A 57,671-nucleotide genomic window follows, 5' to 3' on the forward strand; every position below is an offset into this window, starting at 1 on the left:
AAGAAGAACGGCACATTGCGGGTGGCGACCGCCGTCGGCTACCCGCCCATGGAAATGTACAAGCCGGGGACGACCGAGCTCACCGGGGTCGACCCTGACCTGGCCAAGGCCGTCGCGGATCGACTCGGACTCAAGCTCCAGCTCACCAATGCCTCGTTCGACGGGCTCATCCCCGGGCTGAAGTCCGGGCGGTTCGACCTGGTGATGTCGTCCATGACCGACAGTGCCCAACGCCGGCAGGCCGTCGACTTCGTCGACTACTTCCGCACGGGTGGCGTGATCATGACCAAGAGCGGCAATCCGGAGGGCATCAAGACCCTTGAGGACCTGTGCGGCAAGTCCGTCGTCCTCGCCAAGGGCAGCTCCAACCTGGACATCGGTCAGCAACAGAACACGAAGTGCACCGAGAAGATGCGGATCTCGCAGAGCGAGGACGCACCCACCGGTCTGCTCCAGTTGGAGAGCGGGCGGGCGGTCGCCACCATCGTCGACTACCCCGTCGCCCAGATGTTCGCCGAGAAGAACAAGGCGTACCAGGTCATACCCACCCAGTACGGAGCGGCGCCCTGGGGCATCGCCGTCGCCAAGGACAAGAGCGGGCTGCGTGACGCCGTCCAGAAGGCCCTCCAGGACCTGATCGACGACGGCGGCTACAAGAAGATCCTCGACTCCTACGGTGTCGCGGGCAGTGCCGTGCCCAAGGCCACCATCAACGACGGGCAGTGAGTTCCGCGGTGAACACCGACACATCCGACGTCAAGAAGACCGGCGGGGGCGTCATCGGCGAGGATCCGGACGATCTCTCGTTGCGGGTGACGCGCCGCCCCCGGCCCGGGCGGTGGGTCGCCGTGGCCGCCGCCGCCCTGTTCACGGTGTGGCTCGCCTACACCGTGATCATCAATCCCAATCTGCATTGGGACGTCATCGCGGATTACCAGTTCGACGGTGTGATCCTCAAGGGTCTGTGGGTGACGATCCAGCTCACCCTGATCTCCATGGTCGTGGGCATCGCGATCGGTGTCCTCATCGCGGTGATGCAGCTCTCGCAGAGCCCGGTCCTACGGATCACGGCGAGCGCCTACACCTGGTTCTTCCGGGGCACGCCGCTGCTCGTGCAGCTCATCTTCTGGTTCAACCTCGCCCTCCTGTTCCCGGTGATCAGCATCGGCATACCGTTCGACGGGCCCAAGCTCGTCGAGTGGCAGACGAACGCGGTCATCACAGGATTCGTCGCGGCGCTGCTCGGCCTCTCGATCAACGAGGGCGCCTACATGGCGGAGATCGTGCGAGCCGGCATCCAGAGCGTGGACCCCGGTCAGCGCGAGGCTGGCGAGTCCATCGGCATGTCGAACCGGAAGATCCTCACCCGGGTCATCCTGCCCCAGGCCATGCGGGTCATCATTCCGCCGTTCGGCAACCAGTTCATCTCCATGCTGAAGACGACGTCCCTCGTCTCGGTCATCGCAGGCTCGGATCTGATGACGGTCTCCCAACACCTGTACCTGGCCAACTTCGAAGTCATCGCCCTGCTGATGGTGGCGTCGATCTGGTACCTGGTGCTCACCACGGTCGCCAGCATCGCCCAACACTTCATCGAACGCCGGTACAACCCCGGCGCGACACCGGTGCGCCGACGGGTCCTTGCCAACCTCAGGCCCGGACGCACCGCCAAGGGGGCAGCGTGAACGACATCGTCCTGCGGGCCCGCGGGGTCCGCAAGAAGTTCGGCGACATCGAGGTACTGCGAGGCATCGACCTCGAAGTGCGTACGGGTGAGGTGTTGTGCGTCATCGGCCCCTCGGGGTCAGGCAAGTCCACCTTGCTGAGGTGTTTCAACCACCTGGAGCGCATCGAAGCCGGTCGGATCTGGGTGGACGGCGAACTCGTCGGCTACGAGCAGCACGGTCCGACGCGGGGAGTGCTGAGGGAACGCCGTCCGCGCGATGTCCGCAGACAGCGCGAGCGGATCGGCATGGTCTTCCAACGGTTCCACCTGTTTCCGCATCGCACGGCGTTGCAGAACGTGATGGAGGGACCGATCACGGTCAAGCGTCTCCCCCGGGCCCGTGCCGAACGGCAGGCGGTCGAACTCCTCGACCGGGTCGGGCTCGCCGACCGGGCCGATCACTATCCGGCACAACTCTCCGGTGGTCAGCAGCAGCGCGTCGCCATAGCCCGGGCATTGGCGATGGAGCCGACGTTGATGCTCTTCGACGAGCCCACATCGGCCCTCGACCCCGAGTTGGTGGGCGAGGTCCTCGGGGTCATGCGCGATCTGGCGCGCAGCGGGATGACGATGATCGTGGTCACCCATGAGATGGGCTTCGCCCGCGAGGTGGCGGACCGCGTCGTCTTCATGGACGAGGGAGCCGTCGTCGAGGCGGGTCGCCCCGACGAGTTGTTCACCGATCCGCGCCACGAGCGCACCCGGGCCTTCCTGTCGACGGTCCTGTGATGGGCGACTACGACCTCGTCCTGCGCGGGGGCATCGTCGTCGACGGGACCGGCGCCCCCGCCACCAGGGCCGATGTCGCCGTGCGCGGGGGGCGCATCAAGGTTCTGCCCCCGGGATCGGGAACGAGCGCGACCGAGGAGGTGGATGTCAGCGGGCAGGTGGTCGCTCCCGGCTTTATCGATGTGCACACCCACTCCGACGCCCTCGCTGCGCCTCATGCGGCCGACGACGGCTCGGGGGCGATCGAGCGGCTGCGGTTGGCGCCGCTCCTTCAGGGAGTGACCACCGAGATCAGTGGGAACTGTGGCATCAGCCTCTTTCCCTCGCTGCCGGAACTGCTGCCAGAACTGGCCGAGCACGTACGGGTGTCCTTCGGCCTCGGGACCGTTCCCCCCGCCGTGGACTTCGATGCGTTCGCGGCGGGCCAGGACCCGGCACTGCGCCACACGCACATCGCCTCGCTGGTGGGGCACGGAACCCTGCGCGCCGGGGTGATGGGATTCGATGCCCGCCCACCCACCGCACATGAGCTCGATGTGATGTGCGCACTGCTCGACCGGGCGTTGGAGCAGGGGGCGGCGGGGCTGTCCACGGGGCTGATCTACCCGCCGGGGACCTATGCCGGCACCGAGGAGATCATCGCCCTGGCGAAGGTGGCCGCCCGGCACGGCAAGCCGTATGTGACCCATCTACGCGATGAGATGTCGCAGGTCGAGGGGGCGTTGGAAGAGGCCCTGGAGATCGCGGTGCGATCGGGTGCGTCCTTGCAGGTGTCACACCACAAGACGGCGGGCCGCCACGGTTGGGGCGCCACGCTGCGGACGCTACCGCGGCTGGAACGGGCGCGCGCAGCGGGAGTGGACGTCCTGTGCGATGTCTATCCGTACACCGCCGGCAGTACCGTGCTGCACGCCATGCTGCCGCCGTGGACCAGCGAGGGCGGTGTCGGTGTAATGCTGGAGCGGCTGCGCCGGCCGGAGGAGCGCGACCGCATCCGGTGGGACATCGTCCACGGGGTGCCCGGGTGGGAGAACACTGTCGGGAATGGCGGTTGGGATCTGATCGCGGTCGCTGCGGCTCCCTCGCGGCCCGGCGTGGAAGGGCGGCGCATCGCCGATCTGGCCGCAGAAGCGGGGGTCGATGCCATCGAGTACGTCTGTGAACTCCTGCTCGCCGAACGCGGCGAGGTGACCATCATCAGCCACTCGATGCACGAGGACGACGTGCGACGGGTCCTGGCCAGCCCGCTGTCCATGATCGGCTCGGACGGGGTGCCCAAACCCGGTCGTCCGCATCCGCGCTGGGCGGGCAGCTTCGCCAGGGTCCTCGGCCACTACGGCCGCGATCAGGGGCTACTGTCGCTGGAGACCGCGGTGCACAAGATGACGGGACTGCCGGCCCAGCGGTTCGGACTGACCGGGCGCGGTGTCGTCCGGGACGGCGCCCTGGCTGATCTGGTGGTGTTCGATCCGGACACGGTGCAGGACGGAGCAACCTTCGAGCAGCCGTTGCTGGCACCACGGGGCGTGAGCACGGTGGTGGTGGCGGGACGGACAGCGGTGCGCGACGGTCGTCCGACCGGTACGCGGGCGGGAGAAGTGGTGAGGGTGCGATGAGTCTGGCCAGGGTGGTTGCCACTGCGCGACGCTCGGCGGCACTGCCGTTGGTCCTGGCCGTGGCCGCCGTCGATGTGGACAGCGGCCAAACGGTGGGCCTCGATGAACGGGTCGTCCTTCCGGTCGCCTCGGCCTCGAAGGTCCTGTTGCTGGCCGAGGTGTCCCGACGTCTCGACTCGGGTGCGTTGCGCCCGGATGAACCGGTGGCGATCCAGGAGGCGGATGCCGTGGGCGGTACGGGCCTGCTGTCCCGGCTCAGTCGACGTGACTGGACGGTCGAGGACTTGGCCTGGCTCACCGCCTCGGTCAGTGACAATACGGCCACCAACGCACTGCTGCGGACGGTGGGCCTGGAGTCGACGGCGCGATTGGCGGATGCGGTGGGGCTCGGTGACCTTGCGCTGCACGACCTGGTGCGGGATGTCCGCGGACCGGATGTGCCGCCCGTCTTCGCGACCGGTACGGCGTGGGACCTGGCGCATCTGCTGGCCCGTGCGGTGCGGGGGGAGATGGTCTCCCCGCAGGCGTCGGCCCGGTTGTTGGGGTGGATGCGCGCCAACACCGACCACGGGTTGGTGCCCGCGCTGATCGCGCACGATCCGTATGCGCCGTTTCCGGGCCCGCCACCGGTCGGTGAGTTGTTGGTGGCCAACAAGACCGGCACCGACCCGGGGGTCAGGGCCGATACGGGCGTCATCGTCGGAACCCGGCGGCTGGCGTACGCGGTGGTGGCGCACTGGGACACGGCGCTCGGGTCCAGTACGGAAAGGGCCGCTGTGCACGCGATCCGCGATGTGGGCCGCAGCCTGGCGGACTGCGCCGGAGGGGAAGTCCGCTGAGACAAGGGGTCGGCCCGCAGCCCGGGGGGCGATGGGCCGGCCTCCGGTCGGTACCGATCAATCGAAAGCCTGTGTGGGCGGACGGTGACCGCACCGCATCACGCTCGGCTGCTGGGGCGGTGGAGCCTCATGCCCACTGCGTCTCCAGTAGCGAACCGACCTCCTGGGCTGCCGAGCGCAGGTCGGTGAGGAACGCCTGGAGCAGTGGGTTGCGGTTGGTGGCGCGGGTCGCTACCCCGACCCTGCGGTGCAGTTGGGGGTGGTCGAGCCGGCAGACGTGGACACCCGCGGTGTCACCGAGCCCAAGGGCGGGAACCAGTGCGATTCCCATGCCGGCGCGGGCGAGGTTGATGGTGACCTGGTAGTGGTCGCTGCGGCAGCGGACCCGCGGCAGGAAGCCCTCTGCTGCGCATGCGCGTTCCAGCACCGGTTCGCCGGTGTCGCCGCCGCGTGTACCGATCCAGGTCTCGCCCTCCAGCTGCGCCAGCCGTACGGTTGCGCGCTGGCCGAGTCGGTGCCGCAGCGGAACGACGACGAGTTGCGGCTCGTCGAAGAACATCTCCACGTCCACGGCCGCTTGTCGACACCAGGGGTCCAGCGGGTGTTCGAAGACGACGGCGGCGTCCAACCGGCCCGCTTCCAGATCGGGCAGCAGCTCGTGCGGCTGGCCGAGGATGAGTTCGAGCTCCACCTGCGGGCGCTGCGCCGCGAAGACCGCCAGGGCCCTCGGGAGGAGTTCCAGGCCCGACGAGGCGAAGAAGCCGAGGCGCAGCAAGCCCGCCTCGCCCGCGGAGTGCCCGCGGAGGTCGTCCTGGGCGACTGCCATCAGATCGGCGATGGCCTGGGCGTGTTCGGCCAGTCGCTGCCCGGCCGGTGTGAGCCGAAGGCTCTGTGGTGCCCGTTCGACCAGGGCGACGCCGAGTTCCTGCTCCAGGCGGGCGAGCTGGTGGGAGATCGCGGATGGACTCAGATGGAGTGCCTGGGCGGCGGCCACGATGGTGCCCCTGCGGGCGATCTCCAGCAGGACGTGCAGACGGGCGCTGTTGAGCATCGGGCTAGGTTAGAGCCTTTCTCACGGGTGCTGTCGAGCTCTGCCACGACCGGCGCCCCGGGGCACCTGTGCGGGGCCCCGGGGCGGGCCAGGGCGCTGGGCCCTGGCTGTCGGACACGATTTAGACCGACTGGACCGACGACTGGCGGGCCGCCACCAGTTCGCCGGCTCCCGGGCGGACGGACATCTCGACGCCGGTCGCATCGGCGTCCAGGCGCAGCAGGTCGTCCTCCGTCTCACGTCGCACCACGACCCGGGCGTCACCGTCGCGGACGAAGACCACGGCGGGGCGCGGCAGCTTGTTGTAGTTGGACGCCATCGCATAGCCGTAGGCGCCGGTCACCGGGGTGGCCAGCACATCGGACACCTGGAGGTCCGCGGGCAGGGCTGCGTTGTCGATGATCACATCGCCGCTCTCGCAGTGCTTGCCAACGAGCCGGGCCCGCAAGGGACGCGGGGAACGCGAGGAGCGGGGCAGGAACGCCTCGTAGCGACTGGCGTACAGGGCCGGCCTGAGGTTGTCGCTCATGCCTCCGTCGACGCTGACGTAGGTCCGTACGCCGTGGATGTGCTTGATGGTGCCGACCCGGTAGAGGGTCAGTCCGGCGCGGGCGACGATGGAACGGCCCGGTTCCACCGCGACGTCGCCCTCCCAGCCGGCACCGCGGGCGGCGTCGCGGACGCGCCCGGCCCACTCGGCGAATGTGGGGGCGCTCTGACCAGCCTCGTAGACGACGCCGAGTCCGCCGCCGACGGTGAGCCGGCACACTCCCGACTGAGCGGCGAACCGGGCGACGGCCGCTGCTCCGGCGGCGAGTTCGGTCGCGTCCAACACCTGGGACCCCACGTGTGCGTGGACGCCCTCCAGGACCATCGCCGGGGAGCCCGCGGCACGGCGCACGGCCGTCGTCGCAGATCCGTCGGCGAGGCCGAAGCCGAACTTCGAGTCGCTGCCGCCGGTCCGGATCGATTCATGGGCGCCGGCTGCGACACCGGGGGCGATCCTGAGCTGAATCCGCGCCGGGGGCAGTTCTCCGGTGGCGTGGAGTCGTTCGATGCGGTCCATCTCGTCGAAGCTGTCGACGACGATGTGTCGTACGCGGGCGGAGATCGCTCTCCGCAGTTCCGCCTCGTCCTTGTTGTTGCCGTGGAGCACGATCCGGTCGGCGGGTACGCCCGCGCGGAGTGCGACCGCGAGTTCACCGCCGGACGCGACGTCGAGGAGCATGCCCTCCTCATGGGCGAGTCGGGCCATGGCCGTGCACAGGAACGCCTTGGAGGCGTAGGCGACGTTGTCACGGCCGAAGGCCGCGACGGCTTCTCGGCAGCGCCTGCGCAGGTGTTCCTCGTCGTAGACGAACAGGGGCGTGCCGAAGCGGCGTGCCAGTTCGGTGAGCGGGACGGCGCCTACGGTCAGTCCTGCTGGACCTTCCTCGGCGGTGAGGGGCAGCAGTTCTGGCTCGATGGCTGACGACATGGTTCCTCCCCGGAAGCGGACTCGCTGTCATCCTGTGGCCTGGCGCTGGGGCACAAAAGCGCATTCTTCTCGGGGTGAGCCACGATTTTTACGATGCTCCGCGGGATACGACTCCACCGGGGAGGCATGGAGGCACAGGGACGACCGCTTTGGGCGCATTCGGGGTGTCGGTCCACCGGGACGGCGGCCTCGACTGGGAACCTCGGCCCGACGGACGCCCGCTCCCCTAGACACGGATACGAACACGGACCCGGACCCGGACCCGGACACGGACACGGACACGGATGTGGACATGGACGTGGACCCGGTCGACGGAGGTACGGGCGGGCGGCACGGCGAAGAGCAACCCCGCGGCCCCGGTCCGGGCCGCAGATCCTGGGCGGGAGACCCGATGGACGTCAGTACGTTCTACGCGCTGTTCTCAGCGACCTGTTTCACGCTGGTGGGGCTCTGGTGGAACGTCGTGCAGAACCATCCCGACTGGCTTCGGTCCGATGCCCTGCGCCGGGTGGTGGGCGGGATCTATCTGTCCTTCCTCCTGCCCGCGCTGATGGGACTGTTCGCCCAGGTGGGCGGGGTGGAGACGCCGGAGATCTGGCGGACCAGCTTCGTGGTGCTCGCCGTCATCGGCTGTGCGTCCACCGTAAGGCTGTTGGGCCGCACCACCAGCGATCGGAGCGTTCGTTCGCTGGCCGCCCCACAGGTGGTGGCGTGTCTGCTCTATCTGCTGATCGCGGTGGTGGGGGTGGCGCCCGACGTGGCCGATCCGCTCGGACTGCGGCCCATCCAGGCGGAGGCGATCCTGCTGAGTCTTCTGGTGCTGATGGGGCACGGTCTGGTGTGGCGTTTCATGGCCGGCGCGGGACGGCCCGACCCGGCGTGAGCGCTGCTCGGCTCCCGTACCCGGACGGCAGGAGCCTGCCGTCGGATCCTCCGCGCCCGCACTGACCGGGCCGGCCGAACTGCTCGCTCCCGTCCGCGGCCGGCTGATCATCGCGATCGTGCTCCAAGCCCTGGCGGCGATGGGACTGCTGCTCTCCCCCCTCTTCCTGCTGGCGTGGACTCTGGACACCAGTGCCCTGTTCACCAGAGCAAGAGCGGCCAGCGGCCCGTTGAAGTCCTACGCCTCCAGGGCGCCTTGCACAAATCGCCGCAGGTGCATCCGCACGGCTTCGGGCTGCTCCAGCCAGGGCTCGTGCCCCGCGCCCTCGATGCTGGTCAGGGGCAGTTCGAGTCGGAGCGCGAGTGAACGGAGCGCCGACAGGGGACGGGGATCGTCGGCCCCGCCGAGGATCCCCGACCGCGCGGGCAGGCGGGCAGTCAGCTCGGCGAGGTGCTCATCGAGCGGATCCGCGCGCTCTTCTGCACCGAGTACGCCGTTCATGGTCCAGTTGACCGGGCGACGCAGCCGAGCGCCGCGGGCTGCCCAGCGCTCCCCGCGCCGAGGATCCGAGTGGTCGGTGAACCAGGCCAGCGTGAGCAGCTCGACCTCCTGTTCCTCCGTGCGGTGCGGAAGCTCCTCCAGGTCGCGCAGCCGCTCCTGCTGCGCCGTGGACATACGGCGGCTGCGCTCGGCTCGGTACTCGGTTCGCCAGTCGCCGACGAACGGTCCACACATCAGCAGCGTCGCCACGACCCGATCGGGATGCGCCAGGCAGAATCGGCTCGCGAGATCAGCGCCGTAGGAGTGCCCGATCACCATGGCCCTGGGCACCCCCCATGCGTCGAGGAGCTCGGCGAGGTCATCGACGTGCCGGGCCAGGGTATGGGTGCCCGGCCACGGGGATCCGCCGGTCCCACGCTGGTCGTAGCGGTACACGGGTGCGAGGTCCGCGACCATGGGAGCGACATCGCCCAGGTAGTCCGGCAGGCCCGGACCACCATGCAGCAGAACTACGGCCGGCTGCGAACTCGTATCCCCCAGCGCCATCCAGCGCACCCGAGCCGCGTCGGTCATCGTCACGAAGCCCTGCATGTCCATCGAAGTCACCACGGACAAACTATCGGTGCCACGGCGGCTCCGCGGCCGGACTCACGTCGTGGACTTGAAGGGGACACCGTGAGAGCCGAGTGGGACGCTCGTCCCTCAGTGGCGTTGGGCATCGAGTCAGTCGAGTGGTCCGCCCGCTATGGCGTCCTGGCACGACCGGCAACGGGCCGAGCAACGGGTCAGCTCCGGGTCGGCGACCAGCGCGGCAGTCGCCGCGGCCAGTGTCTCGCGCACCGGGTGGGCGTCCCAGCGGGCGGCGCCCACGGTCGTCGTTCGCGCACTGGGGCTGAGCCAGGGGGCCAACCGGGGAAACCCCTCCGAGCAGGACCCCACCTCCACCAGGGTGGTACGGCCGTCCCCGGCCCGGGCCCAGCGTCGGAACAGCCGGCGTCCGGACTGCTGCTCGGCGAGGTGGAGCACGGTCATCCGGTTCAGCCCGACGCCGATGAGCAGGCTCCGCCCGTCCCGTTCGGCCAACGCCCGCAGCGGAGCGTACACATCGTCCGGGCCCTGTGCGCGGACGAGGGCCGCGGCATCCGGTCCGACGGCGGCGAACGAATTCAACGGATGTCGGCCCCGGTGCACATCGGCTCGGGCGAGGACCACCGCCGGGAAGGCGCCGAGACGGGGATTGACCAGTCCACAGTCGGGACTGTAGACGGCGGGCGCCGGCAGCGAGTCGCGGAGCGACGGCCGGGAGTAGTCCACTCCGTTGCGGGCCGGGCGCATCGAGGGTGAAGGCGGTGGGGCCACGCCGAAGTGCGTTTCGGTGAAGGCCGGTACGAGGATGGTGCAGCCCCTGCCGACGAGAGCGTCGACCAGGGTGTCCGCGCCCCCGTCGAGCGGCACTCCGAACGACCGTAGGGCAGCGTGGACCAGCACCGGCAACCCGGAGAGACCCAACTCGTCCACGGCCGTTCCGAGATGCTCCGCAGTGATCATCACACCTACTCCTCCGTTCAATCCCGCCGTCACAACGGGTTCAGACGACATGGCGCGCTTCGAAGGGCTCACCGCGCCGCAAGGTTTCGAGGGCTCTCAGGGTGGCGACGGTGTCGGGATGCTCCTCGCCGAGCACCCGTCGGCGCAAGGCGAGCACGCTCCGTGAGATCCGCTCGGCCTCGGCGATCCTGCCCAAGGCTGCGAGTGTCCAGGCGAGCTCGTGCCGAGTGGTCAGCGTCTCCGGGTGGCTCTCGCCCAGAACCTGCCGACGGGCGCGGAGAACCTCTCGGTAGAGGGCCTCGGCCTCGGCGCGACCGCCATCCATCCCGCGCACCCAGGCCAGCTCATGGCGGGAGGCCAGGGTCTGCGGATGGTCCACGCCGAGTACCCGCCGACGGTCCTCGTGAATCCGGCCGAGCGCGGTGGCCGCCTCGGTGTAGCGGCCCTGGTTGGCCATGGCCCAGGCGAGTTCGTGGGCGGTGGTCAGGGTGTCGGGCGCGTCATGGCCGCACACCGTCTCCCGGGCCGCCAGCACCTGGCGGTAGGCGTCTTCGGCCTCCGCCCAACGCCCCTGGCAGGCAGCGATCCAGGCGAGTTCATGACGACTGGCCAGGGTGTCCGGGTGCGCCTCTCCCAGCACCCGTCGACGGGCCGCGTACACCTGACGGTAGAGGGTCTCGGCCTCCGGCCCATCGCCCTGGAAGCAGATCTGCCAGGCACGCTGGTGTTGCAGGGCGAGCACGGCGGGATGGTCAGGGCCCAAGGGCGTCGAGTGCTCCAGGCCGGTCAGACACAGCCGGGCGGCCGACCGGTGGGCGCCGTCCCGGTCAGCGGCGCGGGCGGCATCGGCGGTGGCGTCTGCGAGCGCCGCCAACAGCGGTGGGTCCAGCCGACCCGCGGCGGTCCGGTGGAGGGCGCCCAGGTGGGGAGCGAGCCGCCGGTAGTGGTGCCAGTCCGCGGGCTGGTCCATCCGCAACCTGCCGATGGCGGCGATGAGCAACTCCGCAGCGGCAGCGGGTATCCGGCCGTCGCCCGCTCCCTCGGGGTCGTCGCCGGGGTTTCGGAGCGGGCCGAGGTGAAGCCTGCTGATGTCGGCCACCACCGGATGGACGGTCAGTCCGGCGCCGCCGTCCGGTTCCTGGTCAGCGGCCAGCAGCCCCACATCGACCAGTCCGCGCAGAGCCCGCTCCACAGCGGGCTCTGCTCCGGCGAGGGCCGCCAGGGCGGGCACGCCGGTGTCGATCACCTCCCGAGGGACTGGTGCACCGGGCAGGTAGCACGACAGCAGGCGCAGCAAGGTGCGCGCCTCGGGGACGCCCTGGCGGTCGAGGGCGTCCAGGGAGATCTCCCAGGTGAGTGTCACCGTTGCGCGGGGGGCCTCAGCGGGTCCCGGATCCCCGGGCCAGCCATGGGTCAGCGGAGTGTCGAGGAGGGACCGGAACGCGGTGAAGGTGGCCCTGCGGGCGACACCGGAGCCGAGGTGGGTCCCCGCCAGGGTGAGGGTCAGCGGAAATCCGCCGAGGCGGCGGGCGAGCTCCCGGGCGGCGCCCGTCTCACCCGCTCCCGGAGCCAGGTCGGTGAGCACCAGGGCGCCGGCCTTCTCATCGAGCAGGGGTACCGGCAGCAGGGTGGCGTTCCCGCCCCAGGCGTCCGCTCCCGTGTGTCTGGTCGTCACCACGATCAGGCCGTTTTGGACGGGGCGGAGCCAGCCGGGTCGGGTGAGCACGTGGGGGTCGTCGGCCTCGTCCAGAACGAGCAGCCAGCCGGCCGGAGCTCGGCGGAGCACATCCCAGAAGCGGTCGGCAGCGTCCGTCGATCCGGCAGCCAGCGCTTCCAGATCGGCCCGCTGGGCACCTGCCCGACGGGCGACGGAGACCAGACCGGCCGCGAGCGAGTCCGGGTCGCCGGCGGACACCCACCACACCGACCGTTCCCTCCCGCGGTGCCGGTCCTGGCGGGCCCACTCGGCCAGGGCTGTGGCCACGGTCGACTTGCCGACACCCCCGGGTCCGGTGAGGACCAGGATTCCACCGCGCGGGCGGCGCACCCGCTTCCTCAGGGTGCCGAGGAGTTCGTCTCGCCCCCGCACCGGGCGCGGCGGCAGGGAGGGCGGGTGAACGGACGAGCCGTACGGTTCGGGCACGTTCGGGGCGGGGTCGGGCGGCTGTGCCCGCCCATGGGCGCGTAACTGTCTCCAGGCGACACCGAGCCCCAGGAGGGTGCCCACCGTGCCGACCACTGCCACAACCAACTCAGCGTCCATCGCTCCCCCGTCGACCGCGACCGGATGCCGGCCGTACGGACCGGAACCATCCTGGCGCACCGGCGGCCCACGGGGCAGGGGGCAATCCACCCAGACCACCAGGGGCCGATCGGTGCCCACCTCCCCGTCCGGTCGGCGGCCGGCACCGATCGGCCTTCGCCCTCCCCGGAACACGGACAGCACAGATGGGCGAGTGCTTCTCCGTCTGCGTGGGCACACCGGGCGGGTGTGCCCACGCCACTGCACCTAGCGACCCACGTACCGTCGGAGGTGTTGCGCCGTCAGGGTGTCGGACGAGGTGACGAGTTCGGTGGGAGTACCGGTGAACACCACGCGCCCTCCGTCGTGGCCGCCACCGGGGCCGAGGTCCACCAGCCAGTCGGCGTGGGCCATGACCGCCTGGTGGTGCTCGATCACCACGACCGTGTTGCCCTCGTCGACCAATCGGTCGAGCAGGGCGAGCAGCTTGTCCACGTCGGCCATGTGGAGGCCGGTGGTCGGCTCGTCGAGGATGTAGGTCGAGGACTTCTCCGCCATGTGGATCGCCAGCTTGATCCGCTGCCTTTCACCTCCGGACAGGGTGTTCAGCGGCTGGCCGAGTCGGAGGTAACCGAGGCCGACGTCGTTGAGTCGCCCGAGGATGGTGTGGGCCTGGCCGGACGGGAAGAATGCGTACGCCTCGGCGATCGACAGCCCGAGGACCTCGCTGATGTTCTTCCCCCGCAGTTGGTAGGTGAGCACCTGGGGGGTGAACCGCTTGCCCTCGCACTTCTCGCAGACCGAGGCGACTCCGGCCATCATGGCGAGATCGGTGTAGACGAGTCCCAAGCCGTTGCAGTGGGGGCAGGCCCCTTCGGAGTTGGCGCTGAAGAGGGCGGCCTTGACGCCGTTGGCCTTGGCGAACGCGGTGCGGATGGGGTTGAGCAGACCCGTGTAGGTGGCGGGGTTCGAGCGCCGCGAGCCCCGGATCGGGGATTGATCGGCGACGACGACCCCCTCTCGGTCCGCGAGGTAGCCATGGATCAGGGAGCTCTTCCCTGATCCGGCGACACCGGTGACGACAGTGAGCACCCCGAGTGGGAGGTCGACGCTGACGTCCTGGAGGTTGTGTCGGTCCGCCCCCTTGATGGAGATCTGTCCGCGCGGTGTGCGGACGTTCTCGCGCAGCCTGGTTCGATGTTCCAGATGGCGCCCGGTCAGTGTGTCGGAGGCGCGCAGCCCGGCCACGTCCCCGCTGAAGCAGATCTCGCCGCCCCCTTCCCCGGCACCCGGTCCGAGGTCCACCACATGGTCGGCGATCGCGATGACCTCGGGCTTGTGCTCCACGACGAGGACGGTGTTGCCCTTGTCCCGCAGGAGGAGGAGCAGGTCGTTCATGCGTTGGATGTCGTGCGGGTGCAGTCCGATGGTGGGTTCGTCGAAGACGTAGGTCACATCGGTGAGGCTGGAGCCCAGGTGTCGGACCATCTTCACCCGCTGGGCCTCGCCACCGGAGAGGGTGGAGGCGGGTCGGTCCAGGCTGAGGTAGCCGAGGCCGATTTCGGTGAGGGAGTCCAGGAGGTGACGCAGTCCGGCCAGCAGCGGGGCGACCGAGGGGTCCTCGATGGTGCGGATGAAGTCGGCGAGATCGCTGATCTGCATCGAGGAGCAATCGGCGATGTTCACCCCGTCGATCGTCGAGGAGAGGGCGGCCTGGCTGAGTCGCGTGCCCTCGCACTCGGGGCAGCGGGTGAAGACCACAGCGCGGTCGACGAAGGTGCGGATGTGGGGCTGGAGCGCCTCGCGGTCCTTGACGAGCCATGTGCGCTGGAGCTTGGCGGCGAGCCCTTCGTAGGTGAAGTTGTTGGATCCGACCTTGACCTTGACGGGCTCCTTGTGGAGGAGGTCAGCCCATTCCTGGTCGGTGAACTCGTGCAGCTTCTTGTCGGGGTCGAAGAAGCCGGAGCCGGCGGTGATGGACCAGGGCCAGGAGTCCACGGCATGGCCGGGGATGGTGATCGCGCCCTCGTTCAGGGACTTCGCACGGTCGACCAGCTGGTCGACATCGATCTGTGATATCTCGCCGAGGCCCTCACATCGGGCGCACATCCCTTCGGGCAGATTGAAGCTGAAGGCTCCTGACGTGCCGATGTGGGGGGTGCCCAGACGGCTGTAGACGATGCGCAGCATGGTGTAGGCGTCGGTTGCGGTGCCCACGGTGGAGCGCGAGTTGGCACCCATCCGCTCCTGGTCGACCACGATCGCCGCACTGAGGTTGTGCAGGCCGTCGACGTCCGGCCGACCGAGGCTCGGCATGAACGACTGGATGAATGCGGTGTAGGTCTCGTTGATCAGCCGCTGGGACTCGGCGGCGATGGTCCCGAAGACCAGGCTCGACTTGCCGGACCCGGACACTCCGGTGAAGACGGTGAGACGGCGCTTGGGAAGGTCGATGTCGACATTGCGTAGATTGTTCTCACGTGCTCCTCGAACCTGAATCACGCTGTGAAGATCGGCGGGCATCTGCGGCGACGGGGTGTCAGCGGCGGACATAGAGAAGGGCCTTTCCTTTTCCTCGATCGTGGATCATGGAGAAACGTCCAGCTGGAACGCGGTGCCCAGGCCAGCGCCGGCTGGATGCGCGAGGGCAGGACGCAGTCTCCGCACCCATCTTCGCGCACCGGCGAGGTGCCTCCGCTGCGATGGGATCGATGAGAACCCTCTCCTTCGCCGACATCACGGGCACCCCCCGGGTGAGACTCGTTGTCAGCTGTGCGTCGGCATGCCCGCGGAGTGCGATTCAGGCGCACCCCGGGGGGATGCCAGCACACAGAAGTACCTAAAAGGTCCAGACCTATTGACGGGCTGGTCTAGTCCTTTTAATCTCTGCTCACCTCAGCGGATTTGGTTCTCGACGTGCGCACGTCCAGACCCAACACGCATGACCCCCACGCATTTTGAGCGAGGCCGATTCACCCCCGCGCCCCACACGGGCGGCGGGCCCCCCACCAGGAGGACCGACCGTGCTGTCCCTCACCCGTAAGAGAGCATCGCTGCTCGCCGTCGGCGCTGCCGCCGCCGCGCTGGTGGCCACCTCGCTCTCCCCTGGCGTCTCGGAGGCCGCCTCCCAGGAGGCGTGTCGTCCCGACGGCCTCTACTCGACCCCGGGCGTCGATGTCCCGTACTGCTCCATCTACGACGCCGACGGGCGCGAGAAGATGGGTACGGACCACCAGCGCCGCATCATCGGATACTTCACCAACTGGCGTACGGGCAAGGACGGCGCACCCGCCTACCTCGTCTCGGACATCCCGTGGAAGAAGATCACCCACATCAACTACGCGTTCGCGCACGTCGACCAGACCAACAAGCTGTCGGTCGGCGCGGACGGGCCGGACAACCCCTCGACCGGGATGACCTGGCCGGGCGTCACCGGTGCCGAAATGGACCCGGGCTACGCCTACAAGGGCCACTTCAACCTTCTGAACAAGTACAAGAAGGTCAACCCGCATGTGAAGACGCTGGTTTCGGTCGGCGGCTGGGCCGAGACCGGAGGCATCCTCCAGGGTGACACCCGGATCAACTCCGGCGGCTTCTACTCGATGACCACCAACGCCGACGGTTCGGTGAACACGGCGGGCATCAACACCTTCGCCGACTCGGCCGTCGACTTCATCAAGAAGTACGGCTTCAACGGCGTCGACGTCGACTACGAGTACCCGACGTCGATGAAGGACGCGGGCCACCCCGCCGACCACACCCTGGCCAACGGCCGTCGTGCGGGCCTCGCCAAGAGCTACTCCGTGCTGATGAAGACCCTGCGCGAGAAGCTGGACCGCGCCGGCGCGGCCGACGGCAAGCACTACATGCTGACCGTGGCGGCCCCTTCGTCGGGATACCTCCTGCGGGGCATGGAGACCTTCCAGGTGCAGAAGTACCTGGACTACGTCAACATCATGTCCTACGACCTGCACGGTGCCTGGAACGAGCACGTCGGTCCCAACGCCGCGCTGTACGACGACGGCAAGGACAGCGAGCTCGCCGGAGCGAACGTCTACGGCACCTCGCAGTACGGCGGAATCGGGTACCTCAACACGGACTGGGCGTACCACTACTTCCGCGGCTCGATGCCCGCAGGCCGCATCAACGTGGGACTCCCGTACTACACCCGCGGCTTCAAGAACGTCCAGGGCGGTACGGACGGTCTGTGGGGCAAGGCCGCTGCCACCACCTGTCCTGCCGGGTCGAACCTGACCAAGTGCGGTGACGGTGCGGTCGGCATCGACAACCTGTGGAGCGAGAAGGACACCGCGGGCAAGGAATCGCCCGCCGGCTCCAACCCGATGTGGCACGCCAAGAACCTGGAGAAGGGCGTCGTCGGCGACTACCTCCCCAAGTACGGCTTCCCGGCGAACACCACGCTGACCGGCACCTACGCCCGCAAGTACGACTCGACCCTGGTCGCGCCGTGGCTGTGGAACGCGCAGAAGAAGGTCTTCCTCTCCACCGAGGACGAGCAGTCCATCACCACCAAGGCCGACTACGTGGTGAACAAGGGCATCGGCGGCACGATGATCTGGGAGCTGGCGGGCGACTACGCCTGGAACGCGACCAAGGGTCAGTACGAGCCCGGTGAGACCCTCACCACTCTGATGTACGAGAAGTTCAAGGCGGCGGCCCCCTACGGCGCCAAGAAGTCCAACACCGCCCTGCCCACCGAGGCAGTCAACGTCGACGTCGACTTCGGTCAGTTCGCCCTCGGTGACAGCAACTACCCGATCAGCCCCAAGCTGACGATCACCAACAACACCAAGACGGCCCTGCCCGGCGGTACCGAGTTCCAGTTCGACTACGGAACCTCGGCTCCGGCGAACGCCAAGGACCAGTCCGGCTTCGGTGCCACCATCATCAAGAGCGACCACACCGGCAACAACATCGGTGGTCTGAAGGGTGACTTCAACCGGGTCTCCCTGAAGCTGCCGGCGTGGCAGACGGTCGCCCCTGGCGCCTCGGTCCAGCTCGACTTCGTGTACTACATGCCGGTGTCCACCCCGTCCAACTGGACGGTGAAGATCGGCACCAAGACGTACGCGATCGCCAGCGACCTGGCCCGCGGCACCACCGTGGTCGAGCCCGGTGGCAACACCACCGGTGGTACGACGTCCGGCACGACCAGTGGAACCACCTCGGGCACGACCAGTGGCACGACTGCCGGAACGACCAGCGGTACCACTTCCGGCACCACCTCCGGCACCACGAGCGGTACCACTTCCGGTACGACCAGCGGCACCACCGCTGGAACCGGCGGCACCTGCAGCGCGCCTCCGTGGAGCGCAGGCACCGAGTACGCGGGCGGCACGACCGTGTCGCACAAGTCGAAGAACTGGAAGTCGAAGTGGTGGACGAAGGGCGATGAGCCCGGAACCACCGGCGAATGGGGAGTCTGGACGGATCTCGGTCCCTGCTGACCGGATGACCAGCTCCTGACCCCGTAGAACCCGAAGGCCCCCGGCGGCGCAATCCCTGACCTTGTCGCCACCGGGGGCCTTCGTCATCCCCACACACCGCAACGCCACGACGGTCATCGCACAACGTCCAGGGCGGATGTCCGACAACCGATCGAAGGCCCGAACCACACCGGATGCACACCATCCGGGACGACCCGGGAACTCCGCACACTCACCACACCAGCGCACGCCCCCGGGTGGAGATCGAAAATGCTCAATAGCTACCAGAGTCTGATGCCTTCAACCCTCGAACGATCTAGCGTCGTTGGCATGGTCAAACTCACCCGGACGGCCACGGCCGTCACCCTCGCATTGTCACTCGCCGCACCCCTCGCCATCGCCGGCAGCGCGAACGCCGCGACGGGCACTCAGGACACCGTCTCCCGCAGCGCCCCGGCATCCGTTGCCGACTTCCCGCGACTTCCCCGCCCGACCGGGAAGTACGCGGTCGCCAGCACCACCTTCCACCTCGTGGACCAGTCCCGCCCGGACCCTTGGGTGCCCAACGCCGAGGGCCGCGAGTTGATGGTCACCCTCCACTACCCCGCCGCCCGCGCAGGCGACGGCCGCCACGCCCGCTACGCCACCGCGGAGGAAGCGAGGCTGCTGGTGGAGGGCAGCCAACTCGGCGGGCTCGTGCCACCGGAGAAGCTCAGCGGCATGCGGACCCACAGCCGGGTCGGCGCACGCCCCGCGCCGGGGCAGTTCCCCCTGGTGGTCCTCTCCCCCGGATTCACCGTCTCCCGGTACACCCAGACAGCGCTGGCGGAAGACCTCGCCAGTCGCGGCTACGTCGCGGCCTCCGTCGACCACGCGTACGAGTCCTACGGCATCGCCGTCCCGGGCAACCGGATGCTGACCTGTGTCGCGTGCACGGCGCTGGAGGGAGGTACGTCGGGCAGCGTGGTCACCTCGACCCGGGCCAAGGATGTGTCGTACCTCCTCGATGCGCTGGTCGGCCCGGCACCCGTATGGCGCAACGCCGAGATCATCGACAGCGACCACATCGGCATGGTCGGCCATTCCATCGGAGGTGCGAGCGCCGCCACCGCCATGGTCGCCGACAGCAGGGTGGACGCCGGCATCAACATGGACGGGGCGTTCTGGGAGCCGCTCCCACCGGAAGGGCTCCGAGGTCGGCCCTTCATGATGGTCGGCGCGGACGACGGGATGCACGATCCCGACGGCGGGGACCGCACCTGGACGGAAATGTGGCCCAAGCTGGACGGCTGGAAGCGCTGGCTCACCTTCGCCGGTTCGGACCACATGTCGTTCTCGGACAGCCCCCTCATCGCAGAACACTTCGGTCTGCCCCAGACGGCCCTGCCCGCCAAACGCACCGTCAAGCTCACCCGCACCTATGTGGCTGCCTTCTTCGACCAGCACCTACGGGGTCGGCCCCAGCCGCTCCTCAAGGGCCCCACCGACGCCAACCCCGAGGTGAAGTTCCACAACCCTTGAGCTAGCCGCTGTCCCACCACCCACGTGGGTGGTGGGACAGCCGTCCGTGAGCGCATCCGTCATGCGGTGAGCCCCGGCCCTTCCCACCCCGGCAGCGATGCGCACCGGTCCGGGGAGGGGCCGGGCGTGCGACGTCCTAGCCGGGTCGGTGGTCCCAGCCCCGTGCGGTGCGGGTGAGCTCGCCGAAGCCGTACCGCAACAACTCCTCGATCTCGCCCTCCTCGTCCGGCGTGGCATAGGCGAGGAGACGATCGGCGCCGCACAGTGTCAGCCACTGACCTGCCTGGCCCAGGAGCCAGGGCAGCAGACCAGGATGCGGATCATCCGGCAATCCGAGGTCGGAGACATCCGCCATGCCCAGGGAGCGGGCGTGTCGTTCCGGGCGGTCCAGCGTGGTGTCCAACTCGATGAACGCGATCTCCCGCGCGTCCAGCACCGCGCCGAGCCGCGTTCCCCAGGCACCGAGCGTCCGGCGGATGGTCAACCCGGCCAGTGGCGCGGGCCCCGGCGCGGGCAGGTCGGCGACCCGTGCGAGAAGGAGGACCTCGGTCTGGCCGCCGTGCACGAAGCCCGCCCGTTCCAGCGCGGCGCGCACATGGGGCCACTGATCCGGCACACCGTAGACGCCCGGAACGGGAAGCAGGCCGTCCGCGTGCCGCGACCTCACGCCCCACCGGTTGAACCGGGCGAGACAGGCAGCCATCAGGAGATCGGCGGCCTGCTCGGACATGGACTGCTCGCCGGCATCGATGTGGTGCAGGAACCAGCCGAGGTGGCCGGTGTCCCGGTAGTCCTCGCCGACATCCGGATCGCTGCCGTAGCGCAGCAGATGTGCGGCGGCCACGATCCGCCCGGCGCCCTCCACCACGAGGGTGGTGCGCTCGGTGACCCAGGGATCGGTGACGATCTCATCGGGGCAGCGTTCCAAGCTGCTGAGGACGGTGTTCACCGAGGCGACGGCGCCCGGGATGATGGCGGCGGCGTGCACATTGACCAGGGTGGTGAGCTGATCGCGATCTTCGCGATGAAAGGTACGCACGTGCAACGAAGCGGGCATGACAGAGCCTCCGTGGAATGGACTGGGAAGGCCGCCATGAGGTGCGGTACGAAATTCACCCTAGCAGCCCGCCGAAGTACCCATCCGGACTGCGGCTCGTCCTCACGTGCCCGGCCCGTGCGGTAGAGGCTCGCCTGCTGCGGCCGGGGCGGTGTGAGTCCGCCCCGGCGCAGAGTGGCCGTCAGATCAGTTGCCGCGGCTCCAACGGAACTCGATCTCGGGGAACCGTCGTGAGGGCGCGCTCAGGAGCGGAGCAGGACGACGGGCGAGGAAGCGGCCGAAGAACGCGACCGTGTACGCGCGGGTGATCTCGGACCCCCGGACGGCCGGGAGGGTGCCGAACGCACCCTGCCAGTCCGCCGCCTGCCACACCGTGCGCAGGCCGATGGCCTCGGCGTAGGAGGGCAGATCGGTGGCGGTCAGATGTCCGCCGTCGGCCAGGTGGAGATGGCGTCCCCAGCCGTGGTGCGCGGCTCTCCACCGTCCCCAGCTCTCATGGTCCGCGCTGGAGCTGAGGAGCAGATAGGGCCGGTCCAGTCCGACGTCGGGGACCGTGGTGCCGAACAGCCCGCCGTCGAGGTTGAGGCCGGCGATGAATCGTCGGTCCTGGCGCATCGCCTCCGCAGCCGCAGGCCCGCCCATGGAGTGTCCCAGCAGTCCGATGCGGGGCGGCAGCACATGGCGTTCGGTCAGCCGGTCCGCGACGAAGCGGAGGTCCGCGGCTCGCACGGCGATCTCCAGACGATCCTGGGCGTCCCAGTCGTCCGGGTTGGCGGGGAGCCCGCCGAGGATCAGACGCCCGTCGGGGAAGGCGACGACCGCGGCGTCGTGGGTGTGGTCGACCGCCGCCACCAGATGCCCGTGCGAGGCGAGTTCGACGGCGAGGGACGTGGTCAGGGCGCGGACGGAACCGCGTCCATGGCTGAGGAGGATCAAGGTGGGCAGACGTGGTGCCCTGCGCCCGGCGCTCGCTCCGGTGCGAACGCGGGCCAACGCTCCGGCCGGTGCGCCCCAGCCGGTCTCCAGCACCTGGGCGACCCTCGGGTGGAGGTACGCGGTTTCGGCGGCTCCGGTGGGTGCGTGGGGGAACCAGAGCTGAACCATCAACTCGCGGGGACCGGGGCGGGGGGCCAGCGGGTCGGTGCGGGTCTGGTCGACCAAGGGGAAGGAACGGGTGGCCACGGCCAGTCCGCCCGAGGGGCGGGGCAGCGGCAGGGGGCCTCCGGTCAGGGGCGGGGCGGCGTGGGCGGTGCCGGGCAGGGCAGCCGCAACGGCCGCGCCTCCGGCCCCCAGCAGCAGGGAACGACGAGCGAGCACCGAAACCTCCTGGGGCCGCGGGAGCGGAAGTGTTCCCGGGGCACGCACACCATAATTGGTCCGGACCAATTTTCGTGAGGGTTTGGGGATCACGCATCTGACCTGTGCCGTGGTCGAGTCGTCCGCAGCCCGAACTCGGCATCCTGTGCCTGCACCGCGAGGGTCGGGTGCCGGGGCACCACTTCGTCGATCACCGCAGGGAAAAGTGTCGAACGTCCCCCTGCGAGTGACTGTCCGTGGTTTCGGGTGGCCGTCACCACCACTCTTTCGGGTCGGACCGGATCGAGGGATGAGGCATCTCCACGACCTGTCTGTGCAGTTCGTGGCGGTAGCGCCGCCGCACCTGGGCAAGCGGGGAGCGCCGCCCACCGGCCGTCAGGAGGAGGAGAGTTGCCGACGAGCAGCCGTCCAGAACCATCGGCACCGCCGTGATGACGAACCGCGCCGACCGGCAGTGGGGAACGGAGCACAGGTGTGCCCGGTACGCCGTCTGGGCAGTGCTGTGACGTCGTACGGCGCTGTCCCGCGTCCTGGGGTGGCGGCGCACCGGGTGGCTGGAGATGACTGATGGCACGGACCGGACGAACACCGGGCGGAACGCACATCCACATGGCCGACGCAGGGCTGCGGGTGCGGGGCGGTAGAGAGGCACTCCACGGAGTGAGTCTCGACATCACGCCGGGACAACTCACGGCGATCGCGGGCGGCAGTGGCGCGGGCAAATCACTCCTGCTGGAACTGCTCGCCGGATTACGCCTCCCCTCGACCGGCACGGTCCACCACGACGACCGAACACCCGCGCAGGCCGCGGTGCCCTCCGGCTTTGTGCCGCAGGAGGACATCGTGCACCGCGGCTTGGGCCTGCGGCGCAGCCTGGAGTACGCGGCGCGGTTGCGTGGTGCCGCCGCCGACAGTGTCGAGGGCGTGTTGCAGGAGTTGGGGCTCGCCGAACGCGCCGAGCAGAGCGTCGGAACGCTCAGCGGAGGGGAACGGAAGCGGGCAGGCATCGCGGTCGAACTGCTGACCCGTCCGCGCGTCCTCTTCCTGGACGAACCGACCTCCGGCCTCGACCCGGCGACCGGGGAACGGTTGATGGACACACTGGCCGCGCTGGCGTCCTCCGGGGTCACCGTGGTGCTGACCACCCACTCCCCCGCCGACCTCGCCCGCTGCCACCAGGTGGTCTTCCTGACCCCGGACGGCGAGTTCGCCGGGTCCGGTACGCCGGACGAGGTGCTGCGGCGCTTCGACGCACATGACTTCACCGCGGTGTACGCGGCGGTCGCCGAACCCTCCGGTGCAGTCGGCGCCTCTGCTGCCAACGGCTCCGCGCAGCAAGCGCCGCAGACATCGGTCGAGGCGGTGGGAGCCACGGAATCGAAGGAACTCGGGGCCGCGCCCGCGGCAACCGTGGTTGCGGCTCCCGGCTCCGCCGACCTCGACCCCGACCAGCACACCCGACCCGTCGCACCAGGGACTCCACCACCGCCCGCGGCCCTACCGTCGCCGGTGATCGAGGAGTCCGTCGCTCGATCACCGTCTTCGGGACCGGGCGCGGTCGGGCAGTGGTGGTTGTTGACCCGACGCGGTGGTGAACTCCTGGTGCGGGACCGGCTGTCCGCGGCGATCATGGTGGGTTCCCCCCTGATGATCGTGGCGATGTTCGCGCTGTTGTTCCGCCCGGGGGTCTTCGATCCCGACCGACCGAGTCCATCGTCGACGGCGATGGTCCTGTTCTGGATCGCGTTCGGCGCCTTCTTCTTCGGTCTCGCCTACGGTCTGCTGCAAATCTGCGGGGAGTTGGGCGTGGTCCGCCGCGAGCGGCTGACCACCTTGCGCCTCGGCCCCTATCTGGCGTCCAAGGTCACCCTGCTGTTGCCGGTCCTGGCGCTTGCGGACGCCCTTCTGCTCCTCGTCCTACGGGCCGGGGACCGACTGCCTGACGCCGGCATGGACGTGTACGGTTCGCTCTTCCTGACCAGCGCCCTGGCGTCGGCCGCTGGGCTCGCCCTGGGCCTGCTGACCTCCGCATCGGTCGCGGACCCGGGCCAGGCCGCCCTCATGCTCCCGCTGCTCTGCTTCCCCCAGGTGCTGTTCTCGGGTGCTTTCGTACCGGTTCCGCTCATGGCGACGGCCGGTCAGTGGATCAGTGTGGCGATGACCAACCGCTGGGCGTTCGAGGCACTGGGTTCCGGCGCTGACCTTGAGGGGCTGTGGGCTCGGGGGGGTTCGCCCCTGGGCCGCCCGCTGCTCGCTTCGTACGGCGACAGCTTCGCTCATGAGCCCTGGACCAGGTGGCTTGTCCTCATCGGGTTCTCGGTCCTCTTCATCTGGGTGGCGGGTTGGTTGCTGAACCGTCGGTGCCCCACCGTCCGCCGGCCCGTCGTGAGCCGCCGTCAGCAGGTCAGTCGGGGGGCGAGGCCCTCCGGGGAGGGGACGCGATCCCGGTAGGTGTGCAGGAGGAAGCGAAGCAGCGCATCGACGTCCGACGGCTGCGACGGCAGTCCCAGGGACACCCGGATCGCTCCGCCCGATGGCAGCCCCAGACGGGTGAGGTACTCGTCGATCGTGGTGTTCTCACGGTGCCGGCCAGTGCGTTGGAGCGCTTTGAAGCCGATGTCGAAGGCGGCTTCTCCGGCCCCCGGATTACAGAAGCAGCCGGTGCGCAGGGAGATCCCGGCGCGGGCACTGTCCCGGGCGACGATGCGCTCGTCAACGACCGTGCCGTCGGAGTCGAGCACGTTGAGGGCCAGGGTGCCGCCCCGGCGATGGACTGTCCGCGGCCCATAGAGCCGAACCAGAGGACTGCCGTCCCCGTGACGCAGGGCGAGCAGCCCCGACAGGAGGCGTGCGGTGAGCCGGGCGACGTGGTCGTGGACGGCGTCGATGCCGATGGACTCCACCCAGTCGATGCCGGTGCTGATCTCGGGTATCGCGTGGAAGTCGACGCTGCCGTCCTCGAAGGCGGCTTCTCCTTCGGCGAGGCGGTGCCACTGTCCCTGGGCACTGACCACCTGGATCGTGCCGCCCGAGAACCAGGGGCGGCGCAGCAGGCCAAGCGCGGACTTCCGCGCGATGAGACAGCCCACCCCGGTGGGGTAGCCGAAGACCTTGTACCAGCTCAGTACGGTGAAGTCGGCGGGCCAGCGACTGAGTCGCAGCCGGTTGGTGGGGGCGAAGGCGGCGGCGTCGAGCAGCACGTGCCAGCCGTGTTGCTGCGCGTACGGTATCCACTCCAGTGGATGCTGTACGCCGCTGAAGTTGCTCTGGGCGGGAAAGGCGAACAGTCCGCGCCCGCCGCGGCGGGGACGCAGGGCGCGGCTGATGGCCGCGTCCGGGACGCGTAGCTCCGGTCCGGTGAGGGGGACGTAGGTGGTGTGGGCGCCGCGTGTTCGGGCGAACTCCCTCAGTCCGTTGACCGAGTTGTGGTTGTCGAGTGTGAGGAGGAGTCGGGCGTGACGGGGGTGGAAGGGATAGCCCTCGCCGACGAGTCGACAGGCTGCGGTCGCATTGGCCGTGAAGATGGCGGTGTACTGGGAGGGGTCGGCGTCGACGAAGTCGAGCACCCTGCGTCTCGCCTCCTCGACGAGTGCGGTGGTGCTGGCGGATGCGGGACTGTCGGAGTGCGGGTTGCCGTACACGCCTCGGGTGAGTCGGTTCGCTTGGATGCGCAGTTGACGGCGGGCCGGCAGCCCGGAGCCCGTGTAGTCGAGGTAGACATGGCTCGTTTCATCGAGGTAGCCGTATTCGGTGGCCCGCACGCCCGCAAAGTCCGCTTCCGTCATGGAGTCGGCATGTGCTCGCTGTCGTGTGTCCTGACGTTTGTCGTCGGTGCCGGTGGTCCCGGTTCTGTCTTCGGCCATGCTGTCCCCTGACCGTCGCCCCACTCCAGGATGCGTCCGGTGACCGTACGTCGGCAAGACGACCTCTCAGCGGGCGCCGGTCGGGTGAGTGCGAGGGGACGGATGGGGCGAAGACGGCGAACCCCAGCTGCCCCACAGGTGTGGCGGATGGGAGCACATGGGGCACTGTCCGCGCATCGCCGCAGGCCACAGCGGCAGTGGCTGCGCTGGCGGCGGGGAGTAGCGGGACGTACACCCCGGGTGGAGTGCAGGTCACCGTCAGCGAACCCGGTGGGTCGACGGCAGAGATCTTGCGATGCCGGACAGGCCGTCCGATGGCTGCGGAAGCGATCACTTCGAGCCAAAGCGCCCAGGGCCCCGAAGGGAGCCGCGCGGCTGGATGATCGATACGGATGGGTTCCCCGGAGCGGTCGAGCACATGCGCTCGAAGGAATCGAGACAACCTCCCCGGGGGCGCGACTGTTCTTCGAACGATCGGGCCTCCTGTTCGACTCGGGGCACCCCCGGGACACACAGCGCACCAGTGTCCGGGGCATGGGAGCGCGTCTTCCACGGGGTGGGCGAGCGCTACGCCGTTCCCGATCCCCGGGTGATGCCCGCGCGCCGATGGACGCTACGGCCATCGGTGGCGTGTCGAGACGGTGCAGTCCCCGCGATCGGCGCACACCGGGTGACGATGGGGGCCGCCGTGACCCCTGGGGAGCATGTGATGGAACAGACCATGCGGGCCGTCGTCCTCGACGAGCCCGGACCTGCGGACCAGTTGCATCTGAGGGTGCTGCCGCTGCCCGATCCACCGCAGGGCTGGGTACGCATCGCCGTCCGGGCCTTCGGGCTCAACCGATCGGAACTACACACCCGGCTCGGGCTGGCACAGGGGGTGACCTTCCCCCGAGTGCTGGGCATCGAGGCCGTGGGAGTCGTGGACCACGACCCGGACGGGGTGTGGGCGGCCGGTCAGCAGGTCGTCACCATGATGGGCGGGATGGGGAGGAGCTACGACGGGGGGTACGCCGAGTACACCGTGGTTCCGCGCTCGCAGATCATCCCCTTCCGCTCGGCGCTGCCCTGGGAGGTGATCGGGGCGGTCCCCGAGACACTCCAGACCGCCCACGGATCGCTCACGACGGGGCTCGATCTCCAGCGGGGACACACGTTGCTGATCCGCGGCGGAACGTCCGCCCTGGGTTTGGCGGCGACCGCGCTCGCCAAGGACTTCGGCGCGACCGTACTGGCCACCACGCGTAATCCGGCACGCACCACAGCACTGCGCGAGCACGGCGTGGACCACCCGCTCGTCGATGACGGGGCCCTGGCGGAGCAGGTGAGGGCGTTGGTGCCCCCGGGGGTCGATGCCGCGCTGGAGCTCGTCGGCACTCCCACGCTGCCGGACACCTTGGCCGCCACACGCGTCCACGGCACGGTCTGCTTCACCGGCATGCTCTCGAACAAATGGACGGTGAAGGACTTCTATCCGATCGACTATCTGCCGCGCGGGGTGCGTCTGACCGCCTACGCGGGCGAGGCGGGCGACCTGCCCGCCGATGTCCTCCAGCGCAGCTTGGACCGGATCGAGTCCGGAGAGCTCTCCCTCGGCCCGGTGCATGTGTACGAGTTCGATGACATCAGAACGGCCCACCAGGACCTGGAGCAGGGCCGAAGGGCGGGAAAACTGGTCGTGCGCGTCGGCGAGCGGGGCCCGGAAGGCACTGAAAACACCATCTGACGCAACGCCGAAGGAAGACTCCCTACTCAGACTCCCCACTCAGACCTATGCATCACCGATACGGCAGTGGCTGAATCTACCTACAGAAGCCGTTCAACAGGCGCCGCTTCACCGCCCGTTTTCCCAGCGCCCGACCATCTGTCGCTAGGTCAAACAGGCGAGATTTCATCCATCGACTTCAAGGGGGCTCCCCAGAGAGAAAGCCCCTCACGAGGGAAGAAACTCCAACGCTGTCCTCAACCACCGCATTCCGGTCCCCCACGACAGCTATTCGCCTCAGACCGCGGGGTATCAAACCCACGGGACCGAACAGTTTCAGCCTCTTGATCCAAGCCCATCTCCCAGAGGGCAGCATCTATTTCTCGCCAGGAGCACCCTCCCGCACTTCGATGGCGCGCAGGGCACTGTCAAAAGCTTCCCGCTGCTGGGGCGACATCATCGCAACGAAGGAGACCACCGCCGCCTGAGGGCTGTCGCTCTTCGACCATGCCTCCCTCATCAGGGTGGCTGCGTAGTCAGCCCTGGTCGAGACCGGGCTGTAGCGAAATGCCCGCCCTTCGAGCTCCCTGCGGAGCCAGCCCTTCTGGTGCACCTTGTCCATCACGGTCATGACGGTCGTGTACGCGATGGACCGGTCCCGTTGAAGATCTTCCAGGACCTCCCGAACCGTAACGGGGCGGTTCCAGCGCCACACGCGGGTCATCACCGCGTCTTCCAGCTCTCCCAACTGGCCTTTCACACCGCCCAGCCTAGGGAATCGACGGAGCGCACCCAAGCTATTACCGGTTCTGCGCCCCAACCGCCCACGGGCCTTTCTCGTGAATGTCGAAGTGAGTCGCGAAGAAACCCTTGGTGCCTTGGGGCACGAGGCCCAACCGACCCCGGACCCGGCTTTCACTGGAATCCACAACTGCGCGTCGGCTTCGGTTCCTTCATGGAGAGGACGATGGGGGGCTCCGATCCTGGCCCGATTCGACACGGACGTAGGGAAACCTCCCGCATAAAACACCGCGCCCCTGTCTTCAAGCGCCGGGAGAAATGCGCCCGACTCCACGAAGATCGCCCGCTCTCTCATCGAGCCCGTTCCGACAATCGGTCGAGGTGCCTCGACCGCAGTGATCACTCCGTGGTAACAACGGAAGCGGCCGGCACGACATCAGCCGCCCTCGGCACAGCATGGGGCTGCAACGCGTCCGTGCACATCCCGACCGAGAGGTTTACCGGTGGCAGACCACGACCCCAGCACCGCACTCCTGCTCGACCGATTCATCGGCGAGGTGGTCGACCTCCTGTCACCGGTTGCGATCTGGGCCCACGGCTCCCTCGGCGGGGGCGACTACCAGCCGGGCAGCAGCGACATCGATCTGATCGCCGTTCTCGACGGGCGGTGCACCCCGGAGCAATCAGGCAGTCTCGACCTCCTCCACCGCAGACTCGTCGAGGAGGTCCCGCTCGCGGCAAAGCTGCACTGTGGCTATCTCTCCCGGACCGAGTTGACCGATGTCCGCATCGAGCATCTGACCTGGGCCCATCAGGAGTTGTTCCACCGAACGGTGACACCGGTGACCCGAAGGGAACTCCATCTCTTCGGGGTGGTTCTGTACGGACCGTCACCCACCCAACTGCTCCCACCCATCACTCAGGACGCGTTGGCCGCGTTCCTCGTCGAGGAGATGCGGGGGCCCTGGCGGGAGGCATTGGCCAAGCCTCAACTGTGGCAGCAGGACGGCTGGGTCGACTTCGGGATGTTGGCACTGGCACGGGCGTCCGAGACCCTGAAGTCCGGACGACTGATCACCAAGGCCGAGGCCATCGAACTGCTCGTCGACGAGTGGGACGCACCCGCCGAGGTCGTCGCGGACATCAGGGCCCGTCGCTATGGCACCCCGGCCCCCGCGACACCCGAGTGGATCGCCCGCCGAGCACGACTCACGACCGAGTTCCTCCACCGCGCGTTGGAGAGCGCCACGACGGAGCACAACGGAGTCGCCCCTTCGGCATGAGGCGCCGTAGGGGCGAGCGGTGGCCATGCCGGCCCTGCCCGGCCCGTATCTGGCAGCAGTCGGGGGTACGGCACCCGGTTCCTCAAGGCCCTCCCGTGGTACCCGGTAGGGCCGGTGCGAACGGAACAGTCGCCGGCGAAGTCGGAACCGGTGGGCGATCGTCGTGGAAGATTCCGGGGGAACCCGGCGGCGCCGAGTTCAGCACCCACAGCCCGGCGAGGGTGGCCAGGGTGAAGACCACGGTCACCAGGAGCGTCAGGACCAGACGTCGGCGGCGCTCACGGCGCTGCCACTCGCCCCGCGCCGTACGGTACGCGTCGGGGGCGGGATGGACCTGTCCCGCGAGGGCCTCCATCGCCTCCCGCAGTTGCCTCTCGGTGCCGGGGATGTTCATCGGCTCGGTGTCCTGGCCGCTCATCGACGGTTCTCCATCACCTGAGTCAGTGCGGCGATGCCGCGCGCGGTGTGCGTCTTGACCGAACCCGCTGAGATCCCCATGGCCTTGGCGATCTCGCCCTCCTTGAGCCCCATCCAGTGGCGCAGGACGAGTGCCTCCCGCTGCCGCGGCGGCAGCTTCTGCAAGGCCACGATCAGTGCCTGCTGGTCATCGTGGAGCAGGGCCGTGTATTCGGCCGAGGCCACCGGTTCGGCCAACGGGGTCTCGGCGTGCTTGCGGACGATCTGTAGGTGGCGTATCCGCATGCGCGTCAGATTGCAGACGACGGACCGCAGATAGGACTCGGCCCGGTCGGCATCGCGCAGCTTGCGCCACTTCCGATAGATCTCGTAGTACGCCTCGGCGACGATGTTCTCCGGATCGTCCGCGCCGAGGAGCGCGGCAAGTCGGAGCATCGAGGTGTAGTGCAACTCGAAGAGGCGGGCGAGTGCGGCTTCCCGCTCCGGCTCGCCCGTGCCGTGGCGCGGGAGCGCTCGGGGATGGCGGGCGGAGGAGGGTGCCACGGCCGGCGGCTGACCTGGTGGACCCGTGTCCCGGTTTCGATCGGCAGCGTCGACCGTCTCCCCGCTCTGGGGCTGCGGTTGTCCGGGCAGCAGGCCCGGGACGCGCTCACCCCGTTCGTCGTGTGCGGACTTCCCGGCCGAGTCGGGCGCGGACATCGGATCGGCCACGGGCGCAGCAGCCTCCGGATCCACCGCCACCGCGGGTTCTGGTGGCAGGAGCGTGCGGGAGGCTCGCAAGGTCCGTCTCATGGGGAAGTCGTTCCCGTCTCGGGCCGGGGCCGAACTGATGGCCCTGTGGACAGTGAAGTGGCATCCGGCCCCTGAGGAACGCCCCTCCACCGCAGCAGGGCGGTTCCCGCTGCGGCGACGACCAGATTGAGGATCAGGGCCGCGAGCCCGGCATAGATTTCGACGGTGTGGCCGCTCGGGCCGAGCGGTATGACGGGCGAGAATCCCTCCCGTACGACCATGACGGTACCGAAGCCCATGCCCAGGGCCCAGCCCACGAGCAGTGCGCGGTCATGGAGCCAACGTGTGTACAGGCCGATGGCCACGGCCGGGAAGATCTGGAGGATCCAGACGCCTCCGAGGAGTTGCAGGTTGATGGCCGCCTGATCGCGCAGGCCGAAGACGAAGGCGATCGCGCCCACCTTGGCGGTGAGCGAGACCGCCTGGGCTATCCGGACCTGGCGCTTGGGCGTCGCCGTCGGGTGGACGTATTCGACGTACACATTGCGGACGAACGAGGTCGCGGCGGCCACGGACATCACCGCGGCCGGAACGAGGGCTCCCACGGTGATGGCCCCGAACACCAGACCCGCCAGCGGGGCCGGCATCATCCCGCCGACCAGCATCGGCACGGCGGATTCCGCATTGCCCGCCGGGGTGCGCACCCCGGCAGCGATGGCGGCGACGCCCAGGAGTCCGAAGAGGGCGAGGACCGCGGTCCAGGCGGGGAGCGCCACACAGACCCGCCGCAAGGTGGTGGGCCCCGCTGCGGCGAACCCCGCGGTGAGCACATGCGGGTACATCAGCAGGGCCAGCGCCGATCCGAGTGCGAGAGTCGCGAACGCGGGCTGCTGGTCCGGGGCGAGGAGCAGGGAGGCTCCGGGCGAGCCCTGTTCGCCGAGCCGGTCGGCAGCCCGGCTGAACACCGCGCCAGGCCCGCCGAGTCCATCGAGCACCAGCCACACCATCGCCAGTACGGAGGCGAAGACGGCGACGCCCTTGAAAGCGGAGATGACCGTCGGGGCGCGCAATCCGTACCGATAGGTGGCGACCGCGAGTCCGGCGAAGAGGACGACCATCGCCAGATCGACCGCGAAGGCGTCCGAGGTGTCCATGCCGCCGGCGTTCAGGACGGCACGGATACCGAGGAGTTGCAGGGCCAGGTAGGGCATGGTGGCGAGGATGCCGGTGAGGGCGACGACGAGGGCCAGCAGTCGGGAGCCGTACCGGCCGTGGACGAAGTCGGCCACGGTGATGTAGCCGTGCTCCCGGGCGACGGACCAGAGCCGGGGAAGGAGGACGAAGGCGAGCGGGCAGACGATGACCGTGTAGGGGACGGCGAAGAACGCGGGCGCGCCGTTCCCGTAGGCGAGACCGGGAACCGCGGTGAAGGTGTAGGCGGTGAAGACGGTCCCGCCCAGGAGGAGCCAGGTCCATCCGGTGCCCAGGCTCCGGTCGGCGAGCGCCCAGCCCTCCAGCGAGGGCAGCGTGTCGCGGACATGGAAGCGTCGGGCCCACGCCGCCAGCAGCGACACCGCGCCGATGACGGCGAGGAACGCCGCGGCCACGGCACCTTCGGTCATCGTTCACCGTCCGTGCTGTTCGCTGCGCGCGATGCGCCTGGGCTGTCGTCCGGCCGCTCGGGAAGCACGTCCGGTCCGAGGGAGAGCAATTCCACGGTCAAGTTCGTGTGTACTCCGTGTCAACCAAACCGCTCGGACCGGCAACTCTTCCACAGACCGGCGGAAAACAGGGACGGACAGCCGACAACGACGGAGGAACCCTTGACGGAAAGCATCCACCCACCACGGCGCGACGGCCCGGGCAGGGTCCGCCGCACGGTGGCAGGCGTGTGCCTCATCGTCCCTGTCATCGCCCTCCTGTGGGTGCCCTGGTACGCACAGGACCGGCCTCGCCTGGCCGGAGTCCCGTTCTTCTACTGGTACCAGCTCGCCTGGGTACCGGGTTGCACCCTGGTGCTGCTCGTCGCGCACCTCCTGACGCGGCGGCGTTCGGATCCATGACCTGACGCCCGCCGTCCGGCGCCGCGCCGTCCCCTTCCCCCGGCGCGGCCCACCCGGTTCCTCGTGCTGATGTGCCACCCCCACCGTAAGGAGCACTGTGTCCCGGTCAACCACGCCCCTGTCCCGGGCGAATCCGAAGTCGATCCTCATCTGGGCGACCGTCGCCGTCGTCGGAGCCCTGTGCTGGGGTGTGCTCGCCCTCTCGCGCGGCGAGGAGATCTCGGCCGTCTGGCTGGTCGGCGCCGCCCTGGGCTCGTACGCCATCGCCTACCGCTTCTACTCGCGGTTCATCGTGACGCGTGTGCTGCGGCCCGATGACACCCGGGCGACGCCGGCTGAGCGACTGGAAGACGGGGTGGACTACCAGCCCACCGATCGACGGGTGTTGCTGGGGCACCACTTCGCCGCCATCGCCGGTGCCGGGCCGCTGGTCGGTCCGGTCCTCGCGATCCAGATGGGCTATCTGCCCGGCACGATCTGGATCGTGTTCGGGGTGATCTTCGCCGGTGCCGTCCAGGACATGGTCGTGCTGTTCCTGTCGATGCGGCGGGACGGCAAGAGCCTCGGCCAGATGGCTCGGGACGAGATCGGCAAGGTGGGTGGCGCCGCCGCGTTGATCGCCGTGTTCATCATCATGATCATCCTGCTGGCGGTGCTCGCGCTGGTCGTGGTGAACGCACTGGCCCACTCGCCCTGGGGCACCTTCTCGGTGGCCATGACCATCCCGATCGCCCTGTTCATGGGGTTCTATCTGCATGTCATGCGGCCGGGGCGGGTGTTGGAGACCAGCCTCATCGGCGTCGTACTGCTCCTGTTGGCGATCGTGGCGGGCGGCTGGATCCAGAACTCCTCCCTTGCCGACACCTTCACGCTGTCCCCGACCACTCTGGTGTTCTGCCTGGTCGGCTACGGCTTCATCGCGTCGGTCCTTCCGGTGTGGATGCTCCTGGCGCCGCGTGACTACCTCTCCACCTTTATGAAGATCGGGACGATCGCGCTGCTGGCGGTCGGTGTGGTGGTCGCTGCTCCGGTCCTGAAGGCGGAGCCGGTGAGCACGTTCGCATCGGCGGGTGACGGTCCGGTCTTCGCGGGTTCCCTGTTCCCCTTCTTGTTCATCACCATCGCCTGCGGTGCCCTCTCCGGCTTCCATTCGCTGGTCTCCTCCGGGACCACGCCGAAGCTGATCGAGAAGGAGTCCCAGGTCCGCATGATCGGCTACGGCGCCATGCTGATGGAGTCGTTCGTGGCCGTGATGGCGCTGATCGCCGCGGCGGTGCTCGACCCGGGCCTCTACTACGCGATGAACGCCCCGGCGGGTGTGCTGGGCACCACGGTCGAGTCGGCGTCCCAAGCCGTGGCCAATCTGGGCTTCACCATCTCGCCCGGGGAACTGGCCGCGGCGGCGAAGGCGGTGGAGGAGAGCACCCTGGTCGCGAGGACCGGCGGGGCACCGACCCTCGCGGTCGGCATGTCACAGATCTTCTCCGATGTCATCGGGGGCGAGGGCATGAAGGCGTTCTGGTACCACTTCGCCATCATGTTCGAGGCCCTGTTCATCCTGACGACCGTCGACGCCGGTACCCGTGTCGGCCGGTTCATGCTCCAGGACATGCTGGGCAACGTCTGGAAGCCCCTGGGCCGGGTCCACTGGAAGCCCGGCATCTGGCTCGCGAGCGCGGTGGTCGTGGCCGGCTGGGGGTACTTCCTCTACGCCGGAGCCACCGACCCGCTGGGCGGCATCAACCAGCTCTTCCCGCTGTTCGGCATCGCCAACCAGCTGTTGGCCGCCGTAGCCCTGACCGTGGCGACCACGGTACTGATCAAGTCAGGGCGGTTCCGCTGGGCCTGGGTGACGGGTGTGCCGCTCGCCTTCACGGTGGCGGTCACATTCACGGCGAGTTGGCAGAAGGTCTTCTCGGACGATCCCCGGGTCGGATTCTTCGCCCAACGGGACCGGTACGCGGATGCGATCGACGCGGGAACCGTGCTGCCACCGGCCAAGGGCATGGACGACATGCACACCATCGTGACCAACTCCACCGTCGACGGCGTACTGATCGTCCTCTTCGTGGTGCTGGTGACGACGGTCATCGTCAACGCGACGCTGGTGTGCGTGCGCACCCTGCGCTCTCCCACCCCGCCGCCGACGACCGAGACGCCCTATGTCGCCTCCCGGCTCGACGCGCCCGCCGTGGAGATGGTCGGAGGACGGGAGTGAGGGGCCGGCTGCGCTCCCTGTTCCACACCGCCCAACGCACACTGGGCGGGGTGCACTGGTATCTCCAGGAACTGACCGGGGAGACGGCCTACGAGCGGCACTGCGCCCGCCACCGCAAGAAGCATCCGCTGGTACCGGCGCCGACTCGGCGGGAGTTCCAACGGATGCGCGCCCGACGCCGAGAGGCGGAACCGGGGTCGGGCTGCTGCTGAACGGTGAACGGGATCGGGTGCCCGTCCGATCGAGCGGACGGGCGCCCTCCCCATGACTGGGCGGTCAGCAGTTCTTGTAGTCGACCCGGGTGGAGTTGTACGAGCAGGCGTCGACCTTGGCGCCGGACGCCTTCTTCAGCGTGGCCGTGTCCTTGTCGTTGTTCCAGACATAGGCCGCGCGCCCCTGGAAGCGGTTGGTGGCGCTGTTGGTGCCCTTGCCGGTCCGGACGGTGACCGTCTTGCCCTTGCCCAGGGTGTAGCTACCGAAGACGTACTTGTGGTTCGCTGCGTCGGTGAGCGTCCACCCCTTCAGATTGACGGCGTACTTGGTGGTGTTGCGGATCTGCACCCACTCGCCGTTCAGGCTGGAGTTGGTCCGGGTGTCGGAACCCGGGCTGTCGTAGTAGACCTTGTACAGATGAACCGATCCCGTGGCCGCCTGCGCGGTCGAGGGCAGCAGGACGAGCCCGCCGAGACACGCCGTGGCGGCGGCAACGGCGATGGTACGGGTCTGAAGCATGAGCATCCTCGTGAACTCAGGCCGGGCACCCCCCACATTCGGGCCCGGCGAGGCGCTCAGAGTAAGCCATGATCACTCGAAGTGAAGAATCTTTGCAGAATGTGAGGGACTCGCATAGGCGAGGCTGTGGTCCAGACCCAGCGGATCGCCGTCATCGCACCGGTGGGTCCGGGCCGCGACCATCGCGGGTTCGACCGTGCGCACCCCCGCGTCGGCCGTCGACGGCGCGGGAGCACTCACCGGAGTCCGGGCCACGCCGTGGGACGGCATTCGACCATCACGCGGAGATTTCCTCGCCCGGAGCGCCCAACCAGGCCGCGACCGCATCCGCAACGGGCTGCTCGGTCTCCAGTTCGATGAAGCCGAACTGGCCGCCCTGGTTGCACTCCAGGAACCACCAGGTCCCCTCCGAGTCCTCGGCGAAGTCGAACGCACCATAGGCGAGCCCGGCGAGTTCCTTGTACCGGGCCACCGCCCGTGCCACCCGACCCGGCACCTCGATCGGTCGCCAGGTGTGCTCGGTGTCGCCGTACCGCCCGTCCACCTGTCCCGGCTCGGCGACCTTCCGCGCGGCGAAGGACTCGGCACCGACGCTGGTGAGCCGGATGTCGGCGCTCTTGGCGATGTAGCGCTGGAACAGGGTGGGTGCGGCGGCGACACCGGAGAAGTCCGCGTCCTGAGGCACGAGGCTGGTGGGCAGCGCCATGGGCGGATCGCTGGGCGGCTTCCCCGACACCGCCTTCACCACGACGTGCCGGTACTGGTCGGCGAACTGTCGGGCGACCCGGGGGTATGTGGTGACGACGGTCGCGGGCACGGGGAACCCGCTGCGATGCGCCAGCCGCAATTGCCAGGGTTTGAGACGCGCCTTGGCCGCGGCCGACGGATCGTTCATCCAACGCGCCTGGGTGCACTCCAGCATCCCGTAGAGCGCCTGGCCGCTCTCGGCCGACAGCCAGGCCGACGGTTCGGGCGCATGGGCCGCGGGTTCACCGGGTCGACGGACCCAGATCGACCGCAGCCCATCCATGCTCACCACGCGTCCGCCCATCGACAGATAGCCACGGAACTCCCCCCGTACGTACTCCGCGGAAAGCGTGGCTTCACCCGGCAGGTCGACGGGATCGAACCGGACCAGAGGGACGCCTCGCTTGTGGAGTTGCGCCACCACCATGTCCGCCGTCACGTCCTGCTCGCAGGTCAGGATCAACACCGTCATCGTGCAGCGCGGTTCAGTCGTCGAAGTGGGTGGCGGAGCCGGCTGTGGACGTGGTGGTGCCGACCGCCGCCAGCAGCGCCCTGTCCATGATGGCGGGGCGGCCGTCCGGGAGGACGTTCAACTGAAGGGTGGAGTCATACGAGTACTGGTCGATGACAGGCGCCAGTTCTGCCGGACGTGCGTAGTTCCACGCGAACGGTTTCATGGTTTCTCCCTGGCCCACACGGGACTGTTCCGTGGCCACTGCGTGGCCTCATGAGAGCAATACGTGGAGTCGATGTAGTTGACTCATCACATTCCGTCATATTGCCTATCCTGGCTACCAGTCGGACGTCCCCGATCCGAGCAGCCGTATATGCATATGGCGAACACACCCACACTTGCGGGTCGTTGACGTATTCCTGGCACTTATAGAGACGTTCGAAGTGGCTATTCCGTGCACCCGAACAGAGAGTGATGTCCGTCACCATTTGCCTCACGGGCCCCGCAGAACACGGCCAACCCGAATATCACGACAGTCATCCCACCCTTTGGTGAACACAGCGTGATAAGTCGCTGTCGATCAGTGAGTCGTCCGCGCAAACCGGCCCCCGGACCCGGAAGCTGGGATTCGGGTACCCGGTCGCAAGGCCGGTACTCCCCCCGATCCCAGCGACCCGTACGGCCCGGCTCGCCACCCGCCCGTACATGGAAAGGAAGTGACCTCCGTGCCGGCAGACCTCCACCCGACCGTGCCGGTCCCGGACACCGGCCTCGCCCGAGAGGCGACCGAGCTGGTCCGCGACACCACCGACTCCCTCATCTACCACCATTCGCGCCGCGTCTACTTCTTCGGCGGACTCCAAGGCCGCAACCGCGGCCTCTCCTTCGACCCCGAACTCCTCTACATCGGGGCCATGTTCCACGATCTCGGCCTGGGCGAGCGATTCCATGCCAGCGGCAGACGCTTCGAGGTGGACGGCGCGGATGAGGCCCGCAGATTCCTCCAAAGTCACCAGGTACCCGAGGACAGCATCCGACGGGTGTGGACAGCCATCGCCCTGCACACCACACCGGGCATTCCCGAGTTCATGGAACCGGAGGTCGCTCTCGTCACTGCGGGTGTTGAATACGATGTGCTCGGTATCGGATATCACGAGATCACCGATACGGAGCGTGCAGCTATCGTCGCTCTCCATCCTCGCCCGGACTTCAAACGAAGGATCCTGGGGGCCTTCACCGAAGGAATCCGACCAAGACCGGAGACCACGTTCGGAAATGTGAAGGCGGATGTCCTCGCACACTACGAGCCGGGCTTCGAACGCGGCGATTTCGTCGCGACCATCCTGGACTCCCCATGGCCTGAGTGACCGAGGGGTTTCATGGCGGGCCGGGGTGCCTGCCTGTTGCGGGCCGGGGTCCCCTCGCTTGGGCCGTGCCGGCTCTGGGCTCGCGCCCGGCCTCCGCCCCCTCCTCCCTCCTGGTCGACCGCAACCTACGGCTACGACAACGGCAACGGCCGCTAGCGGATGACGGTCTGTCGCGTCGTCAACTGTTCGGATGACCGCTCTGTCCCGGCGGCCATGGTCTCCTCGTCAGCGGGGAGGAAGAGGAACCCCGGGCGGGGGTGCATCAGGAACTCATGGTGGGAGATGTTCCAGGCGTACGCGCCCGCCATGGCGAAGACGACCCGGTCCCCGGTGCGCAGGCCGGGTGCCGCCACGTTCCGCGCAAGAACGTCCTTGGGCGTGCACAACTGCCCGACCAGGGTGACGGGCCCCTGACCGACGGTCGACCGCGGCCAGGGATGCGGCCAGTCGTCGACGGCCAGCACTTCGCAGGGCTGGTCGTGCCCCTTGGTGGCAGGGGTGCGCAAGTGGTGGGTGCCCCCGCGCAGGACTGCGAACTCCTCTCCGTGACTGTGCTTCACATCGAGCACCTCCGTGGCGTACCAGCCGCAGTAGGCGGTCAGGGCCCGCCCGGGCTCGATCCGTACGGTCAGTCCCGGGTGACGCCCGATCAACGAGGCGAGGCCCCGACCGTAGGCGTGCCAGTCGAAGCGGTCCTGTGGTCGGGCGTAGTCGACCGTCATGCCCCCGCCGACGTTGACCTCGTACAGCACGAGATCGTGCCGGGCCATGAGCCGTGCGGACCAGTCCACCACCGCCTCGGCGACGGCCAACTGTTCGGGAGCCGTCAGTCCACTGGCCAGGTGCGCGTGCACTCCGCGCAGTTCCAGCTGCGGGTGCTGCTCGACCAGGCTACGGACCACTGCGTCCGCCTCCGCAGGGTCGATCCCGAAGGGTGTGGGGCGCCCGCCCATCGCCAAGGCGCTGTTCTCCAGTGCGTGTTGGGCGACGGAGAGGTTGAACCGGAGCAGAACGGCGATGCTCTCGCCGGGAACGATACGAGCGGCGAGATCGGCCAGCATCCGCAGGTCGTGGACGCTCTCCACATGGAACCGCTCGGTACCCAGTCGCAGGGCCGAACTGATCTCGGCCGGCGTCTTGCCCGGTCCGCCGAACGCCAGGGGAGCCCCGGGCACGCAGTCGCGCACATGGGCGAGCTCCCCGCCCGACGAGACCTCGAAGCCGTCGGTCCAGCGGGCCAGTTCGGTCAGGATCGGGGCGTCCGGATTGGCCTTGGCCGCGTAGTAGATCTCCACGCCGGAGGGGAGCGCGGACCTCACGGCCCGGGCGTGCTCGCGCAGCGCGCCGAGGTCGTAGACGTAGGCGGGCAGGGCATCGGCGGGCAGGGCGCGCACCCGTGCCCGTACGGAGGGTGGGGTGGTCATCGCGTACTCCAATCGGCGTTGGCGCGGATCGCCTCGAAGAGAACCTCCTCCGCCAAGGGGGACGGCAGCCGTACGTAACCGGCCTCCCGGTCCGCCGAACGCTCCCACCGCGCCAGCAGATTGGCCTTGGCCGGCAGGGGGACACCGGCGAGGAGGGCCCTCAGCCGCGGTGGGCAGCCGTGCTCGTCGGCGTAGTGGACGATGGTCTGCCGGACCTGGGCCCACAGGGCCGCCTCGGTCTGCGGATGGAGGTCCGCGAGCGCGGCGAGGACTTCCGAGATGTGGTTGACCAGCAGGCAGTAGACCACCCGGTCCCAACCGCGGCGGGCGTCGTAGGTCATCGGCTCCGCGACCGCGCAGGGCAGCGCGGCGAGGGCAGCACCGTGGTGTTCGGGTAGGAGCTTGGTGCCCTCCAGGTCGCGGAAGAGTACCTGTGCCGGCCTGCCGTCGGCGCCCACGCACACGATGACGTTCTGGAGGTGGGGTTCGAGGACGAGTCCGTGGTCGAAGTAGGCGGCCAGTACGGGCGGGACGAGGAGCGCCAGGTACTCCCGCCACCATTCCAGGGCGGCCGTGGGACCGCTGCCGACCAGGCGGGAGATCTGGGCCGGGCCGGAGCGGTACTCGTCGGCGACCGCGGCGGCAAGGAGCGGGGTGGTGCCCGGCAGGAGCCGCGATCCCAGCCCCTCGCGCACGATCACGCCGAAGCCTTCCAGCAGGGCGAGGTCGGGTCGGCCGTCGGGGCCGGGCAACGCGATGCTGCGGTACGCGGGTTCCCGCAGCATCCCGGCGCGGGGAAAGCGGGCCGCCAGGTCGTCGAAGGCGGGGGCGAGGAGCCGGGTGAGGGCGACGGCACCGGAGAGTTCGTAGTGGGAGTTCTTCCGTACGCAGTTGGTGATGCGGACGTTGAGGCTGAACTTGAGGAAGGCATGGCCGTCGTAGAGGGTCCGTACGGACGCGGTGGGGGTGAACGCCCGTTTGCCGGGACCCAGGTCGAGGATGTCGCCGCGGTCGAGTGCGGCGCGCACCTCGGGTCGGTTGCGCAGGTGTTCGTACTGCCAGGGGTGCGTCGGCAGCAGGCGGTAGCCCTCGGGAACGGGGTGGAGGCGGTCCAGGAGGTCGGCGGCGCCCGGCTCTGCTGCCTCCTCGGCGATGAAGCGGGCGCGGACGGCGAGCATGCGCAAGGGGAAGCATGCACCCGCCTCGGGGGCGTAGGTGGCCCAGGCCCGTTGGTCGCCTCCATGAGCCTTCGGGGTGGGGTGGAAGCGGTGGCCGAGCAGGAGGGACTGTTCGGAGGCGAGATACCGGGTGAGCGGGTCGTCATCGGCGGCGGGCGGCGGGGGAACGTGCCGGGTCAGCGCGGCGTCAACCGCCCGGTGGCTGGCTGCGACCTGATCGAGGAACTCGTCGTTGCGTGCGCCGGTGCGCAGGGAGAGTTCGGCGTGGGTGTGTTCCGCCAGTTGCTGCCAGTCCAGGACGGACCAGTTCTCTCCCGACTGGGCCTGGACCGGCCCGGTGAAGCGGTGTGCGCCGAGGAGCGAAGTGCGACGCAGGGCCACCCGGAGCAGCACCCCGCGCCGGGGCAGCCGTACCAGCAGGTGCCCGTCGATGACGGCGGTCTGGTGCTCCGGTCCTGACACCTCCCGGAGGAGGCAGTTGAGGAGGGTGTGGGCCACGGCCTCGTCAGCGGTGGGCATGCCGTCGGGCGGCCCGGCCGGTGTCGGGGGTCGATCGGGCGTGGTACTTGTCATGGCCGCACACTCCTTGGCGCCAGGTAGTTGGGGCCGGTGCCGTAGTGCTTGTTGATGTCCGTTGCCCCTGATCTTTCCTTGGCGAGCAGGGTGCCCGCCGTGACCATGGCCTTGATGGGCAGTTGCGCCGCATCGAGGACATGGGTGCGCAGCAGGGCGCCGGGTTGTCCCGGACCGGTGCCGAGCCGATCCGCTGCTTCGCCGAGTCGGTCGCGTACGAGGGTGAGCAGCCGGTCGAGCGGTGCGTGTCCGTGTCGTGCGAGGCCGAAGGCGTAGGCCCCCGCGCAGAGGTGGACGGTGATGGTGGTGAACAGGTCGAGTATCGGCGTGTCGCTGTCGGTGTGGATGCGCGGGTCGTCGAAGTCCGGGCCGTCCTGACCGAGGGCGGCCCGCAGCCGGGCGGTGTGGATGCGGGGGCCGTCGTTGTCCTTGAACAGCAGGCGCAGCCTGGTCCGCCCGTGTGGCGCGTCCAACAGGAGGGAGACGTTCTGCTGGTGCGACTCCAGGGCGATGCCGTATCCGATGAGGGTGGTCTGCCAGTCGAACAGCAGGGTGAGGAGGGCGTCGAGGAGGGCGAGCGTGTCACCTCGGTAGAAGTGGTCGGCGAGGTCCCCGATGACGAGCCCTCCGTCGGGGGCGGGGGCGAGGAGCGCGGCGAGGGGCACAACAGCGGTGTCGTCGAGTCGGGCGGGCAACCGCCGCACGAGGACGGCAAGGAGTTCATGGCCGGCGTGGGCGAACTGTGTCTCGTCGGTGTGCAGGATGGTGTGGCTGAAGCGTGGCTCCCTCGCGATCACGCTCTCCAGAAGGCGTTGACCTGCTACGCCGTCGATGAGGGTGCCGGGCTTGATGGTGCGCCGGTTGAGACGGCCGAGGGTGGCGGTCGCGAGCGGCAGTTTGAGGTGGATGCCGGGGGTGGCGGTCAGTGCGACGGTCCGCATGGAGAGCGTGGGCACGGCCTCCAACCGTGCCAGGGGGGCGAGGGCCGCCCGTCCTTCCACGCCCATGGAGCGCAGGGCTCCGCGCAGTTGCTCACCGACGGTGAGCGGGTGGAGGGGGAGACAGATGTGCGTGCGGTCGCTGGCTTCGGGCAGCCCGACCGCGGAGGGCGCGGGAAAGATCTCGGGGAGCGTGCCGTGCGTGGTGATGGCCTCCCGGGGCAGGGCGAGCCAGCGCAGCGGGAAGCGGGGGTGGAACTCGGGGGCGTAACGGCGCAGATCGGTTTCGGTCAGATGGGCGCGGCCCCGCCCGGTCGGGTACACGGGGTGGTCGAGACGGGCGGCGAGCGTGTCGAAGGCGAGGGCTGCGGTGGGTCCCCTCCACTGGGTGGCCGGCCTTGGCCCGTAGCGGGTGACCAGCGCGGCGGTGATCTCCTGGCGGGAGGCCATGTGGAGTCTCTTGGCGCGCTCGGCCTGCCGGACTTCGGTGGCGAACGCGGTGAAGCCGGCACGGTCCCGGGGGTCCGCATGTGCGGCGAGGGCGGCGAGTATGTCGTCGGCGCGGGTCAGTTCCCGGCCGTCGTCCTCGCGCCGGAGCAGGGGCAGCCTGGCCTCGGTGCGGCTCTGGTAGCCGGGTGCGCTGTGCTGGACGGGCAGCAAGAGGGCGCCCTGGTCGGTGGTGGCGAGCCGCAGCCAGCTGCCGTCCGGTCCGCTCACGGTGGTGGTGCGGCTCCGCAGCCCTGCCACGTCTTCGCGCAGCAGGGAGTTGAGGACTTGGAGCATCAGGTCTTCGTCGATGTCCGTGCGGGTCACGGTCACGGGGTGATCTCCCAGCTCTGCCGGGCGAGGAAGTCGTCCACGGCCCGGTCGACGGCTGTCCGGTCCGTACCGATGGCACGGACGATGCCGAGGATGTCTCGGTTGGTGTGGTGGAGTGGGTGGTGCTCGCCGGGTCGGCGGGTCGGGCGGTAGGTCAGTCGGACGCCGTCGGCGGTGAAGTCGGTCGGGCCGGGCGCCGCTGTCAGGGTGCCGGCCCGGTCGGCGCACGGATAGGCGAGGGTGGCCTCGCCGTCGGCCCGGGCCCCGAGGTCGGGGGGCAGGCTCTGGCCGAGATGGGTGCGCAGCACATGGTCGAAGTACGGTATGCCGAGGAGGTCGGCGAGCAGTAGGTCGCATTGGTCGCCGATGGCACGGTAGTTGACTTCGATCAGGCGCACCCGTCCCTCGTGGACGACGAACTCGGTGTGGCAGGCGCCGAAGCCGACTCCCAGGGTGGCGAGCTGAGCGAGCACCTGCTCGGTGATCGGCTGCGCATGGGCGCCGACGAACGTCAGGCGCTCCTCTATGAAGTAGGGGAGCGGGGAGAGCTCGGTGTGGAAGCCGCCGATGATGTGCAGGCGCTCGCCGTCGCCGAGGGTCTCCAGGGTGTAGAGCTCACCGGGGAGGTACTCCTCCGCCACGAGGGTGGCACCGGGTCGGCGGATGCGGACGGCTCCCGCGTGATGGACGAGGCCGTCGTGGTCCTCGACCCGGACCACGTCCTCGCTGGCCACTCCTTCGCGCGGTTTGAGCACACAGGGGTACGGGATGCCGAGGGGGGCCGGGTCCGTGAGGTCCTGGCCGGGGGGCAGTTCGACGGAGCGGACGGTGCAGACGCCCGCGGCGGCGAGACGACGCCGCATCTGGGCCTTGTCCTTGGTGCGCAGCGCGGTCTGCCAACTCTTGCCGGGCAGTCCGAAGAACTCTGCGGCCAGGGCCGTCTGGGTCTGGAGGTGATCGCTGTTGCTGAAGACCGCGTCGGGGGTGCGGTGGGTGGAGATCCTGGTGATGACCGCGTGGTGGTCACGGACGTCGCATTCCAGGACCTCCGTCTCGGGATGACGCTCGCGGTGCGCCTGGGGCTGGTCCGTCAGCACGGTGACACTGAGGCCGAGCCGTTGTGCGGCGGGGAGGAAGCCCTCGGAGACCGAATCGGTGGGATTGAGGGCGAGCACATACATCTGCATGGGTGAAATACTTCCGCGCGCACATTCGCTGGGCATGGGACAGACCGTAAACAGGCAGGAAACCACCGGAGCGATTCCGTCGGCGGACACCCCGGCCATGGAAGAACTCCCTGGTCGCAGCGGCCTGACCGGGCCGGATCACCAGAGGTGAGCTTAGGTTAGGCATCCCTAAGAATGCCAATTCCCTGTGTTGCGGCACCCGTTGGCAAAAGCATACGAGTGATAAGGCTAAGGTGAGCCTTACCTTCCTCTCGCTCGTTCCCGCTCCTTGAGGAGTACCCGTGACTTTGGCCCCGGCGCTAGCGCCTGCCGGAGCTGCCCTCAGCTGCTCCACTCTGCTGGCATCCTCCTATGCACGGCTGTCAGCCCTGTGCGAGGCGCTGCACGTGGAGATCACTCCGCCCCACACGCCAGCCGCTCAGGGCTGGATCGACGGTGCCGAGTTGGCCTGCCGCACCGATCTGCTCGATGCCTTCCTCGATGCCGAAGCCTGCCGCATCCACGAGCGGTACGACCACCTGGCCCGGCCCGATGTGGTGGCGTCCCGTGCGCTGCACAGCTATCTCTGGTCCGCCTGCCTGCTGATCAGCGGCCCCTGGTACTTGGAGCGCCGAGTGCCACGACTGCGGCCCGACGCAGTGCGCGTCAGCCGAACGAGTGATGCTCTCGCGGTGGTCCCGGGCAGTTTCTGCTGTCTGCCGGACGACCCCGCCTCGGGATTGCCCGGCGTCAAGGTGGTCGCGACCGAGGCGGCCCTGCGCGATGAGTTGCGGGCATCGGTGGCCGACCACGTCCGGCCGCTGCTGGCGGCCATCGCCCCGCGCTTGCGGCGCGGGCCCCGAAGCCTGTGGGGCATGGTCGGTGACGACCTCGTCTCGGGGATCTGGTACCTCGGACGGATGCTGGGCGACGAGGAGCGCGGCGTGCGCGAAGCCGGCGAGGTGCTGCCGGGCCCCGTTGGACCGTTTCTCGGCGGTGCCGGATTTCGACGGCTCCAGGGCAGTGACGGGCAGTCATATCCCACCCGTACCCGCATGGGTTGTTGCCTCTACTACACGATCCGACCCGCCGAAGCGTGCGCCACCTGCCCACGGACCAGTGACGCGGAGCGGTTGCGACGGCTGGAAGAGACCACCTCGTAGCATCGAGTTCGATCTCGACGCCCAGCTCTCCGGTGGCCGTGGGCTGGTGCTGCTCCCGGTGTTCCTGGTGCTCTTCCTGATGGTCCGCGGACTGCCGGTGTGGGCCCTGGCACCGCACGACCTGTCCAGGACCGACCGCAGGGCGCTGGTGCTGTACGCGTCCGCCTGTCTATCCCTGGTCGTCGCCATCACCGCGATCGGGCTCGACGAGAAGGCCATCGATTCGGGCGAGGCGGCGGCTCTGGTCGGCGCCGCCATGGTGTCCGTCCTGGCCTTTCTCCTGCTCGCCCTACGACGGCGCGCACGGGAGGGCAAGGCGTCGGCCTCCGCTCGGCATGCCCCGGAGACCGAAAGTTGTTGAAGGGCGGGCGAGTTAGGAAGTCGTCGAACCGTCACTCCGTTGGTCCTGCACGAAGGCCCGGCCGTGCGAACCAACCGTGGGAGAAGGAGCGGCCATGTCCGATGAGTTTTCCCCGGCCCGGCCGTCAACCCCTTCGAAACGACATTCGACGACCTAGGCACCACCCCGCGCCATGAGGAGACATCCGTGAGCGACATCCAGAAGAGACTGCAAGAAGCTGCCGACCGCCTCGTGGACTCCGGCACCGAACGGGGCCTGCAGATCGCCGTGTACCGACACGGTGAGCAGTTGGCCGACGTCGTGGCGGGCGTCGCCGATCCGAAGACCGGGCGGATGGTGGAGCCTGCGACCGTGTTCTACACCTACTCCATGGGCAAGGCGGCCACGGCGACAGTGGCGCACATGCTCGTGGAGCGCGGCCTGTTCACCTATGACACGCCCGTCGCCGAGCTCTGGCCCGAGTTCGCGGCGCACGGCAAGGGTGCCGTGACGGTGCGGCACGTACTGACCCATACGGCCGGAGTGCCCGGGCTGCCGCTGGACACCACCCACGAGGACATCTGCGACTGGGACGCGATCTGTGCGACCGTCGCGGACTCCCGTCTGTGGTGGGAGCCCGGCACGGCGATGGGCTACCACGCCTACACCTTCGGCTATCTGATCGGGGAGATCGTCCGCCGGGCCACCGGCAAGCCGATCTCCCAGGTACTGCGCGAGGAGATCGCCGAGCCGCTCGGCGTGGCGGATGAGCTCTACTTCGGAATGCCGGTGAGTGAGCACGGGCGGCTCGCCCCCTTGGAGGACATGCCGGGCGCATCCGAGATGATGGCCTCGCTCCCGCCGGACCTGCCGATGCTCAAGGCCGGCCCTCTCTCCCTCTTTCCGACGGCCGATCTGGGCAATCGCACCGATGTGCTCGCCGCTGACATCCCGGCCGGCGGCAAGACGTCGGCGCGCGCCATGGCCCGTATGTACGCGGCCCTGCTCGACGAGGTGTCGGGCGTACGGCTGTTGTCCCCGGAACGACTGCGGGAAGTCACCGCAACCGCCTACAGCGGGCAGGACCGGGTGTTCGGCATGGATTCCGCCTGGGGCCTCGGGTACTCGATCGGCCTGCCGCAAGGTGCTGCGAGCAGCCCGAGCGTGTTCGCGATGGGAGGCGCCGGCGGCACCTTCGCGTACGGGGACACGGCGACCGGCGTCTCGTTCGCCTTCACCAAGAACCGTCTGACCCAGGACTTCTCGACCGCGGAGGCGCTGGCCGCCCTGGTTCAGGAATCGTTCCCCGCGGGCGGGTGAGCCCCGCAGGTCAGACGGGCTGCGCAACGCCTCGCCGAGTGGAGCTCCCGCGGGGCTCACCCTGCGTCGCGTTCGGCCACCTCCGCGTCAGCCCGTCGGGCGGTGCCCTGCCACCTGGGGCACGATGGAAGGGGGCGAAGCCCCTGCGCCCGCCAGGAGGCCCCAATGGAGTACGCGGAGAGCTACGAGCTGATGTTCCAGGCATCGGCCGCTGAGGACGATGTGGTGATCGTCCGACGCACCGAGAGGGCCGGTGCCGGGGGATTTCCCATCTACGAGGACGACACGGGCATCGTGCGCGCCGAGATCAGCGATCAGGGTGAGGTGCGGATGTTGGCGAGCGGGGGTCACCAGGCCCCCGGGATGCCGGTGTCGATTCGGCCGCTTGGGGTGTGACGCACCTGATGGCCGCGCCGGGGATCGTGGCGCGCCGAGGGCGGACGGAGCAGGAATGCACAGTGAGCGGTGGTCCCATCCCGGACGGTGGGGACCACCGCTACGGCGTGGTCCCTGAACTGGACTGAGTCGAACTGGCGTCGAGGCCCCGAGGCAGCGAACTCCCGACCGTCGAACACCGCCGGTTGCCACCCTTGCGGTCCGCCGTGTCGTCTGGCACGAGCGATCGGCGCCTGCGAGCCTGGCTCTCCCACGGACGAGCGATGTGCGCTCCGGAGTCTTGATCACTGAGTGGGGGCGAGGTCGCCGGACACCGCTACGCCGCAGGTCCAAGGCGGTGCACCGGACGCTTGGCACGAGCGCCGGTGAACGCGACACGCTTCGCGGGCTTGGCGACAACACACGATAGGGCTTAGGTTAGGCAAACCTAAGTTCCCTCGATGTGTGGAGTTCTGGATGCGCCGCCTGTTCAACGCCCCGCTCGCGCAGCCGACGAGCGCGGAACGAATCCGGTCGATCCTGACAGCCGCGGACTCGATGACGGTGGTCACCGACGAAGGGCGTACCGAGGTCTCCCGACTGGACGGATCAGGCGTCGCCGAACACATCCACCTCCACCCGGCACTCTCCCGCCAGTGGGAGGCGGACACGGACTCCCCCGCGGATGGCCCCGTCCGCGCCAGCTTGGAGTTCACGGACATCGCCCCCACACCGGTCCGCGATCGCGTACGTGCCCGGGTCCTGCTCGCGGGCTGGATGCTGGACTCCGCCGAGCACTCGGCCCCCAACGGAAGCCGCTGCATGGAGTTCGCCCACGCCGTGCTGGAACGGGACGGCGAGCGGGTCACGGTCAGCCTCGACGAACTCATGGAAGCGGACACCGACCCCCTGGCCACGTGCGAGGCCAGCATGCTCACCCATCTTCTCGACGACCACGGGGACGTCGTCGAACTGCTCCTGCGCCTCGTGAAGCCCCGACTGACCCTCGGCGCCCGCCGTGCGCTCCCCGTAGCCATCGATCGCTACGGGATCACCCTGCGACTGGAGTACGCGGACACGTACGCGGACGCCCGCCTACCGTTCCCGGCACCGGTCAAGGAGGTCGACCAGGCGGGCGTGCGCATCCATTCCCTGCTCAACATGGCGCGCCACCGCACATCGCGGAACTGGCTGCTGAGCGACTCCTAGACCACTTCCGGAGGACGCATCCCGGCCCGCAAGCCGGTGCCAGAGGGCCGAGAGTCAAAGACCCGCCGGCACCAGCCGTGGAGCGATCGATGGCCTACTCGCGACTCATGCCCGGTGCCACTCCCCCGCCCGCGGGTTGACGGCGAACCCGCGGATGGGAGTGCTGGCCGGACGGTTCAACCAGATGGCCGAATCAGTCACGACGATGCCGGCTGTTGTCGAGACGCGGGGGCCGCAGCGTCACCAAGGTCCCCAGGGCGAGCAGTGCGAGGGCCGCGATGCCGCCGCCCACGATCTTCATCGAGTTGTCACCGGCTCCGGAGGCCGACTGGTTCGCATCCGGTGAGCTGTTGACACCGGTCAGGGGCGCGTCCGACACCTTGGGGGTGCTCGGTCTGCCGAGAACGCCCAAGCGACGGGACTCACCCGGGATTTCAGCCGCGAGCACGACGTCCGAGCAGTGGTAGTACGTGTCGGATGAGTCAGTGTTCCGCCAAACCGTGTACAGGACATGTTGGCCCGAGAGCCCGTCCGGGAGCTTGGCCTGGATGCGGTAGGCGCCGCTCTGGAACTCGGGGTGCGCCACCGTGGCGAAGGGCTGCTCTTCCAGATCCGCCCAGCGCAGCTCCTCGCTCGGCTTGTATCCCTCCTTGGTGAGGAAGAGTTCGAAGGTCCCCTTGTGCTGGATCGTCGACCGGTAGGTGACGGTGAGGTCGCTTCCGGTCGTCAACGTGGTGGTCGGCCAGTCATCGCGCGCGATGTCCAACCCCTTGAACTCATTTAGCCCAGCGCTGCACAACTCTCCGTCAGGGATGACTTCACGGTCACGACCCTTGACGTCAGCCACACGTATGTTGTCCCAGGCGTCAAACGCCACGCCCCCGTTCGCGGCGACGGCGGCTCGGCAAGCCTCCGTCTTGTTGTGCGGACCATCCGGCCCGCAGGCAGCCACCCGGCTCGCAGGGTCAGTGGGCGCCCCGTGGGCCTGTGCGGTCCCTTGGGCCGCAGTGACGAGCAGCACCGGTACGGCACCGACAGCGACGAATCGCAGCACGACGGCGGCAGCGGTGCGTGGGACGATCATTTTCGGTAGACCTCCTTGTCAACCCGGCGGCTTGCCGTCTTATACGGGCAGGCCCGGTGGAGTGTTCACCCCACTAGCGGACGGGCAGCCTCGGAAGCGGCGACGGTCGGCACACCGGTGGGAGAATCCTGCTGGGCCGAAGGGCTGCCCGCAATGCCCTGGTCAGAGAAAGAACCACCGTTTTCCCTGTCAGTGTCCGTGCACGCATCGACGCCAGTCAGTGGAGGAGCCATGTCCGGCCAGTTCGAGGCGATCGTAGAGATTCAGCGCCCCATCGAGGAGGTCTTCGCCTTCCTCGCGAACGGCGAGAACGACACGAAGTTCAGTCCGCGAGTGATCAGGATCGCGAAGACGACTGACGGTCCGACCGGGGTGGGGACCGTCTACACGAGCACGGTCAAGGACGCGGGGCTCACGACGGAGCGCCAGTTCCGCATCACTGCGTTCGACGCTCCGACGCGAATCCGGTGGGCGGAGACCTCCAAGAACCTCGTCACCGCCAAGGAGGGCGGCTATGACCTGGAAACTACGGGTTCGGGCGGCACTCGGGTGCGCATCTTCAACCAACTCGAAGGGCACGGCGTCGGCAAGGCACTGGTCCGCCTGGCCTTGAGTGCAGCACGCAAGGACAGTGACGCCTTCGGGCGTCGGATCAAGGCCGCCGTCGAGGCGTCATAGGCGTTCAAACCTGATGGCCCATCGTTCGCATCTGCGAAGAGTCAAAGAAAAGTCGGGGGTTTGACGATCAAGCCGATGACCATGATGAATCAGGCACAACGCCAGACTCGGGACAAGACGGCTTAGTTGAATGGCGTAGGGCCGGTCCGCCATATGACGGACCGACCCCTACTTCAATCACCAGAGTGGAGCAGAGGGAGCGTCCCCTCTTGCGTACTCACCCTGTCGGCGCATCGCCCGCTCAGGCTGGCGAACGATTGGCCCGGCCACTCCTCATCGTCGCGGCCATACACACCAACCCCAGAACGAACGTGAGCGCTCCAAGGATGACGTTGGTCCAGATGACCCCTGCGTCCGGGCTGCTACCCACGATCCAGGGTGCGATAACCAGCCACACACCCATGGCACACATGGCTCCGCTCAAGCCATACATCCGCTGAGGGGTGACGGTGAACCCGAGCGCGAGCACGGCGATCGCGATACCCATGATCAAGTTGTGCGTTGCGAGGGCTGGCTGGTTGGCCGAGAAGTGAACGACCCATGGGGAGATCGCGCACGCCAGACCGACCAGGAACACCGGGCCATCCACCAGGGCGACGTCACGCCCTCCGAGTACCTGGGCGTAACGGTCCCGCATTTCCGTGATGTCAGGGTGCCCCGCGAGGTCTTCCCTGTGTGAGACGCCGGCCATACGACTCGCCTCCTTCAGTGCGCTGAACGTCTGACCGCGTGTGCATGCCGGAGCAGCACTCCCTTTCATTCTGCTCTTATCTTTTCCTTATCGGTAGCTATCCGGAGTATCAGATTCCGCTCCTTACCGAACGACTGAATGCCGCCCGCAAAGCGGAGCGGCGGATACCCGGGGCGCACCCGCACGCCAACACCGTCAGCCCGCCCGCCGAAGCGGGCCGGCGGCCCATGCACCGAGCGCTCGACCCGTACCATCGACGCAACCGCAGACCTCCATGAAATCCGCACATACGTTCCCACGCAGATGCACGGACAAGGAGGAGCGACGGGAGATGTACTGGTGAACAGCCCGTCGTCATGGGGTCTCGACAGCGCGCCCGGGCTGAACGCACACGCCGTCCGTGACCTGTGAATGGCGGCTCGACCGTTGGCAGAGCCCCTTGTCATCGGCATGATCGTGACAACTACGGGCAAGGGCCCGGCACAGACTGACACTTTCTCCGATCGGAGTCGCACACCATGCCACGTACCCTGGCGGTCTCGGACAGCATCGTCATCCAGGCCGCCCCCTCAGTCATCTACGACCAGGTCAGCGATCCGACCCTCATGGGGCAGTGGAGTCCGGAGAACCTCGGGGCAACCGTGCACCACGGCAGCGGGGACGCATTCGTGGGCATGCAGTTCGTGGGACACAACAAGCGGGGTCCGTTTCGCTGGACCACCCGTTGCACAGTCGTAGCGGCCGATCGCGGAGAGCGGTTCGCCTTCCGGGTGCACGCCATCGGTCGGCGCCGGCCCCTGCTCCGGGGGCGGATAGCGACCTGGGAGTACCGGTTCGAAGCCGTCGACGGGGGCACCCGGGTGACGGAGACCTGGCGGGACGACCGTCGGACCTGGCCGGACGCCTTCGCCAACGCCTTCGACAAGTTGGCAACCAAGGGGCACACCTTCGCGGAGTTCCAGCGGGGGAACATCCGTCGGACGCTCGACCGTCTGAAGAAGGCGGTGGAGTCCGCCCCGGCCGCGTCCTGAGCAAGGCGATGGTCCTCAGAGGTCCGCCTAATACGCCAGACTGGGCGGGTGTTGGGAACCCTTCCCGAAGAATCCACCAGTTTCGTCGGACGGAACCGGGAGTTGTCCCGACTGAAACGGGCTCTTGCGCGCCACCGTCTCACCACGCTCGTCGGGAGCGGTGGCGTGGGCAAGTCCCGGCTCGCTCTGCGCGCCGCTCGACAAGCAGTCGAACTGTTCCCCCACGGCGTGGCCTGGGCCGAATTGTCTCCCCTGGCCGGGGACAGGCTGCTCCTGGCGACCGTGTCGGACGCCTGCGACCTCTCCGACCACACCCCTCGGATGCCCGTCGACGCACTCTGTGAATGGTTGGGCGACAAGCAGTTCCTCCTGGTGCTCGACTCCTGTGAGCACCTCCTCGCCTCCTGCCGGGCGCTCCTGGGAGACCTCCTGACGGCGGCCCCCGGTCTGACGGTGCTGACCACGAGCAGGCGTCCCCTGGAGATGGCGAACGAGCATGTGATCGAGGTCGCTCCCCTGTCGCCCGAGGGACTGGATGCGGTCGAACTGTTCAACCAGCGCATGGCCACCGCGGCGGCCATGGAGTCGTGCGAGCACTCCGCCTACGGCCAGGCGCCCGCCCGTTCGGATGAAGAGTGCCGACAGGACGATGACCAGGCGGCCGGACCCCCCGCGGATGTCCAGCGAGCCGGTGTCCAGTGGGGGGCGCAGGTTCCTCACGGGTTCACGGTCGCTCAGATCTGTCGTCGCCTCGAAGGCATTCCGCTCGCCCTGGAACTGGCGGCGGCTCAGGCCGCGCGCACCAGCGTCGAGGAGATCGCTGGTCGCCTCACCTCCCGCTTCGATGTGCTGAAGGCCGGGGAGAGAGCGCGGGTGCAGCCGGAGCGCCACCGCACCATGCGGACCACGATCGGATGGAGCCATGAGCTGTGCTCGCCCCGCGAGCGGCTGCTCTGGGCCCGGCTGACCGTCTTTCGCGGTGATTTCGACGCGCAGGCCGTTCGAGCGGTGTGCACGGGTGACCCCATCGGCGTCGGGGAGGTCGATCCGCTGCTCGACGGGTTGGTGGCCGCCTCCGTGGTCACGGTGGTCCGGGGACCACAGGGGAGCGGACTGCGCTACCGCATGCTGGACACCATCCGGGAGTACGGCGCCTCCTGGCTCCGTGCCCTCGGTGAGGATGCCGCAACGGCGGAGCGTCACGCCGAACACTTCCTGGAGGTCGTGTGTGAAGCCCACGATCGATGGCTCGGACCCGAACAGGCCCACTGGTACCGGACGATCGGCGAGGTCCACACGGACCTGTGCACCGCCGTCGACCACTTCCTGACCGTCTCACCGGCTCGCGCGGTACGCCTGGCCGGACGGGTGGGCTTCTTCTGGAGCTGCTGCGGCCACTTGCACGAAGCGCGTGACTACCTCGAACAGGCGTTGGCCGCGCACGGGTCCGATGGGCCCGACCGGACACAGGGTTTATGGGCCTTGGGATTCGCCGCAACCCTCCAGGGCGACTACGCGACGGCCCAGCACGTCAGCGAGGAGTGCATGCTCGCGGCCCGGCGGGACCGGGCAAGGGGGTACGGCCCCGAAGGGACGCTCGCCGCCGCGTACCTCGGTGGATTGATCGCCCTGCTGACGGGGCGACCACGCGCAGCCGACGTACTGGCGGGGCACGCGTTGGACGCGGCGGGGGGCGAGCCCTTCGACTCGCCGAACAACCTGCGCTGTCATCTGGCTCAGGTCTTCGCCCTCACCGGACTCGGTGAGCTGGCTCAGGCCCGCGAGAGGGCCCTGACACTACGACGGGGTTGCGTCGACCGCGGCGAGTCGTGGACGCGGGCCTATCTCGACTACCAACTCAGCTTGATCGCCCTGTTCTCCGGCGATCCACCGGGTGCGGCGGAGCACGCGCGGGCGATGTTGGAAGGGAAACAGGGCATCGGCGACAGCTTCGGTATCGCCCTGGGGCTCGACCTCCTGGCGGCGGCTCTGGCGGCGGGAGGTGACGGGGAGCGCGCCGGGCTGGTGTACGGCACGGGCCAGGCGTTCTGGAGTACGGTCGGACACCCCCAGCGGGGCACCCCCGAACTCCGCGCCGTACGCGACGAGTGTGAGCAGACGGCACGGGCCCACGCGGGCGATTCAGCCTATGCGGCAGCTTTCGAGCGGGGCGCGAACATGGATCTGGCCACCGGCCTGAAGGAGGCGCTCGTCCCCCTTTCCGGCGGCCCTGGGCCGGATTGCCGTTGAGGAAGGGGCCAGCCTCCTCCCCATCCGGAACCTATGCCTATGCCTATGCCGAGCAATCTGCGGTGCTGTGGCCCCTCGCACTCGTTGTACGAGAGTGGTCGTGGTGGACGTGTCCTGCGCTGCGCGACGACCGGCAGCTGTGGGGTGTCAGTCTGCGGACAGTCCTGCCGCCGAGGCGACCAGGGCTTCCAGTACCGGACGGATGAGCGGGTGCGACTCGGCCCCGCGTCGCACGGCGGCAAACACCCGCCGTCTGGCAGAAGGGCCCGAGACAGGGCGTACGACGACGTCCTTGAGTTCCATCCCCCGTAGCGCCGAGCGTGGCACCAAGACGACCCCCGCGCCCGCCCCGGCGAGCGCCACCACGGCACGGAAGTCGTCGGAGGAGTGCAGCAGTCGGGGCGGGAACCCCGCCAGCTCGCAGGCGAGCAGCACCATGTCATGGCAGGGATTGCCCGGGTAGGGGCCGATCCAGTCGTCGTCGGACAGATCGGCAAGAGCGATGCGCTGCTCCAGGGCGAGGGGGTGGATGGCATGGAGAACCGCGTCGAACGGCTCCGCGTAGAGCGGGACCCGCCACAGCCGTGGATCGTCAGCGCCGGGCGCCCCTCGGTACTCCACCGCGACGGCGATGTCCGCCTCGCCGTCGAGGACCAGGGGCAGGCTCTCGTCGCCTTCGGCATCCCGGACGCGCACCCTGATGTCGCCGTGACCGGAGCTGAGCAATCCGAGGGCGGGCGCCACCACCTCCGCTATTCCCGTCGCGAACGCCGCCATCGTCACCTCGCCAGCGGCCCCGCCCGCGTACGCGGCGAGTTCCGCTTCGGCCCGCTCCAATTGGGCGAGAACGGCATGGGTGTGATTCAGGAGGATCTCCCCGGCCGCCGTCAGACGGGCCCCTTTGCCACTGCGGATCACCAAGGAGTGGCCGGTCTCCTGCTCCAGGGCGTTGAGCTGCTGGGAGACAGCGGACGGAGTCAGATAGAGCGCGGAGGCCGCTGCGGTCACCGTACGGTGGTCCGCGACGGCCCGGAGTATGCGCAGCCGCCGGGGATCGATCACTCGGCCATCCTGCCAGCCGGAGTGAATCGCACCCCGCCCGGCCCCGGCCCGGTGCCGTGAAGGGGCACACCTGCTACGGCCCTCAAGCGCGGGAGTCTCCCTGCTGCTCCTTCAACACGCGTCGGGCGTCGACGAAGGCGGCGACCACGCGCTGCACATCCTCGGTGGAATGCGCGGCCGAGAGCTGGACCCGGATCCTGGCCTGGCCCAGCGGAACGACCGGGTAGGAGAACCCGATGACATAGACACCACGCTGAAGGAGCAGCTCGGCCATCCGACCGGCCTCGGCGGCGTCCCCGATCATGACGGGTGCGATGGGGTGGTCCCCGGGGAGCACGTCGAACCCCGCATCGGTCATCGCCGTCCGGAACAGGATGGTGTTCCGGTTCAGGTCCGCCCGTAGATCGCCCGCCGACTCCAGGAGATCCAACACCTTGAGCGAGGCGGCGGCGATCACGGGAGCGAGGGAGTTGGAGAACAGATACGGGCGCGAGCGCTGGCGCAGGAGGGCCACGATCTCCGTGCGTGCGGCGACGTACCCCCCGGACGCCCCGCCGAGGGCCTTGCCGAGGGTTCCCGTGATGATGTCGATCCGGTCCATGACTCCGGCCAGCTCCGGAGTGCCCCGACCCGTGGGGCCGACGAAGCCCACGGCGTGCGAGTCGTCGACCATCACCATCGCGTCATAGCGGTCGGCGAGGTCACAGATCTCGCGCAGGGGCGCGACATAGCCGTCCATCGAGAAGACCCCGTCGGTGACGATGAGTCGACGGCGGGCGTCCTGGGTGTCCTTGAGCTGCTGCTCCAGATCGTCGAGATCTCGGTTGGCGTAGCGGTGACGGCGTGCCTTCGACAGTCGGATGCCGTCGATGATGGACGCGTGGTTGAGCGCGTCGGAGATCACTGCGTCCTCCGGGCCGAGCAGCGTCTCGAAGACGCCTCCGTTGGCATCGAAGCAGGACGAGTAGAGGATCGTGTCCTCCTGCCCGAGGAACGTCGACAGCCTGGCCTCCAGTTCCTTGTGGACGTCCTGGGTGCCGCAGATGAACCGTACGGATGCCATGCCGTAGCCCCAGCGGTCCAGGGCCTCCTGTGCCGCGGTGATGACTTCCGGATGGTCGGCGAGGCCGAGGTAGTTGTTGGCACAGAAGTTGAGCACCTCACCGGAGGCGACGGAGACCGTGGCGCCCTGGGGCGTGCCGATGACTCGTTCGGGCTTGTGGAGGCCCGCATCGCGGATTTCCTCCAGGGTGGCGCGGAGTTGGTCGCGGACGGACTCGTACATCGCAAGGCTCCCTGTCGGGGGTGGCGGAGGTGGTGAGAAGTGTCTGAGGTGCGAACGGGCGGGCCAGCCCTGGTGTCTGGACACTCATGGGAGGGTCACCGACGGGGCCATCGGACTGTCTCGCAGGCAGGACCACGGTGGAGTGGGGCCGGTGGATCGGTCCGGCTACGCCGCCCAGTTGAGGATGATCTTCCCGCTGCGGGCGGTCGCCGCTTCGTCGAAGGCGGCCTCGTGGTCCCGGAAGTCATAACTGCCGGTGATCACGGGGCTGAGGTCGAGTCCGGCTTCGAGCAGCACCGTCATCGCGTACCACGTCTCGTACATCTCACGTCCGTAGATGCCCTTGACCGTGATCATCGAGGTGACGATCTTCGACCAGTCGACGGCGAACTCTTCCGCCGGAAGCCCGAGCATGGCTATTCGACCGCCGTGCGTCATGTTGTCCACCATGTCGCGCATTGCGGCCGGGCGGCCGGACATCTCCAGGCCGATGTCGAAGCCCTCCTTCAGCCCGAGCAGGCGTTGTGCCTCAGCGATGCCGTGCTCCGAGACGTTCAGTGCAAGGGTCGCACCGGCCTTGCGGGCGAGCTCCAAACGGGACTCGCTGACATCGGTGATCACCACATTGCGAGCTCCGGCATGTCGAGCGACCGCTGCCGCCATGATCCCGATCGGCCCCGCACCGGTGATCAGCACGTCTTCCCCGACGAGGGGGAAACTCAGGGCCGTGTGCACGGCGTTGCCGAAGGGATCGAAGATCGCGGCGATGTCCAGGTCGACCTCGGTACGGTGCACCCAGACATTGGAGG

At 68.7% G+C, this 57,671-nt stretch carries 47 protein-coding genes and 1 pseudogene (2 of these 48 cut by a window edge); 23 read left to right on the top strand and 25 right to left on the bottom strand.

The window, feature by feature from the left end:
- The 5 genes in view from ACFXJL_RS19000 to ACFXJL_RS19020 are tightly spaced (at most 8 nt apart) and all read left to right on the top strand, a layout consistent with a single transcriptional unit that may run on beyond the window.
- Positions 1–726, top strand: partial view of an ABC transporter substrate-binding protein gene (locus ACFXJL_RS19000; protein ID WP_358879788.1) — the 3' portion only. Its footprint begins 156 nt before the window's first position; only the last 726 of its 882 coding nucleotides appear in the window; the start codon falls outside the window, past its left edge; the stop codon is at positions 724–726.
- A gap of 8 nt (positions 727–734) precedes the next feature.
- Entirely contained in the window at positions 735–1,685 is a 951-nt protein-coding gene (locus tag ACFXJL_RS19005; protein WP_384693833.1) for an amino acid ABC transporter permease, read from the top strand.
- Complete coding sequence (locus tag ACFXJL_RS19010; RefSeq protein WP_358879786.1) at positions 1,682–2,455, top strand: amino acid ABC transporter ATP-binding protein; 774 nt, start codon at positions 1,682–1,684, stop codon at positions 2,453–2,455. The genes ACFXJL_RS19005 and ACFXJL_RS19010 overlap by 4 nt, the downstream gene beginning before the upstream one ends.
- Complete coding sequence (locus ACFXJL_RS19015) at positions 2,455–4,071, top strand: amidohydrolase family protein (protein ID WP_384641443.1); 1,617 nt, start codon at positions 2,455–2,457, stop codon at positions 4,069–4,071. The genes ACFXJL_RS19010 and ACFXJL_RS19015 overlap by 1 nt, the downstream gene beginning before the upstream one ends.
- Positions 4,068–4,910, top strand: coding sequence for a serine hydrolase (locus tag ACFXJL_RS19020; protein ID WP_384693838.1), 843 nt, complete (start codon positions 4,068–4,070; stop codon positions 4,908–4,910). The genes ACFXJL_RS19015 and ACFXJL_RS19020 overlap by 4 nt, the downstream gene beginning before the upstream one ends.
- A gap of 127 nt (positions 4,911–5,037) precedes the next feature.
- Here the strand turns inward: ACFXJL_RS19020 and ACFXJL_RS19025 are convergent, their stop codons facing one another.
- Together ACFXJL_RS19025 and lysA are read right to left on the bottom strand one after the other, a co-directional pair.
- Positions 5,038–5,961, bottom strand: a complete 924-nt coding sequence (locus tag ACFXJL_RS19025) for a LysR family transcriptional regulator (RefSeq protein ID WP_358879783.1) — start codon at positions 5,959–5,961, stop codon at positions 5,038–5,040.
- Positions 5,962–6,082: 121 nt separating this feature from the next.
- The gene (lysA, locus tag ACFXJL_RS19030; RefSeq protein ID WP_384693841.1) at positions 6,083–7,438 is read right to left on the bottom strand and encodes a diaminopimelate decarboxylase; all 1,356 of its coding nucleotides are present in this window, start codon (positions 7,436–7,438) and stop codon (positions 6,083–6,085) included.
- A gap of 391 nt (positions 7,439–7,829) precedes the next feature.
- Between lysA and ACFXJL_RS19035 the strand changes: the two genes are divergently transcribed.
- Complete coding sequence (locus ACFXJL_RS19035) at positions 7,830–8,321, top strand: hypothetical protein (protein WP_358879781.1); 492 nt, start codon at positions 7,830–7,832, stop codon at positions 8,319–8,321.
- A gap of 237 nt (positions 8,322–8,558) precedes the next feature.
- Here ACFXJL_RS19035 and ACFXJL_RS19040 read toward each other — a convergent pair whose 3' ends face one another.
- The 4 genes from ACFXJL_RS19040 to ACFXJL_RS19055 form a co-directional block, all read right to left on the bottom strand.
- Positions 8,559–9,431: an alpha/beta fold hydrolase gene (locus ACFXJL_RS19040; protein WP_384693844.1), complete on the bottom strand. Its 873-nt coding sequence runs from the start codon at positions 9,429–9,431 to the stop codon at positions 8,559–8,561.
- 114 nt (positions 9,432–9,545) lie between these two features.
- Entirely contained in the window at positions 9,546–10,370 is an 825-nt protein-coding gene (locus tag ACFXJL_RS19045) for an AAC(3) family N-acetyltransferase (protein WP_384693847.1), read from the bottom strand.
- Between the two features lie 40 nt (positions 10,371–10,410).
- Positions 10,411–12,633, bottom strand: a complete 2,223-nt coding sequence (locus ACFXJL_RS19050; RefSeq protein ID WP_384693849.1) for a tetratricopeptide repeat protein — start codon at positions 12,631–12,633, stop codon at positions 10,411–10,413.
- 246 nt (positions 12,634–12,879) lie between these two features.
- Positions 12,880–15,165 carry an ATP-binding cassette domain-containing protein gene (locus tag ACFXJL_RS19055; protein ID WP_384693852.1) on the bottom strand — a complete coding sequence of 762 codons (2,286 nt, stop codon included), beginning with the start codon at positions 15,163–15,165 and terminating at the stop codon, positions 12,880–12,882.
- A 470-nt stretch (positions 15,166–15,635) separates the two neighbouring features.
- Between ACFXJL_RS19055 and ACFXJL_RS19060 the strand changes: the two genes are divergently transcribed.
- Entirely contained in the window at positions 15,636–18,080 is a 2,445-nt protein-coding gene (locus tag ACFXJL_RS19060) for a chitinase C-terminal domain-containing protein (protein WP_358879777.1), read from the top strand.
- A 309-nt stretch (positions 18,081–18,389) separates the two neighbouring features.
- The gene (locus ACFXJL_RS19065; protein WP_358879776.1) at positions 18,390–19,580 is read left to right on the top strand and encodes an alpha/beta hydrolase; all 1,191 of its coding nucleotides are present in this window, start codon (positions 18,390–18,392) and stop codon (positions 19,578–19,580) included.
- 136 nt (positions 19,581–19,716) lie between these two features.
- Here the strand turns inward: ACFXJL_RS19065 and ACFXJL_RS19070 are convergent, their stop codons facing one another.
- Together ACFXJL_RS19070 and ACFXJL_RS19075 are read right to left on the bottom strand one after the other, a co-directional pair.
- Positions 19,717–20,637, bottom strand: a complete 921-nt coding sequence (locus tag ACFXJL_RS19070; RefSeq protein ID WP_384693856.1) for an N-acetyltransferase — start codon at positions 20,635–20,637, stop codon at positions 19,717–19,719.
- A 186-nt stretch (positions 20,638–20,823) separates the two neighbouring features.
- Positions 20,824–21,954, bottom strand: coding sequence for an alpha/beta hydrolase (locus ACFXJL_RS19075; protein WP_384693859.1), 1,131 nt, complete (start codon positions 21,952–21,954; stop codon positions 20,824–20,826).
- 567 nt (positions 21,955–22,521) lie between these two features.
- Between ACFXJL_RS19075 and ACFXJL_RS19080 the strand changes: the two genes are divergently transcribed.
- Complete coding sequence (locus tag ACFXJL_RS19080) at positions 22,522–24,405, top strand: ATP-binding cassette domain-containing protein (protein WP_384693862.1); 1,884 nt, start codon at positions 22,522–22,524, stop codon at positions 24,403–24,405.
- Here ACFXJL_RS19080 and ACFXJL_RS19085 read toward each other — a convergent pair.
- On the bottom strand, positions 24,351–25,739 hold the full coding sequence (locus ACFXJL_RS19085; RefSeq protein WP_384641604.1) for an aminotransferase class V-fold PLP-dependent enzyme: 1,389 nt from the start codon (positions 25,737–25,739) through the stop codon (positions 24,351–24,353). The genes ACFXJL_RS19080 and ACFXJL_RS19085 overlap by 55 nt on opposite strands.
- Before the next feature lie 787 nt (positions 25,740–26,526).
- Between ACFXJL_RS19085 and ACFXJL_RS19090 the strand changes: the two genes are divergently transcribed.
- Entirely contained in the window at positions 26,527–27,543 is a 1,017-nt protein-coding gene (locus ACFXJL_RS19090; protein WP_384693865.1) for a zinc-binding dehydrogenase, read from the top strand.
- A 355-nt stretch (positions 27,544–27,898) separates the two neighbouring features.
- Here ACFXJL_RS19090 and ACFXJL_RS19095 read toward each other — a convergent pair whose 3' ends face one another.
- Positions 27,899–28,282: a BlaI/MecI/CopY family transcriptional regulator gene (locus ACFXJL_RS19095; protein WP_358879770.1), complete on the bottom strand. Its 384-nt coding sequence runs from the start codon at positions 28,280–28,282 to the stop codon at positions 27,899–27,901.
- A gap of 484 nt (positions 28,283–28,766) precedes the next feature.
- Between ACFXJL_RS19095 and ACFXJL_RS19100 the strand changes: the two genes are divergently transcribed.
- Positions 28,767–29,546, top strand: coding sequence for a nucleotidyltransferase domain-containing protein (locus ACFXJL_RS19100; protein WP_384693868.1), 780 nt, complete (start codon positions 28,767–28,769; stop codon positions 29,544–29,546).
- A gap of 82 nt (positions 29,547–29,628) precedes the next feature.
- Here ACFXJL_RS19100 and ACFXJL_RS19105 read toward each other — a convergent pair whose 3' ends face one another.
- The 3 genes from ACFXJL_RS19105 to ACFXJL_RS19115 all read right to left on the bottom strand — a co-directional run bounded on the left by ACFXJL_RS19105 (position 29,629) and on the right by ACFXJL_RS19115 (position 32,317).
- A complete protein-coding gene (locus tag ACFXJL_RS19105) occupies positions 29,629–29,964 on the bottom strand; it encodes a hypothetical protein (protein ID WP_358879768.1) in 336 nt (111 codons plus the stop codon).
- Complete coding sequence (locus tag ACFXJL_RS19110) at positions 29,961–30,506, bottom strand: sigma-70 family RNA polymerase sigma factor (RefSeq protein WP_358879802.1); 546 nt, start codon at positions 30,504–30,506, stop codon at positions 29,961–29,963. Before ACFXJL_RS19110 ends, ACFXJL_RS19105 begins: the two co-directional genes overlap by 4 nt.
- Positions 30,507–30,751: 245 nt before the next feature.
- Positions 30,752–32,317, bottom strand: a complete 1,566-nt coding sequence (locus tag ACFXJL_RS19115; protein ID WP_358879767.1) for a sodium:solute symporter — start codon at positions 32,315–32,317, stop codon at positions 30,752–30,754.
- A gap of 201 nt (positions 32,318–32,518) precedes the next feature.
- Here ACFXJL_RS19115 and ACFXJL_RS19120 point away from each other — a divergent pair, with 201 nt between their 5' ends.
- From ACFXJL_RS19120 to ACFXJL_RS19130, 3 genes are all read left to right on the top strand, one after another.
- A complete protein-coding gene (locus ACFXJL_RS19120) occupies positions 32,519–32,758 on the top strand; it encodes a DUF3311 domain-containing protein (protein ID WP_384641487.1) in 240 nt (79 codons plus the stop codon).
- Positions 32,759–32,855: 97 nt separating this feature from the next.
- Positions 32,856–34,976, top strand: a complete 2,121-nt coding sequence (locus ACFXJL_RS19125) for a carbon starvation CstA family protein (protein WP_384693873.1) — start codon at positions 32,856–32,858, stop codon at positions 34,974–34,976.
- Positions 34,973–35,188 (top strand): YbdD/YjiX family protein, encoded by a 216-nt coding sequence (locus ACFXJL_RS19130; RefSeq protein ID WP_384641493.1) that lies wholly within the window; start codon positions 34,973–34,975, stop codon positions 35,186–35,188. Before ACFXJL_RS19125 ends, ACFXJL_RS19130 begins: the two co-directional genes overlap by 4 nt.
- A 64-nt stretch (positions 35,189–35,252) precedes the next feature.
- On the opposite strand, the gene ACFXJL_RS19135 is transcribed toward ACFXJL_RS19130, so the two are convergent.
- From ACFXJL_RS19135 to tgmA, 3 genes are all read right to left on the bottom strand, one after another.
- Positions 35,253–35,708 (bottom strand): lamin tail domain-containing protein, encoded by a 456-nt coding sequence (locus ACFXJL_RS19135; protein WP_358879765.1) that lies wholly within the window; start codon positions 35,706–35,708, stop codon positions 35,253–35,255.
- Positions 35,709–35,985: 277 nt separating this feature from the next.
- Positions 35,986–36,927 carry an ATP-grasp ribosomal peptide maturase gene (gene tgmB, locus ACFXJL_RS19140; protein WP_358879764.1) on the bottom strand — a complete coding sequence of 314 codons (942 nt, stop codon included), beginning with the start codon at positions 36,925–36,927 and terminating at the stop codon, positions 35,986–35,988.
- Positions 36,928–36,940: 13 nt separating this feature from the next.
- On the bottom strand, positions 36,941–37,132 hold the full coding sequence (gene tgmA, locus ACFXJL_RS19145; RefSeq protein WP_329013359.1) for a putative ATP-grasp-modified RiPP: 192 nt from the start codon (positions 37,130–37,132) through the stop codon (positions 36,941–36,943).
- Between the two features lie 502 nt (positions 37,133–37,634).
- On the opposite strand from tgmA, the gene ACFXJL_RS19150 reads away from it, so the two are divergent.
- Positions 37,635–38,276: an HD domain-containing protein gene (locus tag ACFXJL_RS19150; RefSeq protein ID WP_384693964.1), complete on the top strand. Its 642-nt coding sequence runs from the start codon at positions 37,635–37,637 to the stop codon at positions 38,274–38,276.
- 152 nt (positions 38,277–38,428) lie between these two features.
- Here the strand turns inward: ACFXJL_RS19150 and ACFXJL_RS19155 are convergent, their stop codons facing one another.
- The 4 genes from ACFXJL_RS19155 to ACFXJL_RS19170 are packed head-to-tail and all read right to left on the bottom strand — an operon-like array spanning position 38,429 to position 44,395.
- Positions 38,429–39,700, bottom strand: coding sequence for a type III PLP-dependent enzyme (locus tag ACFXJL_RS19155; RefSeq protein ID WP_384693878.1), 1,272 nt, complete (start codon positions 39,698–39,700; stop codon positions 38,429–38,431).
- Positions 39,697–41,451, bottom strand: coding sequence for an IucA/IucC family protein (locus ACFXJL_RS19160; RefSeq protein ID WP_384693880.1), 1,755 nt, complete (start codon positions 41,449–41,451; stop codon positions 39,697–39,699). Before ACFXJL_RS19160 ends, ACFXJL_RS19155 begins: the two co-directional genes overlap by 4 nt.
- The gene (locus ACFXJL_RS19165) at positions 41,448–43,172 is read right to left on the bottom strand and encodes an IucA/IucC family protein (protein WP_384693967.1); all 1,725 of its coding nucleotides are present in this window, start codon (positions 43,170–43,172) and stop codon (positions 41,448–41,450) included. The genes ACFXJL_RS19160 and ACFXJL_RS19165 overlap by 4 nt, the downstream gene beginning before the upstream one ends.
- Positions 43,173–43,204: 32 nt before the next feature.
- A complete protein-coding gene (locus tag ACFXJL_RS19170) occupies positions 43,205–44,395 on the bottom strand; it encodes an acetyl-CoA carboxylase biotin carboxylase subunit family protein (protein ID WP_384693883.1) in 1,191 nt (396 codons plus the stop codon).
- Positions 44,396–44,676: 281 nt separating this feature from the next.
- Between ACFXJL_RS19170 and ACFXJL_RS19175 the strand changes: the two genes are divergently transcribed.
- The 5 genes and pseudogenes from ACFXJL_RS19175 (at position 44,677) to ACFXJL_RS19195 (ending at position 48,781) form a co-directional block, all read left to right on the top strand.
- Positions 44,677–45,537 (top strand): (2Fe-2S)-binding protein, encoded by an 861-nt coding sequence (locus tag ACFXJL_RS19175; protein WP_384641506.1) that lies wholly within the window; start codon positions 44,677–44,679, stop codon positions 45,535–45,537.
- 1 nt (position 45,538) lies between these two features.
- Positions 45,539–45,898, top strand: a pseudogene (locus tag ACFXJL_RS19180) (cation:proton antiporter); the annotation flags it as partial.
- A 186-nt stretch (positions 45,899–46,084) separates the two neighbouring features.
- Positions 46,085–47,197: a serine hydrolase domain-containing protein gene (locus ACFXJL_RS19185; protein WP_358879759.1), complete on the top strand. Its 1,113-nt coding sequence runs from the start codon at positions 46,085–46,087 to the stop codon at positions 47,195–47,197.
- 165 nt (positions 47,198–47,362) lie between these two features.
- Positions 47,363–47,593, top strand: coding sequence for a DUF6296 family protein (locus ACFXJL_RS19190; RefSeq protein WP_329013381.1), 231 nt, complete (start codon positions 47,363–47,365; stop codon positions 47,591–47,593).
- A gap of 456 nt (positions 47,594–48,049) precedes the next feature.
- Positions 48,050–48,781, top strand: coding sequence for a DUF2470 domain-containing protein (locus ACFXJL_RS19195; protein ID WP_358879758.1), 732 nt, complete (start codon positions 48,050–48,052; stop codon positions 48,779–48,781).
- 193 nt (positions 48,782–48,974) lie between these two features.
- Here ACFXJL_RS19195 and ACFXJL_RS19200 read toward each other — a convergent pair whose 3' ends face one another.
- Positions 48,975–49,865 carry a lytic polysaccharide monooxygenase gene (locus tag ACFXJL_RS19200; protein ID WP_358879757.1) on the bottom strand — a complete coding sequence of 297 codons (891 nt, stop codon included), beginning with the start codon at positions 49,863–49,865 and terminating at the stop codon, positions 48,975–48,977.
- 231 nt (positions 49,866–50,096) lie between these two features.
- Here ACFXJL_RS19200 and ACFXJL_RS19205 point away from each other — a divergent pair, with 231 nt between their 5' ends.
- Complete coding sequence (locus ACFXJL_RS19205) at positions 50,097–50,543, top strand: SRPBCC family protein (protein WP_384693888.1); 447 nt, start codon at positions 50,097–50,099, stop codon at positions 50,541–50,543.
- A 241-nt stretch (positions 50,544–50,784) separates the two neighbouring features.
- On the opposite strand, the gene ACFXJL_RS19210 is transcribed toward ACFXJL_RS19205, so the two are convergent.
- Positions 50,785–51,234, bottom strand: a complete 450-nt coding sequence (locus ACFXJL_RS19210; RefSeq protein WP_358879755.1) for an SPW repeat protein — start codon at positions 51,232–51,234, stop codon at positions 50,785–50,787.
- A 518-nt stretch (positions 51,235–51,752) separates the two neighbouring features.
- Between ACFXJL_RS19210 and ACFXJL_RS19215 the strand changes: the two genes are divergently transcribed.
- Positions 51,753–52,265, top strand: a complete 513-nt coding sequence (locus tag ACFXJL_RS19215) for an SRPBCC family protein (RefSeq protein ID WP_358879754.1) — start codon at positions 51,753–51,755, stop codon at positions 52,263–52,265.
- Between the two features lie 48 nt (positions 52,266–52,313).
- Complete coding sequence (locus ACFXJL_RS19220) at positions 52,314–54,515, top strand: ATP-binding protein (protein WP_384693891.1); 2,202 nt, start codon at positions 52,314–52,316, stop codon at positions 54,513–54,515.
- A 147-nt stretch (positions 54,516–54,662) separates the two neighbouring features.
- Here ACFXJL_RS19220 and ACFXJL_RS19225 read toward each other — a convergent pair whose 3' ends face one another.
- The 3 genes from ACFXJL_RS19225 to tdh all read right to left on the bottom strand — a co-directional run.
- On the bottom strand, positions 54,663–55,577 hold the full coding sequence (locus ACFXJL_RS19225) for a LysR family transcriptional regulator (RefSeq protein ID WP_384693894.1): 915 nt from the start codon (positions 55,575–55,577) through the stop codon (positions 54,663–54,665).
- 82 nt (positions 55,578–55,659) lie between these two features.
- Positions 55,660–56,862, bottom strand: a complete 1,203-nt coding sequence (locus tag ACFXJL_RS19230) for a glycine C-acetyltransferase (protein ID WP_384693897.1) — start codon at positions 56,860–56,862, stop codon at positions 55,660–55,662.
- Positions 56,863–57,027: 165 nt separating this feature from the next.
- Positions 57,028–57,671 carry the 3' portion of an L-threonine 3-dehydrogenase gene (tdh, locus tag ACFXJL_RS19235; protein ID WP_384693900.1) on the bottom strand. 385 nt of this gene lie beyond the right edge of the window, so only the last 644 of its 1,029 coding nucleotides appear in the window; its start codon lies beyond the right edge, outside the window — the gene reads right to left on this strand; the stop codon is at positions 57,028–57,030.

The sequence above is a fragment of the Streptomyces sp. NPDC059256 genome, from assembly GCF_042753785.1.
Lineage (GTDB): Bacteria > Actinomycetota > Actinomycetes > Streptomycetales > Streptomycetaceae > Streptomyces.

Coding starts and splice junctions, on each gene's coding strand:
- ACFXJL_RS19015 (WP_384641443.1), top strand. CDS start 2,455: ATGGGCGACTACGACCTCGTCCTGCGCGGGGGCATCGTCGTCGACGGG.
- ACFXJL_RS19020 (WP_384693838.1), top strand. CDS start 4,068: ATGAGTCTGGCCAGGGTGGTTGCCACTGCGCGACGCTCGGCGGCACTG.
- ACFXJL_RS19025 (WP_358879783.1), bottom strand. CDS start 5,961: ATGCTCAACAGCGCCCGTCTGCACGTCCTGCTGGAGATCGCCCGCAGG.
- lysA (WP_384693841.1), bottom strand. CDS start 7,438: ATGTCGTCAGCCATCGAGCCAGAACTGCTGCCCCTCACCGCCGAGGAA.
- ACFXJL_RS19035 (WP_358879781.1), top strand. CDS start 7,830: ATGGACGTCAGTACGTTCTACGCGCTGTTCTCAGCGACCTGTTTCACG.
- ACFXJL_RS19045 (WP_384693847.1), bottom strand. CDS start 10,370: ATGATCACTGCGGAGCATCTCGGAACGGCCGTGGACGAGTTGGGTCTC.
- ACFXJL_RS19050 (WP_384693849.1), bottom strand. CDS start 12,633: ATGGACGCTGAGTTGGTTGTGGCAGTGGTCGGCACGGTGGGCACCCTC.
- ACFXJL_RS19055 (WP_384693852.1), bottom strand. CDS start 15,165: ATGTCCGCCGCTGACACCCCGTCGCCGCAGATGCCCGCCGATCTTCAC.
- ACFXJL_RS19065 (WP_358879776.1), top strand. CDS start 18,390: ATGGTCAAACTCACCCGGACGGCCACGGCCGTCACCCTCGCATTGTCA.
- ACFXJL_RS19070 (WP_384693856.1), bottom strand. CDS start 20,637: ATGCCCGCTTCGTTGCACGTGCGTACCTTTCATCGCGAAGATCGCGAT.
- ACFXJL_RS19080 (WP_384693862.1), top strand. CDS start 22,522: ATGGCACGGACCGGACGAACACCGGGCGGAACGCACATCCACATGGCC.
- ACFXJL_RS19085 (WP_384641604.1), bottom strand. CDS start 25,739: ATGACGGAAGCGGACTTTGCGGGCGTGCGGGCCACCGAATACGGCTAC.
- ACFXJL_RS19090 (WP_384693865.1), top strand. CDS start 26,527: ATGGAACAGACCATGCGGGCCGTCGTCCTCGACGAGCCCGGACCTGCG.
- ACFXJL_RS19105 (WP_358879768.1), bottom strand. CDS start 29,964: ATGAGCGGCCAGGACACCGAGCCGATGAACATCCCCGGCACCGAGAGG.
- ACFXJL_RS19115 (WP_358879767.1), bottom strand. CDS start 32,317: ATGACCGAAGGTGCCGTGGCCGCGGCGTTCCTCGCCGTCATCGGCGCG.
- ACFXJL_RS19135 (WP_358879765.1), bottom strand. CDS start 35,708: ATGCTTCAGACCCGTACCATCGCCGTTGCCGCCGCCACGGCGTGTCTC.
- tgmB (WP_358879764.1), bottom strand. CDS start 36,927: ATGACGGTGTTGATCCTGACCTGCGAGCAGGACGTGACGGCGGACATG.
- tgmA (WP_329013359.1), bottom strand. CDS start 37,132: ATGAAACCGTTCGCGTGGAACTACGCACGTCCGGCAGAACTGGCGCCT.
- ACFXJL_RS19155 (WP_384693878.1), bottom strand. CDS start 39,700: ATGACCACCCCACCCTCCGTACGGGCACGGGTGCGCGCCCTGCCCGCC.
- ACFXJL_RS19160 (WP_384693880.1), bottom strand. CDS start 41,451: ATGACAAGTACCACGCCCGATCGACCCCCGACACCGGCCGGGCCGCCC.
- ACFXJL_RS19165 (WP_384693967.1), bottom strand. CDS start 43,172: ATGCTCCAAGTCCTCAACTCCCTGCTGCGCGAAGACGTGGCAGGGCTG.
- ACFXJL_RS19170 (WP_384693883.1), bottom strand. CDS start 44,395: ATGCAGATGTATGTGCTCGCCCTCAATCCCACCGATTCGGTCTCCGAG.
- ACFXJL_RS19190 (WP_329013381.1), top strand. CDS start 47,363: ATGGAGTACGCGGAGAGCTACGAGCTGATGTTCCAGGCATCGGCCGCT.
- ACFXJL_RS19195 (WP_358879758.1), top strand. CDS start 48,050: ATGCGCCGCCTGTTCAACGCCCCGCTCGCGCAGCCGACGAGCGCGGAA.
- ACFXJL_RS19200 (WP_358879757.1), bottom strand. CDS start 49,865: ATGATCGTCCCACGCACCGCTGCCGCCGTCGTGCTGCGATTCGTCGCT.
- ACFXJL_RS19205 (WP_384693888.1), top strand. CDS start 50,097: ATGTCCGGCCAGTTCGAGGCGATCGTAGAGATTCAGCGCCCCATCGAG.
- ACFXJL_RS19210 (WP_358879755.1), bottom strand. CDS start 51,234: ATGGCCGGCGTCTCACACAGGGAAGACCTCGCGGGGCACCCTGACATC.
- ACFXJL_RS19215 (WP_358879754.1), top strand. CDS start 51,753: ATGCCACGTACCCTGGCGGTCTCGGACAGCATCGTCATCCAGGCCGCC.
- ACFXJL_RS19230 (WP_384693897.1), bottom strand. CDS start 56,862: ATGTACGAGTCCGTCCGCGACCAACTCCGCGCCACCCTGGAGGAAATC.